This window comes from Streptococcus sp. 1343 (assembly GCF_013277355.1).
Classification (GTDB): domain Bacteria; phylum Bacillota; class Bacilli; order Lactobacillales; family Streptococcaceae; genus Streptococcus; species Streptococcus pseudopneumoniae.
In genome coordinates, this window is the sequence record NZ_VMMT01000025.1 from 1 (window position 1) to 49,280 (window position 49,280).

General features: G+C 39.9%; 37 protein-coding genes, 6 pseudogenes and 1 riboswitch. Of the genes and pseudogenes, 8 read left to right on the top strand and 35 right to left on the bottom strand.

Features of this window, described 5'->3' with window-relative positions; translation table 11 throughout:
• Positions 1-385 (bottom strand): annotated as a pseudogene (locus HT709_RS03905) (restriction endonuclease subunit S); the annotation flags it as partial.
• A 374-nt stretch (positions 386-759) separates the two neighbouring features.
• Positions 760-917 (bottom strand): annotated as a pseudogene (locus HT709_RS11720) (cell envelope).
• Here HT709_RS11720 and HT709_RS03910 point away from each other — a divergent pair.
• A complete protein-coding gene (locus HT709_RS03910; RefSeq protein ID WP_079251602.1) occupies positions 882-1,001 on the top strand; it encodes a glutamine synthetase in 120 nt (39 codons plus the stop codon). The pseudogene HT709_RS11720 and the gene HT709_RS03910 overlap by 36 nt on opposite strands.
• A 95-nt stretch (positions 1,002-1,096) precedes the next feature.
• On the opposite strand, the gene glnA is transcribed toward HT709_RS03910, so the two are convergent.
• The 5 genes from glnA to HT709_RS03940 form a co-directional block, all read right to left on the bottom strand.
• Complete coding sequence (gene glnA, locus HT709_RS03915) at positions 1,097-2,443, bottom strand: type I glutamate--ammonia ligase (protein WP_050261078.1); 1,347 nt, start codon at positions 2,441-2,443, stop codon at positions 1,097-1,099.
• Positions 2,444-2,454: 11 nt separating this feature from the next.
• Positions 2,455-2,823, bottom strand: a complete 369-nt coding sequence (glnR, locus tag HT709_RS03920; RefSeq protein WP_172925532.1) for a transcriptional repressor GlnR — start codon at positions 2,821-2,823, stop codon at positions 2,455-2,457.
• Positions 2,824-2,899: 76 nt separating this feature from the next.
• Positions 2,900-3,427 carry an aromatic acid exporter family protein gene (locus HT709_RS03925; protein WP_000119913.1) on the bottom strand — a complete coding sequence of 176 codons (528 nt, stop codon included), beginning with the start codon at positions 3,425-3,427 and terminating at the stop codon, positions 2,900-2,902.
• A 427-nt stretch (positions 3,428-3,854) separates the two neighbouring features.
• Positions 3,855-5,051: a phosphoglycerate kinase gene (locus HT709_RS03935; RefSeq protein WP_001096743.1), complete on the bottom strand. Its 1,197-nt coding sequence runs from the start codon at positions 5,049-5,051 to the stop codon at positions 3,855-3,857.
• A gap of 89 nt (positions 5,052-5,140) precedes the next feature.
• Entirely contained in the window at positions 5,141-10,156 is a 5,016-nt protein-coding gene (locus HT709_RS03940) for a bacterial Ig-like domain-containing protein (RefSeq protein WP_172925533.1), read from the bottom strand.
• Positions 10,157-10,453: 297 nt separating this feature from the next.
• Between HT709_RS03940 and HT709_RS03945 the strand changes: the two genes are divergently transcribed.
• Positions 10,454-12,085 (top strand): Na/Pi cotransporter family protein, encoded by a 1,632-nt coding sequence (locus tag HT709_RS03945; protein ID WP_172925534.1) that lies wholly within the window; start codon positions 10,454-10,456, stop codon positions 12,083-12,085.
• A 560-nt stretch (positions 12,086-12,645) separates the two neighbouring features.
• On the opposite strand, the gene HT709_RS03950 is transcribed toward HT709_RS03945, so the two are convergent.
• The 16 genes and pseudogenes from HT709_RS03950 to HT709_RS04025 all read right to left on the bottom strand — a co-directional run bounded on the left by HT709_RS03950 (position 12,646) and on the right by HT709_RS04025 (position 27,726).
• Positions 12,646-14,253: a CTP synthase gene (locus HT709_RS03950; protein WP_023940873.1), complete on the bottom strand. Its 1,608-nt coding sequence runs from the start codon at positions 14,251-14,253 to the stop codon at positions 12,646-12,648.
• A gap of 389 nt (positions 14,254-14,642) precedes the next feature.
• Complete coding sequence (gene rpoE, locus HT709_RS03955) at positions 14,643-15,230, bottom strand: DNA-directed RNA polymerase subunit delta (RefSeq protein ID WP_000418402.1); 588 nt, start codon at positions 15,228-15,230, stop codon at positions 14,643-14,645.
• Between the two features lie 127 nt (positions 15,231-15,357).
• A pseudogene (locus HT709_RS03960) lies at positions 15,358-15,807 on the bottom strand (GNAT family N-acetyltransferase).
• Between the two features lie 4 nt (positions 15,808-15,811).
• Positions 15,812-15,934 (bottom strand): annotated as a pseudogene (locus tag HT709_RS03965) (chromosome partitioning protein ParB); the annotation flags it as partial.
• A 9-nt stretch (positions 15,935-15,943) separates the two neighbouring features.
• A pseudogene (locus HT709_RS03970) lies at positions 15,944-16,742 on the bottom strand (IS5 family transposase); the annotation flags it as partial.
• A gap of 140 nt (positions 16,743-16,882) precedes the next feature.
• On the bottom strand, positions 16,883-17,866 hold the full coding sequence (locus tag HT709_RS03975; RefSeq protein WP_188111962.1) for an MFS transporter: 984 nt from the start codon (positions 17,864-17,866) through the stop codon (positions 16,883-16,885).
• A 768-nt stretch (positions 17,867-18,634) separates the two neighbouring features.
• Positions 18,635-18,763: pseudogene (locus tag HT709_RS03980) on the bottom strand (phosphatase PAP2 family protein); the annotation flags it as partial.
• 26 nt (positions 18,764-18,789) lie between these two features.
• Positions 18,790-20,010: an MFS transporter gene (locus HT709_RS03985; RefSeq protein WP_119942605.1), complete on the bottom strand. Its 1,221-nt coding sequence runs from the start codon at positions 20,008-20,010 to the stop codon at positions 18,790-18,792.
• A gap of 200 nt (positions 20,011-20,210) precedes the next feature.
• The gene (locus tag HT709_RS03990; protein WP_078836295.1) at positions 20,211-21,083 is read right to left on the bottom strand and encodes a helix-turn-helix transcriptional regulator; all 873 of its coding nucleotides are present in this window, start codon (positions 21,081-21,083) and stop codon (positions 20,211-20,213) included.
• Between the two features lie 111 nt (positions 21,084-21,194).
• Positions 21,195-21,845: a phosphatase PAP2 family protein gene (locus tag HT709_RS03995; RefSeq protein ID WP_345890584.1), complete on the bottom strand. Its 651-nt coding sequence runs from the start codon at positions 21,843-21,845 to the stop codon at positions 21,195-21,197.
• Positions 21,835-22,398, bottom strand: coding sequence for an ECF transporter S component (locus tag HT709_RS04000; RefSeq protein ID WP_172925535.1), 564 nt, complete (start codon positions 22,396-22,398; stop codon positions 21,835-21,837). The genes HT709_RS03995 and HT709_RS04000 overlap by 11 nt, the downstream gene beginning before the upstream one ends.
• A 163-nt stretch (positions 22,399-22,561) precedes the next feature.
• Positions 22,562-22,780: riboswitch (FMN riboswitch) on the bottom strand.
• Between the two features lie 59 nt (positions 22,781-22,839).
• Positions 22,840-23,343: a tRNA (cytidine(34)-2'-O)-methyltransferase gene (locus HT709_RS04005; protein WP_023940887.1), complete on the bottom strand. Its 504-nt coding sequence runs from the start codon at positions 23,341-23,343 to the stop codon at positions 22,840-22,842.
• Between the two features lie 192 nt (positions 23,344-23,535).
• On the bottom strand, positions 23,536-24,366 hold the full coding sequence (locus tag HT709_RS04010) for an energy-coupling factor transporter transmembrane component T (protein WP_001148088.1): 831 nt from the start codon (positions 24,364-24,366) through the stop codon (positions 23,536-23,538).
• Complete coding sequence (locus HT709_RS04015) at positions 24,351-26,033, bottom strand: ABC transporter ATP-binding protein (protein ID WP_172925536.1); 1,683 nt, start codon at positions 26,031-26,033, stop codon at positions 24,351-24,353. The genes HT709_RS04010 and HT709_RS04015 overlap by 16 nt, the downstream gene beginning before the upstream one ends.
• A gap of 283 nt (positions 26,034-26,316) precedes the next feature.
• Positions 26,317-26,862 (bottom strand): ECF-type riboflavin transporter substrate-binding protein, encoded by a 546-nt coding sequence (locus HT709_RS04020; RefSeq protein WP_172925537.1) that lies wholly within the window; start codon positions 26,860-26,862, stop codon positions 26,317-26,319.
• A 15-nt stretch (positions 26,863-26,877) separates the two neighbouring features.
• The gene (locus HT709_RS04025) at positions 26,878-27,726 is read right to left on the bottom strand and encodes an S-adenosyl-l-methionine hydroxide adenosyltransferase family protein (protein WP_023937107.1); all 849 of its coding nucleotides are present in this window, start codon (positions 27,724-27,726) and stop codon (positions 26,878-26,880) included.
• Between the two features lie 186 nt (positions 27,727-27,912).
• Between HT709_RS04025 and trkA the strand changes: the two genes are divergently transcribed.
• Together trkA and HT709_RS04035 are read left to right on the top strand one after the other, a co-directional pair.
• On the top strand, positions 27,913-29,262 hold the full coding sequence (gene trkA, locus HT709_RS04030) for a Trk system potassium transporter TrkA (protein WP_172925538.1): 1,350 nt from the start codon (positions 27,913-27,915) through the stop codon (positions 29,260-29,262).
• 3 nt (positions 29,263-29,265) lie between these two features.
• A complete protein-coding gene (locus HT709_RS04035) occupies positions 29,266-30,705 on the top strand; it encodes a TrkH family potassium uptake protein (protein WP_172925539.1) in 1,440 nt (479 codons plus the stop codon).
• 302 nt (positions 30,706-31,007) lie between these two features.
• Here HT709_RS04035 and pflB read toward each other — a convergent pair whose 3' ends face one another.
• Positions 31,008-33,332, bottom strand: a complete 2,325-nt coding sequence (gene pflB, locus HT709_RS04040) for a formate C-acetyltransferase (RefSeq protein ID WP_000260631.1) — start codon at positions 33,330-33,332, stop codon at positions 31,008-31,010.
• 238 nt (positions 33,333-33,570) lie between these two features.
• On the opposite strand from pflB, the gene dinB reads away from it, so the two are divergent.
• Positions 33,571-34,632, top strand: coding sequence for a DNA polymerase IV (gene dinB / locus HT709_RS04045; protein WP_172925540.1), 1,062 nt, complete (start codon positions 33,571-33,573; stop codon positions 34,630-34,632).
• A gap of 146 nt (positions 34,633-34,778) precedes the next feature.
• Here dinB and HT709_RS04050 read toward each other — a convergent pair whose 3' ends face one another.
• Positions 34,779-35,624 carry an undecaprenyl-diphosphate phosphatase gene (locus HT709_RS04050; protein ID WP_000280764.1) on the bottom strand — a complete coding sequence of 282 codons (846 nt, stop codon included), beginning with the start codon at positions 35,622-35,624 and terminating at the stop codon, positions 34,779-34,781.
• A gap of 59 nt (positions 35,625-35,683) precedes the next feature.
• Positions 35,684-37,573: a DUF2207 domain-containing protein gene (locus tag HT709_RS04055; protein WP_000750623.1), complete on the bottom strand. Its 1,890-nt coding sequence runs from the start codon at positions 37,571-37,573 to the stop codon at positions 35,684-35,686.
• A 137-nt stretch (positions 37,574-37,710) separates the two neighbouring features.
• On the opposite strand from HT709_RS04055, the gene HT709_RS04060 reads away from it, so the two are divergent.
• Entirely contained in the window at positions 37,711-39,276 is a 1,566-nt protein-coding gene (locus HT709_RS04060; RefSeq protein ID WP_023937414.1) for an ABC transporter substrate-binding protein/permease, read from the top strand.
• On the top strand, positions 39,276-40,016 hold the full coding sequence (locus HT709_RS04065) for an amino acid ABC transporter ATP-binding protein (protein WP_000189488.1): 741 nt from the start codon (positions 39,276-39,278) through the stop codon (positions 40,014-40,016). Before HT709_RS04060 ends, HT709_RS04065 begins: the two co-directional genes overlap by 1 nt.
• Before the next feature lie 108 nt (positions 40,017-40,124).
• Here HT709_RS04065 and HT709_RS04070 read toward each other — a convergent pair whose 3' ends face one another.
• The 9 genes from HT709_RS04070 to rpmB form a co-directional block, all read right to left on the bottom strand.
• Positions 40,125-40,340, bottom strand: coding sequence for a hypothetical protein (locus HT709_RS04070; RefSeq protein ID WP_001130036.1), 216 nt, complete (start codon positions 40,338-40,340; stop codon positions 40,125-40,127).
• Between the two features lie 829 nt (positions 40,341-41,169).
• Positions 41,170-42,420 (bottom strand): threonine ammonia-lyase IlvA, encoded by a 1,251-nt coding sequence (gene ilvA / locus HT709_RS04075; RefSeq protein ID WP_000952968.1) that lies wholly within the window; start codon positions 42,418-42,420, stop codon positions 41,170-41,172.
• A gap of 50 nt (positions 42,421-42,470) precedes the next feature.
• Positions 42,471-42,827: a hypothetical protein gene (locus HT709_RS04080; protein ID WP_001027903.1), complete on the bottom strand. Its 357-nt coding sequence runs from the start codon at positions 42,825-42,827 to the stop codon at positions 42,471-42,473.
• A gap of 84 nt (positions 42,828-42,911) precedes the next feature.
• Positions 42,912-43,934, bottom strand: a complete 1,023-nt coding sequence (gene ilvC / locus HT709_RS04085) for a ketol-acid reductoisomerase (RefSeq protein ID WP_000290683.1) — start codon at positions 43,932-43,934, stop codon at positions 42,912-42,914.
• 65 nt (positions 43,935-43,999) lie between these two features.
• The gene (ilvN, locus tag HT709_RS04090; RefSeq protein WP_001253803.1) at positions 44,000-44,476 is read right to left on the bottom strand and encodes an acetolactate synthase small subunit; all 477 of its coding nucleotides are present in this window, start codon (positions 44,474-44,476) and stop codon (positions 44,000-44,002) included.
• Positions 44,469-46,169, bottom strand: a complete 1,701-nt coding sequence (locus HT709_RS04095) for an acetolactate synthase large subunit (RefSeq protein WP_000411733.1) — start codon at positions 46,167-46,169, stop codon at positions 44,469-44,471. Before HT709_RS04095 ends, ilvN begins: the two co-directional genes overlap by 8 nt.
• Positions 46,170-46,373: 204 nt before the next feature.
• Positions 46,374-48,041: a DAK2 domain-containing protein gene (locus HT709_RS04100; RefSeq protein WP_172925541.1), complete on the bottom strand. Its 1,668-nt coding sequence runs from the start codon at positions 48,039-48,041 to the stop codon at positions 46,374-46,376.
• 2 nt (positions 48,042-48,043) lie between these two features.
• Positions 48,044-48,409, bottom strand: a complete 366-nt coding sequence (locus HT709_RS04105; RefSeq protein WP_000216436.1) for an Asp23/Gls24 family envelope stress response protein — start codon at positions 48,407-48,409, stop codon at positions 48,044-48,046.
• A 154-nt stretch (positions 48,410-48,563) separates the two neighbouring features.
• Positions 48,564-48,752: a 50S ribosomal protein L28 gene (rpmB, locus tag HT709_RS04110; RefSeq protein WP_001140948.1), complete on the bottom strand. Its 189-nt coding sequence runs from the start codon at positions 48,750-48,752 to the stop codon at positions 48,564-48,566.
• 391 nt (positions 48,753-49,143) lie between these two features.
• Between rpmB and HT709_RS04115 the strand changes: the two genes are divergently transcribed.
• Positions 49,144-49,280 (top strand): helix-turn-helix domain-containing protein (locus HT709_RS04115; RefSeq protein WP_172925542.1); only part of this gene is annotated, 137 nt, incomplete at its 3' end.

Below are 49,280 nucleotides of genomic sequence, written 5' to 3' on the forward strand. Positions count from 1 at the left end.
TATTTAATGAGTTTTCATAGTTCGAAATAGCCAACCATCCATCGTGTATTGCACCATCAACATTCAAAATATAAGGTCTACCAAAACTCATAGAATTAGTTAACAAAAATGTACCTTTTTTTACAAATCTAGTTTTGTTAAGCCCTGATTTTTTGATTTTTTCTTTAACATTATTTATATACTTTTCACCCTTTTCAGTATCACCTATTTTTATCCAATTTATTCCATCTACTTCAGAAGTAAGATAATCTTTGATTGGTCGTGGAGAGCCACCTCTGACAATTTCAACCAATGTAGAAAACCTCACCCACTCCCAAGTATCAGGAATATCATAAGGAACATCAATTTCTTGAGTACTTCCATCAGCAAACTTCTCATAATGTTTCTTATGTGCTTCAAGTATATAAAAAGGCGTAAAAATACGCCTATAGATAATGGGGTTGAAATAGGTTTATTGTTGATGAGATTATAGATAATTCACTTTTTTACTTCCAATCGAATACTTAAAACTTCCACCTTTTCTGCCTGTAATTGTTCATCATAAAATTCAATATCTTCAGGATTTTCCCCTTGGCAACCTCAGTAGAAATATTCTTCCGCTCGATCAGGATTCAAAAATCGACAAGCACAAACAAAACAGTCTCCATCATCATTTATTGAGATAATATAGTAGATTGAAATAAGATGTAAACAAATCGATTAGGAAAGTTAAATTAATTTCTAGAAATTTTTTAGCAGATGTAGTGTACTATTCTAGTCTCAATTTACTATGGCTTCAAATATATCTTTCGAAAAAATATTTACAGATGTGTAATTTTGAAGCTTGCAAAAGTTAGTAAATTAGTAAACTTGTAGATTTCGATTTGAAGCAATGTGTTTTCTTGCCCGATATTGTTTTTGAAATTGAATTTTTCCATAGTGACTCCTTGATTTTCTTCTACACGTCTAATGATAAATCTAATTCGCAAAAGAGTCAAGAGGATTTTTCGAAAAATAAATAGCGACCGAAATCGCTATTTTAAGGGTTATAGGTATTTGATGGCTTAGACTGCTGTGTGACTGTTTACCCTCAGGCAATCTTTCTTATATATTAGTATTAGTAAAGGTCTAAATAATTATCAATTTCCCATTGTGAAACGAAGGTTGCATAGCTTGCCCATTCGATTCGCTTGGCTTCAAGGAAACTAGTATAGATATGTTCTCCAAGAGCTGCTCTGACAACCTCATCTTCTGTCAAAGCTTTCAAAGCGTTGTGAAGGGTTGATGGAAGGTCTGTAATACCAGCTTCCTTGCGCTCTTCTGCTGTCATGATGTAGATATTTTCTTCGATAGGAGCTGGTGCTTCGATTTTATTTTCAATACCATGCAAACCAACTTCCAAAAGAACTGTCATAGCGATATATGGGTTTGCCATTGGATCAACTGAACGCAACTCAAGACGAGTTCCCATACCACGTGAAGCAGGCACGCGTACAAGTGGCGAACGGTTACGACCAGCCCAAGCAATGTAAACAGGGGCTTCATAACCTGGAACCAAACGTTTGTATGAGTTAACCGTTGGGTTCATGATAGCAGTATAGTTGTAGGCATGCTTGATCAAACCGCCAAGGAAATGGTAGGCCGTTTCTGACAACTGCATTCCTTTTGGATCATTTGGATCAAAGAAGGCATTATTTCCTTCTGCATCAAACAAGGACATATTACAGTGCATACCTGATCCAGCAATACCAAATTTTGGTTTGGCCATAAAGGTTGCGTAAAGGCCATGTTTGCGAGCAATGGTTTTAACAACAAGTTTAAAGATTTGAATCTTATCACAAGCACGGAGAACTTCATCATACTTAAAGTCAATCTCATGCTGTCCAACCGCAACCTCGTGGTGACTGGCTTCTACTTCAAATCCCATTTGGGTCAAGACATTCACAATCTCACGACGTGTGTTGTCCGCAAGGTCCGTAGGCGCCAAATCAAAGTAGCCACCCTTGTCATTCACTTCAAGTGTTGGATCCCCATTTTCATCCAGTTTAAATAGGAAGAATTCTGGCTCTGGTCCAAGGTTGAAGGATTTGAATCCTACTTCTTCCATATGACGAAGAGCTCGTTTCAAATTGCCACGAGGGTCACCTGCAAATGGTTCACCTTCTGTTGTATAGACATCACAGATCAAACCTGCAACACTTCCATTTTCATCTCCCCAAGGGAAGACTGTCCATGTATCCAAGTCAGGGTACAAGTACATATCTGACTCATTGATACGTACAAAACCTTCAATAGAAGATCCATCAAACATAGCCTTATTTGACAAGACCTTATCTAATTGTTCATCTGTAGCAGGAATTTCGACGTTTTTCATGGTTCCCAAAATATCTGAGAACATGAGACGGATAAAGGTAACATTTTTTTCCTTGACTTCACGACGAATATCTGCAGCTGTGATTGGCATGAGTTTTCTCCTTAATGTATGACTACTTGCGGTTGCCTAACCGATTGCACCGAAGCAAAGCGACCCTGTTGGAGGAGTTCATTGTGAAGTGCACGACGCACTTCAGTCTGACTCACCGCTTTCTTGGATTTCGCTTCACGTTCAGCATATTTTTTCTTAATGGCAGCGATATTATAACCTTCTGAGATATAATCTTTGATTTCAAGCAGACGATCCATGTCATTCAAGGAATACATGCGACGGTTTCCTTCGTTTCGATCAGGCTTAATCAACTCTTGATCTTCATAATAACGAATCTGACGCGCCGATAAATCGGTCAACTTCATAACACTGCCGATAGGAAAAACAGCCATATTTCGGCGAAATTCTTTTTCCTTCATTTACAATTTCCTTCTTTCTGTCTATTATAGTCTAAAAAAAGACAAACGTCAATTGATAATGTCATAAAATATAACATTATTTTTCTTTTTTCTCTAAAAAGAGTCGAATACGATCAATATCGTAATTTACGAGAATTGCGACAAAAACTCCCATGAAAGTTTCTGATACACGCGCAAATACGTACAAAATTGTTTCGCCGCTCGGAATCGATAGGGTAATGATTAACATAGCCGCTACACCACCAATAACCCCTGCTTTGTTATTCATGGCTACATTTGTCATAATGGTTAACATGGTGCAAATTGGAACAACTACCAAGGTCACCCAAAAGGCTTCGTGGAAAAAGGTATTTAATAAGAAGAAGACAAAGGCATAGAGGCCTCCGATACTATTCCCTAGAATACGCGAAGTCCCAAAATGAACACTCTTATCAAAACTCTCCCTCAGGCTAAAAACAGCTGTCAAAGCACCGATTTGAAGACCTTTCCAACCAAAAAAGCCAAAAATCAAGAGAACTAGAAAAACAGCAATTCCTGTTTTAAAGGTTCGCATACCAAGTTTGAACTGGGATTTATCGAATTTATATTTTTTAAAATAACTCATAATCTCAACTTTCTATTTCCATTTTATCATAAATCGGTGATTTTTATGAGTAATAGTTGCGAGGAAGCGTTTTTATTTTAAGCAAAAGAAAAGAGGAACTCTCATCCCTCTCTTCTTTGATTCATTTAGTTAATCTTATTTTTCTGTCAAGGCTGCAAGTCCTGGAAGAACTTTATACTCAATGAAAATCAAAGAGCAAACTAGGAAACTAGCAGCAGGTTGCTCAAAGCACTGCTTTGAGGTTGTAGATAGAACTGACGAAGNNTTCGAAGAGTATTACCTTCAAGAAGCTCCATTGATGCCCCACCACCGCGTCACAAATACCTACACTAACACAAAAAGGTGACATAGCCACCTTTTTGTTAACGTTTCAGTTTTCTTCCTTTTTCTACAAAATCAGGATTTTGTAGAGACTAACGGGCTGAAATTATTTTTCTGTAAGTGCAGCCAAACCTGGCAATACTTTACCTTCGAGAAGTTCCATTGAAGCACCTCCGCCCGTACTGATCCATGAGAATTTATCTGCACGTCCAAGGTTGATCGCTGCAGCAGCTGAATCACCACCACCGATGATTGATTTAACTCCTGGTTGTTTCACGATAGCATCCATCACACCGATTGTACCAGCTTGGAAGTCTGGGTTTTCAAATACACCCATAGGTCCGTTCCATACAACTGTTTTGGCACCAGTTAAAGCTTCGTCAAATTTAGCGATAGATTTTGGACCGATGTCAAGACCAAGGAAGCCTTCAGAAACTGCTTCACCTTCAGTGTCACGCACTTCAGTGTAGCCAGCAAATGCGTTAGCTTCTTTAGAATCAACTGGCAAGATCAATTTACCATTTGCTTTTTCAAGAAGAGCTTTCGCAACATCCAATTTGTCTTCTTCTACAAGTGAGTTACCGATTTCGATACCTTGTGCTTTGTAGAATGTGTAAGTCATACCACCACCAATAAGGACTTTATCAGCTTTTTCAAGCAAGTTTTCGATAACACCGATCTTGTCTGAAACTTTTGAACCACCAAGGATAGCCACAAATGGACGTTCTGGAGTTTCAACTGCTTCTTGGATGTAGGCAATTTCATTTTCAAGAAGGAAACCAGCAACTGCTTTTTCAACGTTTGCTGAGATACCAACGTTAGATGCGTGTGCACGGTGAGCTGTACCGAATGCATCGTTTACGAAGATACCATCTCCAAGTGATGCCCAATATTTACCAAGTTCAGGATCGTTTTTAGATTCTTTCTTGCCGTCAACATCTTCGTAACGAGTGTTTTCAACCAAGAGAACTTGTCCATCTTCAAGAGCGTTGATTGCCGCTTCCAATTCAGCACCACGAGTGACACCTGGGAAAACAACATCTTGACCAAGTTTTGCTGCCAAGTCAGCTGCTACAGGAGCAAGTGATTTACCAGCTTTATCAGCTTCTTCTTTCACACGTCCAAGGTGAGAGAAAAGAATTGCACGTCCACCTTGTTCGATGATGTACTTAATAGTTGGAAGAGCTGCTGTGATACGGTTGTCGTTAGTGATTACGCCATCTTTCAATGGTACGTTGAAGTCAACACGAACGAGGACTTTTTTACCTTTCAAGTCAACGTCTTTAACAGTAAGTTTTGCCATGTTACAAAAACCCCTTTAATTATTTTATTCGAAACTATTATATCACACTTTGGAAATATAAGGAAAGATTTCACAAGATTTTTCGATATTTAATCTTCATCTTCTTTTTTCTGTTTCAATGTCAAGGCTAAACTAGCAAGACCAAGGCTTGCCAATCCTGCTATTAGGGCTTCATTGGCATCAGCAGTTCCTGTATTTGGCAATTGTTTGCTTGCTTCTTCTGATTTAATTGCTGTATTTTGCACTGTTTTTTCTTGTGTAGGCGCTACTGCTGGTTCAGTTTTTACTTTTGTTCCAATTTCAACAATTTCTGGAATCGCCTCTTGGATGACTTCTGTTGAACGAAGACGACGCTGACCGTTTTCATCAACTTCAAAGACATGTCTCAACAGACCATCTCGTCCCTGTATGATGACTCGTTGTTCCCCAACTAGCATATCAGCATTTTCATGCTCTTGACGGTCAAAGGAAACCTTTTCCTCTTGAACTTCCAATTTAGGAGCCTTTTGTTGATCAGAAGCCGGTTGATTAGTAGTTTTTGGAAGGACTGTGTTTTGTTGTTCTGGTTTAGTTGAGATAGTAACAAGGTCATTTGCACCATTAGATTCTACTCGTGGTTTCTCAGCAGATTCATAAACAAAGGCATAATGAGTAAAGTGTGGTGCTGTAAAGATAACATGACTATCCGTTTGTTCAAAAGCCAATTCTACTGCCTCTTTGCCTTCAGGTAAGAAGAATACTCTCTTCACTTTCTTATCTTTTTCAATTGGAATTTTCACAATAGAAGCGTAAGAGAGATCAACGTCTTGACCTTTTTCATCGAGACCTTCTATTTCAAAGACATGAGCATCTTCTCCAGCAAAGTATTTTTTCTCTTCAGCACTTGCTTGAACACGCTCTACTTTCAAGCCCTTGATGACAGTCTTCTCTTTATTTGAGAAGTGTACTTCAACACCTGTTTTACTATCAGAAAAGACTGCTGGCTTGTCTTCTTTCAATAAAGCAACCAGATCTTTCAAACTCTGTTTCGCTGTTGCAAGCTCTTCTGAACTCAAATCTACTTTTTCAACCAAGGCCTTGTTCTTTTCAAGAAGCGGAGCTAGGGCAGAACCTGAAGGATGGTTTGGTTTGGCAGCCAAGAGTTCTTGAGCCTCACCTGTTAAGCGATCGAGTTCTGTCTTTTCTTCCTTAAATTTCTCTTGACCATTCAGAGCTTTATGAGCTTCTGTCAATTTATTAAGTCGGTCATTAACCTGATCTTGGGTGCTAGTTTCATGGTCTTTCAACACTTGTTCGGCCGCTTCAATTGCTTTCAAGAAGGCTTCTTTTACTTCTGGTGAAGCAAAGTTATAGACCACCTTATTCTTAGCTGCTTCAACTTCTGCTAACTTTTGTTTGAGGTACTCATCGTTCAATGCGGCTTTTGGAGATACCAAAACATCAAAGTTGACTTTATGACCTTGGTAACGAAGCGTCAAGGTTTGACGACCAGTCTTTTGAGCATCGTAACCAGAAATTTCAACTCCCTCATCAGTAAAGGAATGTTCTTCCATGGTGTCATTGCTATAAGCCACTGCAAAGCGTCCTTCAGACAAGTCTAAGTTATCACCAACTAGGTAATCTTTTTTCGGTTCCTGACTTACTTCAATTCTCAAAATAGTTTTCGGACTTGCTTCATCTTGACTAGTAACAGTCATTGACAAATTAGCATGTACCGGTTGCCCCAAATATTGTAAAGTAAGATTTTGTTCTCCCTTATGATGCGTATCAAAACCTGATACTGATACACCTGCGTGAGTTAGGCGAATGAGTTCGTCCTCAGTTCCTCCTTCATACTGAACTCGAAGAACACCACCTCTAAGGTCCAAATCCTCCCCTTCGGCGTAGCTTGTTTTCTTAGGTCCTGTTTCTAGGCTGACTGACTTGATTCTTCTGTCATCTTTTGGAACGGAAACTGCTAGGACATTACTAATTTCCTTGCCTGGCAACTGGGTACGATAATAAAGAAGACCAGATTGATTTGTCAAATCCAATGGTGCACTTGCTAGGTCTCCTCCAAATTCGCTCTTCAAGGTTGCGAGCGGAATTTGAGAATTTGGATTATCATAAACGGTAATAGTTGCTCCAGCCGGTACATCTGCAAAACCAACCTGTACCTTGTTATTGCCTAGAGAACGGGCTGCAGCCTTGGCCATCGGAATATTGACACTCTCAGTATCAAGCTTTTCATACATTTTCCAGTTATAGATCCGAATAGCCTTCCATGGAGTTCCATTGTCAGAAGTGACAACATTCAAGCGCCAATCTTGAGCTGTGATAGGTTTATCAAGGGTAATATCTGTAACATGAGCTTTATTGCCACGGACTTCCTTAGCCAACTTCCATTGACCATCCGCATCTTTATAATAGAGGTCAAAGTCTTTGGTGTTCATCAAACCATCGTTGACAGATTCTCCACCAGCTCCAGCATGATCCATGACCCATCTCACAACACGGCGTGGTTGTGTCAAACGAATATCAACGCTACCACTTAATTGAGAAGAAGACCATTTGTCAGATAGACTGGTGATGGTCCCATTCAACATACCTTCGATACCTTCTCCACCTTCTGTATCTGGGAAGGTACTTCCGATAACAGTAGCCCCTGGAACGATGTTTTCTGCTAGAGGTCTTGGAAGACTTGTGTCTTGGACAGTCATCCCCCACTCAAAGTTTGTAGTTGCTGCTTCAGAACGAAGGCCATTCTTACCAACTGCAACAACCTTCAACTCCTGACTAGTACCAGTCGCACTAGCTGAGCGGCTAACTTTTGGTAGGTAGATCGTAGTTGCAGATGAACCTGTCAATAGGCGCCAAGCATCGCCATCCTTTTCATAGACTTCATAGAAATCAGCATCTTTATGACCAGTAAATTGTACAACTGCTTCCGCTTCTTGGGCATTTTTAAGGACTTGTTTGGCTACAGCTACTGTGGTTGGTGCCTGAGGAGCATCTTGATTATTGCTGATGGTCAATTGCCCCAGGTTAAATTGATAACCTTTTAAGTCTTTGTCATTTTCAAAATAGAGTTTAATACCGTAAATTGTTTTACCTGCCAAGGCACTCAAATCAAAATCATCGGTAGTCCAGTTATCTGAAACTGTCAATTCTTTACGGGCAGCTTCATCACCGTAGGTATAATCTTTCTTGGTTGCAAATTCTACATAAACCTTGGTCCCTTTGCCTCCTTTGTGGGCAACATGCAATTTGGTTGTATCTGTCACCTTCAAGCGAGTAGAGTACAAATTCACATCTTGCTTGGTCGCACCTGAAAGATCCCCTGCAAATTTAAGAGAAGTTCCACCATTATAAGCATCTTCAAAATCATAGCTTGCTTTCAACTTATCACCAGTTGATTTTTGCCACCAGCGCCATGTTGGAAGAACACCTGAAACTGAACGGTAATTCCACTCAGAATCCTTAGAAACCTTACCATCTACGAACCATTTTCTACCATGACCTGTATTAAAAGAAGTGGTAAAAGTATGACCTACTGCTGGCGTGCGGTCCGCAACTAGGTTGGCAATCCCGTACCAGTCCTTGTCATCTGGTTTTTGACCAGTTGGATCGCCTTGGTAACCAGTGAAGAAGATATTTTCATTCTTATGATAGTCTTCGCCTGTCTTGCCAAGACTTGTAATAGTATCTGGCGCAAAGAGTCCAAGTGACAAGCGAAGTTTGCCATTTTCATCTAAAAGGGCATCCCATTTCACTTTAGTCTTATAAGAACCACCCTGTTGCAATTCCAATCCTGCAAAGACATCGTACTGGCTACGCTCTAGCCATTTGGCCATAGCTACAGAGTAATCATTCTTCTCTTTGGTCCAGTTAAAGTTAGCAAAGAAGTGATCAGCGGGTACCTTGTCCCCCTCTTTTTGCATAAACTGATAGTTGTATTCTCCTAAACCATCTTGGTGGTAACGTCCATAGTTATAAGTCATGGCATCGTACCAAGAATACTTGATTGGATGGTTTACCTTAGCAGCATACTCCTTGGTATAGAGCATAAACTGGCGCATCTTTTCTCCAAGAGGTTCAACCAAATCCCCAGTTGTTTCTTGGTTAATGAAATAGCCATCATAGCCATAATACTTGGCCATATCTACCAATTTACGGGCAATTGGGAAGCTACCATCTGCGTCTTGCTTCAAAGCTTCAGCGAATTTTTCTTGATCAGCAATACTATTAGACCAGTTGAAGAAGAGTGTACCATATACAGGCACCCCGTTACGGTGACCTGCATCAATAACGTCAGGAGTTGGTACGAGACCTTCCCAGAAGACCATTGAATCTAGATATTGCCAATAGTCAAAAACATAGGCCTTGAACTCTTCTCCACCAACAGAAGCATGGTCTTTTGCTTTAGAATTGGTGTTTGATAAGGCTTGAACTTTTGCTTCCTTGCTAGCTTTTTCATTGACTAAATGACCTGTCCGACGTGAAGCGAGGGCGACAGACCCGCGGTTAATAGCATCATCTTCACGAGCACCTGGTTCCCATTTTAACAATTCTTCCCAAGAATTAAATTTGATTTCCTTTGGTTTTAATGTTTTTTCCGTATTTTTAGGGACATCTGGCTGGACTTCTTTTTCAGTCTTATTAGCTTCTGCTGCTGGCTTAGACTCATCCCCTTGGCTAGTTGCTTCAGGCTTTGCTTCCGTTTCCTTGTCAGACTTTGGTTTTGCTTCTGCAGATGGTGTTTCTGCAGCCACCTCACTTGGTTTTTCCTCTGATTTAGCTACGCTTACTGCCTCTGCAGTTTCAGTAGTTGCAGCTTCATTGCTTGCTGGCGAAGCAGTTTCAGATGCTGTCGCTACTCCTTCTGCCTTTTCTGGCTTATTTTCTCTAGCATGTTCTCCTTCATGCTGCTTGTCAGCTTCATTAGTTGGATGCTCACTCTCTCCTGAAACAAGCTCTGTATTGGTTCCGCTATTTTCAGGAACTGCAGTTTCTTCTGCCAAGGCTGGACTAGCAAATAAAACAGCCCCAATCATCAGTGAGCAAGCCCCTACTGATAACTTACGAATACTGTAACGACAACGTCTTTCAAAAAATGAATTCTTCATTTTCTCCTCCTAAAAAATTGATTTTGTTGCACAAAAGAAAGCGCTTAACTTTCTTTATAAAATTTTTATCCCAATCACAGGGACCAAGATAATCACATTTTTATCCTAAAGCATTTTTTGACAAAACACAATAGCTGTTTTCACAAATCTAAAATAAGGTTAAAAACTCTTAAAAATAATACACTTATCAATTATAATTTTCTTTTACAAACTTGACATTAACACTTGTTAGATTTACTTTTATCCTTTAAAATAGAATAGGAGATATTCCGCGATTATTTTTCGGAGGAAAAAGAAATGTCCATTAATTGGCAGGAAATTTTATTTCACTTTTTAGGTGGTCTGGGACTATTCTTATATAGTATCAAGACCATGGGAGACGGTTTGCAACAAGCTGCTGGAGATCGCCTTCGTTTTTACATTGACAAATATACTAGTAATCCTTTCTTTGGAGTTCTGGTTGGTATTGGGATGACTGCTCTAATTCAGTCTAGTTCTGGTGTAACAGTTATCACAGTCGGCCTGGTCAGTGCCGGTCTCTTAACCTTACGTCAGGCTATCGGGATTGTCATGGGTGCTAATATTGGGACAACTGTCACATCCTTTCTCATCGGTTTTAAATTAGGTAACTATGCCCTACCTATGCTCTTTATCGGTGCCGTCTGTCTCTTTTTTACGAAAAATCGGACAGTCAATAATATCGGACGCATCCTCTTTGGTGTAGGTGGTATCTTTTTTGCCCTCAATCTTATGAGCGGTGCAATGGCTCCACTCAAGGATTTACAGGTCTTTAAGGACTATATGATTGAGCTAAGTAAGAATCCTGTTTTGGGTGTCTTTGTCAGTACTGGCTTGACCTTGCTAATTCAAGCTTCTTCGGCTACCATTGGGATTTTACAAAACCTCTACGCCGGCAATCTAATTGACCTACAGGGAGCTTTGCCAGTTCTATTTGGTGACAATATCGGGACAACCATTACAGCCATCATTGCCTCTTTAGGGGCTAATATTGCAGCTAAACGGGTAGCAGGAGCTCATGTTGCCTTCAACGTTATCGGAACAGTTGTCTGCGTTATTTTTCTAGTTCCTTTTACTGTCCTGATTCATTGGTTTGAAGCTACGCTAAATCTAGCACCGGAAATGACCATCGCCTTTGCTCACGGAACCTTTAATATTACCAACACCATTGTCCAATTTCCATTTATCGGAGCTCTGGCTTACTTTGTAACCAAGATTATTCCTGGAGAGGACGAGGTTGTCAAATACGAACCCTTATATCTTGATGAACATTTCATCAAACAAGCCCCATCTATCGCTCTAGGAAATGCTAAAAAAGAGCTCTTGCACTTAGGAAACTACGCTGCTAAAGCCTTTGACCTTTCCTATAAGTACATCATTGACTTGGATGAAAAAGTTGCTGAAAAAGGGCATAAAACCGAAGAAGCAATTAACACCATCGATGAGCAATTAACACGTTATCTCATTGCCCTTTCAAGCGAAGCTCTCAGCCAAAAAGAAAGTGAAGTGCTCACCAATATCCTTGATTCCTCCCGTGATTTGGAACGGATTGGAGACCACACGGAGGCTCTACTCAATCTGACTGACTATCTTCAACGTAAAAATGTTGAATTTTCTGATGCCGCCTTGAAAGAATTAGAGGAAGTTTATCGTCAAACTAGTGACTTTATCAAAGATGCTCTGGATAGTGTGGAAAACAATGATATTGAAAAAGCACGCAGTCTTGTAGAACGTCATGAAGCAATCAATAAGATAGAACGTGTTCTCAGAAAAACCCACATCAAACGCCTCAACAAGGGCGAATGTTCAACACAAGCTGGGGTCAACTTTATAGACATCATCTCACACTACACTCGTGTATCAGACCACGCTATGAACCTTGCTGAAAAGGTTTTTGCAGAACAAATCTAAGAACCAAGAAGCTATCCATCATAATTGGATGGCTTTTTGCTTTTTCCTAAGCAAGACTAGGCTGAATGAAACTGAAAGAGTATTCTGCAGATATATAGTATATTGAAACTAGAATAGTACACCTCTATTTCTAAAACATTGTTAGAAATCGATTTGACTGCCCTGAACGATTTATCCTGTTATTATTTCATTTTATTATAGTGGATTAAATTAAAAAAGTATAGTATATTGAATCTATAACAGTACATCTTGACTGCTAAAATATTTCTATAAATTAATTTGACTTTCCTGATAGAGTTGTTCACATCTTATTTCAATTCACTATACAATCCAGTTCCTAAAACTTTGCTAGAAATTGATTTGGCTTTCCGAATTAATTTGTTCAAATTTTATTTCATTTCAATATACTGATAAATCCATTCACTAGCACAGGGCAAGAGGGAGTCGCTATTGATTTCAAGGGTAGCAGGTACACACAGAGGACTCCTACCTCAGATATACTGCAATATCCATCGTATGCAAAAAAACCTCTGAGATTGTTCTCAAAGGTTATAATCTAGCTAATTGCTGTTCTCAACCGCTGCAGTGACAAAGGCAGTGTAGAGTTCTTCTGGGCGGTTTGGACGGCTTGACAGTTCAGGGTGATACTGACACGCTACAAAGAATTTATTTTCTGGAATTTCCACGATTTCGACCAAACGATTGTCTGGAGAAACTCCTGAGAAGACAAAGCCTGCTGCCTCAAACTGCTCACGGAAGGCATTGTTAAACTCATAACGGTGACGGTGACGGCGTTGCACCACTTCTTGATTGTGATAAGCAGCTGCTGCCTTAGAGCCACGTTTCAACTTAGACGGATAAAGCCCCAAGCGAAGGGTTCCCCCCATATCCTCAACATCAATCTGATCACGCATGATATCAATGATAGGGTATTTTGTTTCTGGTGCAAGCTCTGCAGAATTGGCACCTTCGAGTCCTAAAACGTGACGAGCAAATTCGATACATGTCAACTGCATTCCCAAGCAGACACCTAACATTGGAACATCATTTTCACGCGCATAGCGAATGGCTTGGATTTTCCCTTCCGTACCACGTTGTCCAAAACCACCTGGTACGATGATTCCGTCCGCATCAGACAAAAGCTCTGCCACATTCTCTGCTGTCACATCATTGGCATTGACCCAATTGATTTTAACTTCTGCATCGTTGGCATAACCAGAGTGTTTCAAGGCTTCAACCACTGAGATGTAGGCATCTTGCAACTCCACATACTTACCAACAAGGGAAATCTTAACTTGTTTCTTGAGGTTCATGACCTTGTCCACCATGGCTGACCATTCTGTCATATCCGCTGCTGGTGCGTCTAATTTCAAATGATCACAAACAATTTGGTCCATCCCTTGTGCCTGCAAGTTCAGTGGAATTTGGTAAAGGTGTTCAACATCCAACGATTCGATAACGGCTTCTGGTGCCACATCACAGAACTGGGCCAGTTTATTTTTAATTCCTTGACCAGCTGGCTCTTCTGTACGAATAACCAACATATTTGGTTGGATTCCCAAGCCACGCAATTCTTTGACAGAGTGTTGGGTTGGTTTGGTTTTCATTTCACCAGCAGCCTTGAGGTAAGGAAGCAAGGTTGTATGGATATACATGACATTATCCGCACCCACATCTGCCTTCATCTGACGAAGAGCCTCTAGGAATGGCAAGGACTCGATATCTCCTACTGTTCCACCAACCTCTGTGATAATGACATCAGAGTCGGTCGTTAGAGCGGCACGCTTGATTTTTTCTTTCAAAGCATCTGTGATATGAGGAATGACTTGAACAGTTGCCCCAAGGTATTCTCCACGGCGTTCTTTACGAAGAACTTCACTGTAAATTTTCCCAGTTGTCACGTTGGAATATTTGTTGAGATTGATATCGATGAAACGTTCATAGTGACCCAAGTCCAAATCTGTCTCAGCTCCGTCATCTGTCACAAAAACTTCCCCGTGCTGGTAAGGACTCATAGTTCCTGGATCAATATTGATATAAGGGTCAAATTTTTGAATGGTTACTTTAAGACCACGATTTTTCAAGAGACGGCCCAGACTCGCTGCCACAATCCCTTTCCCAATAGACGATACCACACCACCAGTTACAAAAATATATTTCGTAGACATAGATTCCTCTTTCTAAAGTGCTCAAGGTCTTGCTAACTACGTGGGGACATAGAAAACAAGACCCTACTAATAAGAATAATCTGGGACGACTGCACCAGATTCACAACTAATACTCTTCGAAAATCTCTTCAAACCGCGTCAACGTCGCCTTGCCGTAGATATGTGTTCCTGACTTTGTCAGTCTTATCTACAACCTCAAAACAGTGTTTTGAGCAGCCTACGGCTAGTTTCCTAGCTTGCTCTTTGATTTTCATTGAGTATAAAATACAAGAAGATAACTTCTTGAAAAAACAAAAATAGCTCCCTAAGAACTAGGGAGCCCCGACCTCTAAAAGAGGTGCCCAAACAATATGATACCTAAAAATAGGATAATTGTCAATAGCTACCTCTTATTCCTCGCTGGTTTCAGCGTCGTCATCTGAAAACTCGTCGTCGTCTTCGTTGAGATCCACATCTTCTCCCAAGTCATCTGGAGCGATTTCGTTGATTTCTGCATCATAAGCTTCCACTTCATTTTTTTCATCATCTGGATTTTCATCATCGTATGAAAGAGCTGGATCTGCTTCGTATGCATCTTCGTCTTCTGGATCATCTGCATTGTAGTCAATGGCATCTGAATCACCATCCATAAAGGCATTGACACGTTTTTTCTTAGCTTTTGGTGCTACTTCATCGTCGTCATTTTCTTCAAGAGCGATGATTTCTTCGTCGATTTCGTCCACACCATACCATGAACGAAGACCCCATTTGTTGTCCCCAAGTGAGATGAAGCTACCGTCAAAGTTCAACTCTGTGTAGAACAAAGGCAAAGCTTCGCGGATATCGCTGTTTGATGTTCCAAGGTAGTTTTGAATTTCATTTACAAGATCGCTAAAATGCATCTCATGATCGCGACCACGAAGTTCCAAGATAGCACGCGCTACCTCAATCATAGATAGTTCACTTTTTTCTTGCCCAGCAAATACTTCTAATTCCAAAGCGTTTCTCCTCATTTATACTACTATCGCCAGAGCAAACAGACTCTGACCTCATTTTATCATTTACTCTTTATTTTACGATAATTTTGCGGAATAGTCAAAGGTTAAGGGGGAGAAAGTGGCAGGATTAGACTAATTCCAATATAAAACTCCTTCCTTTTTCTGTTGCTCCATTTTCCACAAATCCAAGCGACTTGAAACACCTCCTAGAAGCATGATTGTAGGTGTAGATTTCCTTAACTCTCAATTCTTTCCATCCTTTTACTCAAGCAAATTCAATCAAAGCACTTAGAATCTTTTTTCCAAGTCCTCGATGTTGGTAAGCGGAATTCCCAATCACAATGGGGAGATTATCCTGAGATAGTGTAATATCCCCAATTGGAAACCATTCTCCCTTCTCCTTGACTTCAATCCAAAAAAGCTCACCATGCCGATCCAAATAGAAATACATGGCTTCCAAGGTCGCTTGACTGTAAGGAAGCTTCACCCCATCTACGAGGTAAACCAAGTTCACATCCTGATACCAAGCAAAAGCTTCCTCACAATGATTGACCTTATAATAAGGAACAAGACACAATGCACTACCTTTTCAACAAAAGAGTTGCTGCTTGATTAAAACCATCACACCAGTTATACCATTTTGCTTCATACTCATCTTGAGCTAGGATACGATCTTCTAAATCAAAAACAGAGTAAATAGACTTCCTGCAAAACTAGAATCCTAGTTCATGATTGATAATGCCAGCAATCAAATTCATTCGTAATCCGAAGCGTTTACGATGATTTCGATAGGTTGTTGAAATCATTGTAAACGTTTTTACTTTGGCAAAGATGCTCTCAACCTTGATTCTCTCCTTAGATAGCGCATGGTTATAGGCTTTATCTTCAGCTATTAGCGGCTTGAGTTTGCTGGATTTCCTCGGAGTTTGTGCTTGAGGATATAGCTTCATGAGCCCTTGATAACCACTGTCAGCCAAGATTTTACCAGCTTGTCCGATATTTCTGCGACTCATTTTGAACAACTTCATATCATGACAATAGTTCACAGCGATATCCAAAGAAACAATTCTCCCTTGACTTGTGACAATCGCTTGAGCCTTCATAGCGTGAAATTTCTTTTTACCAGAATAATTCTCTAATTGTTTTTTAGGGCGATTGATTTTTACTTCCGTCGCATCAATCATTACCGTGTCCTCAGAACTGAGAGGAGTTCTTGAAATCGTAAAACCACTTTGAACAAGAGTTACTTCAACCCATTGGCTCCGACGGAGTAAGTTGCTTTCGTGGATACCAAAATCAGCCGCAATTTGTTCATAAGTTCGATATTTTCGCACATATTGAAGTCGCCATAAGAAAGTCTTCTAGGCTTAGTTTAGGTTTTCGTCCCCCTTTTGCGTGTTTACCTTGATAAGCTGTTTTCAATACAGCTAACATCTCTTCAAAAGTCGTGCGCTGAACACCAACAAGGAGCTTAAATCGTGTATCAGTTAGTTGTTTACTTGCTTCATAATTTTATTGTATCATATTTTTGTTTCACAGGAAGTCTAATCTAATGGAATAGGAGGCAGTAAGATGGAAACTATCATAGCTTGTACTCATAAACTACTCAAAACGATATATGAAGTCTTATATCTCCATAAAAATACATAATTTCACAGTGTTTTTTTTAATGCTGACGATATTACAGGAATAAATGAAATTGCAAAATAAATGATAACTGAAATAAAGTATACTGGCAAAATTCCAATTAAGTCTGCTAGATAACTAAATGAAACTAGCGCTACAGCATACATTAGTTGCATTAAAACACTTCTGGCAGCAAAAGCTCTTGCCAATATACTAGGATCAACTTTTTCTTGAATAATTGATTCTTGAATTATATTTCTAATTTGTGCAGGGGGGCCGACTAGAAAAGAAATAATAATTGTTATGATAGGGCTTCTATTAACAGTGTAAAATAGTGTGAGTAGTGTAACAAGAAGTGATGATATAAACAAAAATTTTCCTGGAAAATGTTGAAGTTTATGAGAGTATTTTGTTATTACCCCTCCTCCAACTATAATCCCTAAGAAGTATGCTGAACCCTGGTATCCCCACCAAGTTTCACTTGTTAAAAGGATAGTGGTTGTAAATGCTAGGAGGTATGAAGATGTCCAAATCACATTTGCAAAATTTTCAATAATATCCATAATAGTTATATCCCTGATGACAGGATTATCCCTTATAGGTATGAGACCTTCAAAAATTTGATATACATATGAATTTTTAGAAGAGTTTGGTTTATGTTGATTCTTTTCAACGTGAATATAAAAACTTAGAACTGAGGAGAGCAAGAAACACAAGGCTATAAAATATAATGAATATTGCAAACCTAGTAACGTAGACAATGGAATTGCAAGTGCCCAGCCTGCTGTTTGAACGGATTGACGAATGCTTAGGGTGAGACCGTTTGCTTTTACTATCGCATCATTATCAACTATACTAGGAACAATAGCTAGACGTGCAGGAGTATAAAAACTATTGGTGATGCTTATTAAAAAGACTGTGGAATAGGTTATTATAATACTATCATTAAATGAACTGATAATGGTATAAGATAGAGTAACTAGCCCACTAATCAGATTAGTAAACGACAATACATTTTTATGTGAAATTTTGTCTAAAAAATAGGTCCAATCAAACCTCCTATAACTGCTGAAATAGTTCCTATTATCAAAACAAATGTTGATTCACTGATAGAATTACTTTGTGAATAAACCTTTGAGATGATTGTTACACTGAAAAAAATATTTGCAATCAAGTTAAAAATTTGATTGCAAAGTAAGTATTTAAAATTATTATTGCTTATCTTAACTCATTCCTTTTGCAAATAAATATTGATTAGTATAGCAAAAAAATATATTTTACGCAATTACTATGCTCTCGTGTTGATATACCATACATATGAAAGCTTCTATCTTTCCTTTTGTATATCTATCTAATTTTAGCCATATTGCTTGAGAATTCCATAACCTTTCTTGCAAAATCATAGTTTTAGGTGGTGACTAAAATAGATAGAAATATAATATTGCTTACGGTAGAAATTATGGTATCTCTTGGGAACAGTCATCTCTCTAAACATGTAAAGTCTAATTTTATTAATTAAGGAGGTACATTTATCGTATGGTTTTATAATCACTCTATGAGGGACAGGGGAATCACTTGCTGATTCCTCCTAATTTCTAGCTGGACGGTATTGATCGGACTCTTTATAAGCTCTAATGTTGCATGGAAAGAGCTCCTCCAACTTAAATCAGCGTAATGGGATAATACAGAATGGTCCATTTTTCTAATAAGTATAGTTGAGTCGGATGAAGATATGCTATATTGACTTTCATTTCTTTCTCCTCAAGGGAATTCGATACTCACTTCTGCTTGCCTTTAAATCGCCATTGGAAGCGGAGCTTGTCATAAAAGGGAAACTCGATAAACAAGACTCGCAACCCCAGACAGAGACTGGCAAGAACGTCTGATGGGTAATGAACTCCCACCCAAAAAGAGACAGTAGTTCATACTACTATTACTCTATTTTCATTGCTTTCACAATTGCTAAGGCAGTCAATACAAAAATAAAAAGTGGAAGCACTGTGATTTTTAGGTTTGTAGCACTCGCTAAGGCAACGATGAGCATGCTAAGAATTCCTGGTACAACAACATTGAATACTCCAAGCACTGACTGGATGGTTCCCATGACTTCTTCTGGAACCATCGAGAATACAAGGTTGAAAATCCGAGGCCCCATCATTCCTACTGCAACTGCGCATAAGAAGACAACTACCAATAAAAGGAGGAAATGATTGATCAACCAAGAAAAGAGAATACAGAGATGCATAATTTCTTCAAAGTAGACAATCATTTTTATGGGAATATTTTTTAGGATACCTCCACTCAAAAAACTTCCCACAATCGTTCCTGAAAAAATAACCACTGACAATGCTGCAATGGATTTCCCAGTGTCAAAGAAGATAAATGGATGATGAATCAACATCAAAGTCGTTAAAGGGGTAATAATGCTTAAAATCACTTGGTTCATAGCTGCAATGAATATTAATTTGATGATGGCTGGAAAACTTGACAATATCTTCATAGAATAGAGGAAATGCTCTCCAAAAGATTTTGCGGTTAATCTTTTACTAACCTCCATCTGTCCCTCAATATCTCTCAAAGAAGTACGAATAAACACCACACCCAACAGTGCAAAAAGAAAGGTCAAAGCATTCAAACCCACAAACATCTGAAGACTGATGACCCCAATCAAAACTCCACCTGTAAGGTTGCTAAGAATATTAACTACACCAGCAGTTGCCTGTCTAAACCCCATAGCATCTGTCATATCATCTCCTATAATCCTCACATACAAAGGAGAAATCATAGCACCTGCAAAATAACTCATAGTATCTGATAAAAGATTGATGCCACAAATAAGAAAAACCATCCCCATAGAAAAGTTCTTATCCGTTACAAACAGTGTCAATAGAGTATAAAGCAGAAACTTACTTGCCAATATAGCAATATATTTTGCAACACGATTTTTTTGAAAATCGGCAATAACGCCTGTGAACAACTGAGAAATCTGCGGCAAAGTCTCCGAAACTGTTATACAAAGAACAGCTAATGAAGCAAATTTATATCCCGATACATAAGAAATAAAGGAAATATAAAACAGCGTATCACCAAATGACGAAACCCATTGATTAATCAGCAACATCCGGTAACTTTTATTGGTCAGAAAAGTATTCATTGGATTGCCTCCTTCTTCAACTCAAAAGGAAATTGAAATCCTAACAACGCCCAATATATCCCCAAAGTTCCAATACCAAAATCAAAAACTATTGATGATATTCTAACACATCAATTTTGGTTTGTCAATAATTTTTATGGTGTTTTTTTATTTTTTTTTGAAATATGAATTTAAGTTATCTAAAAATACAAATCTTTTTCTTAATCTTCACTTTCCAATAATTTCATTTCCTTCTCAATTTCTAGCATCATTCTCTGGTTCTCTTCGTGCTTGTAAAGCTGATAAGATACTTGATAAAAACCTAGTATCCTATCCCTTTCAGCAAAGCTCTCGCTTATATTTCCCAATAAACAATACAAATCTGCTAATCGATAACTACTATTATATCTTTTACAAATAGCTATCGTTTCTGTAATTTCTTCTATAGCTTCAGATGTTCGTTCATTCAACCACAAATATCTACAATAGTTATATCGGAATTTAATCATCAATTCTAACTGTTCCAAATGATGAACAGATAGTGACTGGAGGTTCTCTTTTAAAAGTTGATAGAGTTCCTGATATGTGTCTTCCTGCCCCATATCAAAATAAAAATTAGCCAAGGTATTTCCCAGTTGTAGATAGTAAAAATCAGATTTTTTCAGAGATAACAGTATTTTTTCCAGTTTCGCAACTGCCCCTGTTTGATGATTTAAATAACAGAATTGAACTAATGTATCAATCCAGTCCAAATAAATCTGGTCTTTAGCAGATAGACGAGCACGTTTAGATTTTTCCAGTTCATAGATGTAATGGAGAGATTCATATTCCCTCTCATCCAAAAATTTCTTAGATAATTCTTTAAACTTATCAATATTTTCTAAACTAGAAACCTCAGTATCTTCAAAGAAATAATCCATGCTCACCTTCAATCGCTTAGATAGTTGAAAGAGTAATTCTGACCCAGGTGAGTATTTACCTTGCTCCATACGGCTAATCTGCCCTTGCTCACAAATCCCCTCAGCTAATTCTTTTTGAGATAATTTTAATTCCTTTCTTTTATTTTTTAAGCGTGTCGCTAATAACATACCCACACTTTCTTCCTCCTTGCTTTATTTATTAAAATATATCAAACACCAAAACATGTTTCAAGTATATATTTCATATGGTTCTATTTGTATTTGTACAATTTTTTATCTTTTCCATCACTTCTGCTTGCCTTTAAATCGCCATTGGAAGCGGAGCTTGTCATAGAAGGGAAACTCGATAAACAAGACTCCCAAACCCACACAGAAACTGGCAAGAACATCTGATGGGTAGTGAACTCCCAGATAGACTCTTGATACCAGCACACTGACTAGGTAGAGGCCAAGGACGATTTGTACGATTTTTCTCCAGACTGGATTTTTAATTCGTTGACTGAGAATGACAATCAGAGTACCTACCATCAAAGTTACAGCCAGAGAATGGCCACTTGGGAAGGAAAATCCCTTCTCCTCAACCAAGTGTAAAATAGCTGGTCGTGGGCGCTGGTAGATATTTTTAAAGGTCACGATTAAAAGACCTGCCAAAGCCAGATTTCCCAGCATGAAGAAACTTTCTATCTTCCATCGCTTACGATAAAAGACAAAAGCTGTAATGACAACCCAAGTGATAATCACTGGGATATCAATCAGACGTGTGAGGGATTGAAAAAGAATAGTCAAGTCATCTGGTAAGTCTCCTCGAATGGCAGTCTGAAGCGATTGGTCAAAACCGACCAGCGTTTCAGGGTAAAATTTGACCATATAGCCAAGAATAACGAAAAGTAAAAGGGCAAAACTGCCCTTCATTAAAAATGTTTGTTTATCTTTCATAGTGTTTTAAGGTTGGTTTCAAAAGAACGTACAACAACCAGAATGAAACGGAAAAGATTACACCCTCAATCAAGTTAAAAGGTAATACCATGGTCATTAGGTAGTTGGAAAGTCCCAAAATTTTTCCAATATCAAAGTTAGCAAACTTAGCGTACAAAGGAACAGCGTAAACATAGTTGAGAACCAACATAGCCACGGTCAAGCCAATAGTTCCAGCTAGAGAGCCTAGTAGGAAACGAAGGGTTGTCCGTTCCTTTTTCCAAATCAAAGCAAATACGATGACAAAAACTCCCAAAGCTACGATATTCATTGGCAAACCAATATAAGTATTCACTCCCTGACTGTTAAGAAGCAATTTCAAGAATGAGCGAAGCAAGAGAACTCCTAGAGCAGCAGGCAAATCCATGACCACCAGACCCACAAGGACTGGCAAGATACTAAATTCGATCTTGAGGAATGACGCCGCTGGCAAAAGCGGAAAGTCAAAGTACATCAGCACAAATGAGATGGCTGATAAAATCGCAATGGTCGAAAGTCGACGTGTGTTTGTCATAACAGGTTCCTCCAATTTTCTATAAAATCAGAAGAAGTTAGAAAGGATTCCTCTATCTATTCTCACTTTTTATATCCCAAAAGTTCCCTCTCACTCTATTAAGGAAATTCGAGCAAGCGGTTACAGTTTAGCTATAAATCTATCAGAACAGACAAAGCTATTCTTTCGTCTTCTCCCATCCAGACTATACTGTCGGTTGTGGAATCTCACCACATCAGCTTGCGCTCGCGGACTTATTTGGCTAAGATATTTTAGATTTATCTAGGCGTCGCAGTCGAAGATAATACTTAAAGTATATCGAGACAAGACAACGACGAGAAAGCTAAAATAGCTAGTCAAATTTACCGCCGGTCGGGAATCACACCCTGCCCTGAAGACTCTTTTATCATAACAAAAAACGCTTGCAAGCGCAAGCATTTTGTTCATTTTCATTTTCATTTTTTATTTCAATTTATCCACTTCATAGGTATGGACGAGTTCAAGACCTGCAAAGTTCTGCTGGCGAAGAGCCTCATAGACAATCATGCAGACGGTATTAGACACATTGAGACTGCGGACATGTTCATCATTCATGGGAATACGGAGAGCTTTCTCAGGATGTTCGCGCATAAAGCCCTCAGGTAAGCCCTTGTCTTCACGTCCAAAGAGAAAATAATGGTCTTCATCAGTCGATAAATCCACCTCAGAATAGACTTTTTCCGCGAATTTCGAAATCAGATAGAGTTTTCCCTTCATCTGAGACATGAAATCTTCCAAACTGTCATAAAAATAAATCTCAAGTTTATCCCAATAATCCAATCCAGCTCGCTTCATCTTGCGGTCGTCAATAGGAAAGCCCATTGGCTTGATGATGTGGAGGGGAGAATTGGTCGCAGCACAAGTACGCGCGATATTGCCTGTATTTTGTGGAATTTGTGGTTCAAATAATACAATGTGATTTGTCATGACTTGCTTCCTTTCACCATTGCAAAAAAATAGCCACACTGCCCGGAGTCAAGCTCAGCAAACAGCGTGGTTAAGGCATCGTTAACTTACCTCACAACAGGTTTGAAGTAAATCAGCGAAACTACTTTCTTAGTATAACACTTTCAGAATCATTGTCAATAGAAACGACTTGATTTTTTCAATTTTTTCAAGCTATTTCCAAGGATTGTAAAATCGTCCTTGATTCTGCAAGATAAGTAGTAAACTAGCTACTAAAAACAAGGCTGCCAAGAACAAGGTAAGATAGTCTCCTTTTTTCAAGGCCTGATAACTATACCAAGTGCGTTTTTTCTCTTTCCCAAAGCGCCGAAGCTCCATGGCGGTCGCGATGGTATCAATGCGTTCTAGCGAGCTAAAAATCAAGGGAGTAATAATGCGCAAATTGCCTTTGATTCGTTGCATAAGAGAAGCTTTCTTGGATAATTCCATCCCACGCGCCTCCTGAGACATTTTGATAGTAAAGAATTCTTCCTGCAAATCTGGAATATAGCGCAAGGTCAGACTGACTGAATAGGCAATCTTGTAAGGCACACCAATTTGATTTAAACTAGAAGCAAACTGACTAGGATGGGTTGTCATCAAAAAGATAATAGCCAGAGGAATGGTACAAAGGTACTTAATGGCCAGATTTAGCAGATAAAAGAGCTCCTGGCTGGTCAGAGTGTAGGCACCGATTCCCTGCCAAATCACACTTCTCTCTCCGTAAAGTCCAACCCCATACTCAGGAGAAAAGAGATAGACCATCAAAACGTTTAAAACGGCAAATACCGTCGCAAAAACGGCCACAAAGGAAACATCTTTAAAACGGATTTCTGACAAATAGAGGAGAAAGACCGAAAAGATGGCAATCAGAACAAGCAGTCTGGTATCATAGCTAATCATGGCCGCCAATGACACGAGGATGAAAAAGAGAAGTTTACCAGCTCCTGACAAGCGATGAATCACAGTATCTCTATGCTGGTAACCAATTAATTTAGCTTGCATCCTTCTCTCCTTTCTTTGTAAAATGCCGTTAAAGCAAGTGAATCCACGTCTAGTTTTTTAGCCAAGTTGAAGATTGAAGTTTCTTTTAGATTGGCTTTTACTAACAGCTCAGGATTGCTCAACAGACTAGCTGGATCAGTATCAGCAATCAGTTCTCCATCAACCATGACAAGGGCCCTGTCTGAATAATCCAGCATCAATTGCATATCATGCGTAATCATGACAATGGTATGACCTTTTTGATGCAACTCTTCGAGAAATTCCATAATCTCAGTATAGTTCTTCTGGTCTTGACCTGCTGTCGGTTCATCTAAGAGGATAATTTCAGCCCCTAAGACCAAAATCGATGCAATAGTCACACGTTTTTTCTGACCAAATGACAGGGCAGAAATGGGCCAATTACGGAATTCATAAAGACCACAGATTTTCAAGGTTTCATAGACTCTTGTTTCAATTTCCTGCTCGTCCACACCTCGCAAACGAAGCCCTAGAGCCACCTCATCAAAAATCATATTGGTTGAAATCATTTGATTGGGATTTTGCAGCACATAGCCTACTCGTTCCGCCCGCTCTGCAACAGAATCTCCTTTGATATCCTGTCCTTCCCAAAGGTAAGAACCTTCCGTCTGAATAAAGCTACTTAAAGCCTTGGCTAGAGTTGATTTCCCAGCTCCATTTTTTCCGACAATAGCAATCTTTTCACCCTTTTTAATATCCAGATGAATGGATTTTAAAATCGGTCTATCATCATAAGAAAAAGACACGGCCTCTAATCTAAAGAGTGACTGCAATTCTGGGGTTTCTTTTACCAGTTCCGTCTGCAACTGAACCTGACCTTTTGAGATAGACATGTTATCCAGATTCGCTAATTGTTCTTCCTTCTTTAAATCCACACCCAATTGACGGAGAGTGGTTAGATAAAGGGGTTCGCGAATTCCATTTTGGGTCAACAGATCAGTCGCCAATAACTGATCAGGACTCCCATTAAAGAGGATACGGCCATCATTTATCAAGACAATCCGATCCACAGGACGATGCAGAACGTCCTCCAAACGGTGCTCAATAATAAGGGTCGTCGTCCCCTCTTCCTTATGAATCTGATCAATCAATTCGATAATATCCTGACCTGACTTGGGATCCAGATTGGCGAGTGGCTCATCAAACAAAAGAATCGGACTCTCATCAATCAAGACACCAGCCAGACTGACTCGCTGCTTTTGTCCACCTGACAAATCCTGAGGCCGCTGAGCCAATAAAGGGAGAAGGTCCAGCTTTTCAGCCCATTTATGAACACGGCTTTTCATCTCTTCTAGACTTGTTACATCATTTTCTAGAGCAAAAGCCAAGTCCTCTGCCACAGATAAGCCGATAAACTGCCCATCTGTATCCTGCAAAACTGTGCTAACCAGATGAGACTTATCATAGATGCTCATATCAAAGGCTGTTTGACCCTTTATCAAAAATTCTCCATATGTCTGACCCTTGTAAATATTGGGAATAATCCCATTCAAACACTGACCCAAGGTAGATTTACCTGATCCAGATGGTCCAACAATTAAGACTTTCTCTCCCTTGTAAATGGTCAAGTCTATCCCTTGCAAGGTCGGTTCTTGTTGTGTTTCATACTGGAAAGAGAAATCCTTCCACTCAATTATAGCTTCTTTCATCTTACTCTCTTCATTCGCTTCTTCTACTCAATGAAAATCAAAGAGCAAACCAGGAAGCTAGCCGTAGGTTGCTCAAAACACTGTTTTGAGGTTGCAGATAGAGCTGACGCGGTTTGAATTTAATTTTCGCAGAGTATTAGACTTCTATTTTATCATAAATCTACCCCTTCTTGCAGACTCTTCTATTAAAAACTTAGCGCCAAAAAGATTCCTATCCTAGCTTACTTGCCTAACTAATCTATAAACATCGAAAAAGACTGGTTGCCCAGCCTTCTCCATCATTTTAGTCCTTTTTCAAACTTCCTGCACGAGTTTGAGTTCCTGCATAGGCAAGCAAGAGAAGAGTTCCTGCAATAGCTACAGATACACCATTAGCAATTCCCGCAACAATTCCTTGGGCAAATACTTTTTCTGCAGCTTCTTGATAAATCACAACATCTCCAAGTGGTGCCAAGACAACCCAAACAAGGGCATTTGCAAGTAGTTGAATGAGGTTAAAAATAAGAATATCTTTCCAGTCAAAGACACCATTGATCACGCGAACGTACTTTCTAAATAGCCCCACAGCTAGACCAAAGAGCCCACTAGCGATAATCCAAGTCCACCACAGACCGTAACCAGCAAGAGAGTCCTTGATTGCATGACCAATCAACCCGACAAGCAAACCGATAATCGGTCCAAAAATAATAGAAAGTAGCGCTTGTACCGCATACTGAAGCTGGATGCTTGTATTTGGAACAGGGGTCGGAATGTTGATCATCCCGATGACGACAAAGAGGGCAGCGCCAATTCCTACAGCAACAACTTGTTTAATTGATTGATTTTTCATCTATATTCTCCTATTTTATGATTCTATTTTCTTTATTTCAATGGTCCAAGATGAACCGACACCTACATTATAGGCCTTGGCAAAGGAACCTTGGTTGATAGCCAGACCTAAACGATAGAGAGAGTTGATGTAAAGGATGGGTTGCCCAATTCTCACATCTGCAAATGATTTGCCATAAACAACCTGATTTTGATAGACCAGCATATCAGCGTGATAGATGGTCACTTCAAAACGGTCACCAAATTCTGGTTCCAGTTTGTAAAATTCTTCTCGCGTAATAGAGGTCCAAAGCGAACCAAAACGCACATCCAGAATATCAATGGCTCCCTTCACCAGATGATCTTCAATAATGGTCTCTACGACTGGAAGTTCCACAATCTGATCCACACTGAGCTCTGGTCCCACTTCCTCAAAAGAAATGTGACCACTGGCCAGTTTAGCACCAGTATAGGCATAGACATCACGACCGTGGAAAGTATAAGAATGCTCTGTGTTTTGACGCCTATTAGCTACCTCAGAAATTTCACGAACGGCTACAATACCAACGTGTTTCTTGATAAAAGAAAGAGTCCCATTATCTGGCGTGACAATGTATTGATTGTTTGCAGTCTTGGCAACCACACTCTTACGTTTCGAGCCGACACCTGGATCGACAACCGATACAAAAGTCGTTCCCTCAGGCCAGTAATCCACCGTCTGAAAGAGACGGTAACTACCCTCAAAAATATTATAAGGTGTGATATCGTGCGTCAAGTGATGAATTTTTAAGGTTGGAGACTCTTCTAAAGCCACTCCAATCATAGCCGATACCGCACCATCAACCAGACCAAAGTCTGATTGTAATACCAGTAAATTATTATTCATTTTATCTCCTTGTATATCCTTTATCATACCATATTTCAGAGAAAGGTGCTAATAGCTATTTCAATTGGTTAGGGTATAGTTTTACCTTATAGCAAATGTCCTACTAAAAGCTCTTCTTATTAGCTAGTAGGTGCATTTTTTTGAAAAAGGATATGATAGTTACATCATGAAAAAGTAGGTTTTATTATGAAAATTATCCTTGTCGGAGGGGGAAAAGTTGGTTTTGCCCTCTGTCGCTCCTTGGTTGCAGAAAAGCATGATGTTTTGCTGATTGAGCAAGACGAAGCTGTCCTCAATCATATTGTCAATCGCTTTGATATCATGGGTATCCTTGGTAACGGGGCCGATTTTACCATCCTTGAGCAAGCCAGTGTCCAGGATTGTGATATCTTTATCGCCCTGACTGAATACGATGAAGTGAACATGATTGCAGCCGTTCTAGACAAAAAAATGGGAGCTAAAGAGACCATCGTTCGGGTGCGGAACCCTGAATATTCTAACTCCTATTTCAAAGAAAAGAATATTCTCGGTTTTTCTCTTATCGTTAACCCTGAGCTCTTGGCTGCCCGCGCTATCGCCAACATCATTGACTTCCCCAACGCTCTATCTGTCGAACGTTTCTTTGGTGGACGGGTCAGCTTGATGGAATTCACTGTTAAATCCTCCAGTGGTCTTTGCCAAATGCCCATTTCTGATTTTCGGAAAAAATTTGGCAATGTCATTGTCTGTGCGATAGAGAGGGATCATCAAATTATCATCCCAAGTGGTGATATGACCATACAGGATAAAGATAGAATCTTTGTCACTGGTAACCGTGTTGATATGATGCTCTTCCATAATTATTTCAAGTCTCGTGCCGTGAAGAGTCTTCTTATTGTTGGAGCTGGTAGAATTGCCTATTATCTACTAGGTATCCTCAAAGATAGTCGTATTGATACTAAGATTATTGAAATCAATCCTGAAATCGCTAGCTTCTTTAGCGAGAAATTCCCAAACCTCTACATCGTTCAAGGAGATGGTACCGCACAAGATATCCTGCTGGAAGAAAGTGCTCAACACTATGATGCCGTTGCGACTCTAACAGGAGTCGATGAGGAAAATCTGATTACATCTATGTTCCTTGACAGGGTAGGTGTACAGAAAAATATTACTAAGGTCAATCGTACCAGTCTCCTCGAGATTATCAATGCGCCTGATTTTTCAAGTATCATCACACCTAAAAGCATCGCTGTAGATACGATTATGCACTTTATTCGTGGTCGAGTTAATGCCCAGTATTCAGACCTTCAAGCCATGCACCATCTAGCCAATGGCCAAATCGAAACCCTGCAATTCCATATCAAGGAAGCCAATAAAATGACTGCCAAACCTCTTTCTCAACTGAAATTGAAAAAAGGGGTTCTTATTGCAGCTATCATTCGAAAGGGTAAAACGATTTTCCCAACTGGGGAGGATATGTTGGAAGTTGGAGACAAGCTCCTAGTAACAACCTTGTTGCCGAATATCACTAAGATTTATGACTTGATTGCGAGGTAAGAAATGAATAAAAGTATGATTCGCTACCTCCTTTCAAAATTACTTTTGATTGAAGCTGTTCTCCTTTTGGTTCCTGTTGCGATTGCTGTCTATTACCGTGAATCGAGCCAAGTCTTTACAGCCCTCTTTTCGACCATAGGGATTCTCGTATTGTTAGGCGGTTCAGGGAGTTTACAGAAGCCAAAAAATCAACGGATTTATGCCAAGGAGGGAGTCTTGATTGTGGCCCTCTGTTGGATCCTTTGGTCCTTCTTTGGCGGTCTCCCCTTTGTCTTTGCTGGGCAAATCCCCAGCGTTATTGATGCCTTTTTTGAAATCAGTTCTGGGTTTACAACTACTGGAGCAAGTATTTTGAACGACGTTTCGGTTCTCAGCCGTTCCCTCCTCTTCTGGCGAAGTTTTACCCACTTGATTGGAGAGATGGGAGTGCTTGTTTTTGCACTTGCTATTATGGATAATGCCAAAAATAGCCACCTAGAAGTGATGAAGGCCGAGGTTCCTGGCCCTGTTTTCGGTAAGGTTGTATCCAAACTCAAAAATACTGCCCAGATTCTCTATCTCCTTTATCTAGCTCTCTTCTCCCTCTTTGTCATCATCTATTATCTGGCTGGCATGCCCCTATTTGATAGTTTTGTCATTGCTATGGGAACAGCAGGTACAGGAGGTTTTACCGTCTATAACGACGGAATTGCCCACTATGGCAGTTCACTAATTACCTATCTGGTTAGTATCGGAGTTCTGGTTTTTGGGGTAAATTTCAACCTTTACTACTACCTCATACTCCGTCGCGTCAAAGCCTTCTTTGGAGATGAAGAACTTCGGGCTTATTTGGTCATCGTACTGGTTTCTACAGCCTTGATCAGCCTTAATACCCTCTATCTCTACCCAGGGTTTTCAAAGAGCTTTGAAATGACCTTCTTCCAGGTTTCCAACATCATTACAACAACTGGTTTTGGATATGGAGATATTACCAACTGGCCCCTCTTCTCCCAGTTTATCTTCCTTTTCCTCATGGCAATCGGTGGCTCTGCTGGATCAACTGCAGGTGGACTCAAGATTATTCGAGGCCTCATCCTTTCAAAAATTGCCAAAAACCAAATTTTGTCAATCCTATCGCCCCACCGTGTTTTGACCCTCCATGTTAATAAAACAGTGATTGATAAGGATACCCAGCATAAGGTTCTCAAGTACTTTGTCATCTATGCTATGATTTTGCTAGCACTTATCTTTATTGTCAGCCTAGATAGCAATGATTTTCTGATCGTGACCAGCGCTGTCTTTAGCTGTTTCAATAATATTGGGCCTATTCTAGGAACCACTTCTAGTTTCGCAATCTTTAGTCCTATCTCAAAAATCCTCCTCTCCTTTGCAATGATTGCAGGCCGCTTGGAGATTTATCCTATCTTACTTCTCTTTATGAAGAGAACTTGGTCTAAGAGATAAAATACAACCACACCTTGTGTCTTACAAAGTGTGGTGTTTTTATTTTCAAGTACCTCCCCCAACTCTACAAGTATCTTTGAATCCTGGTCAGACATTTTAGTGCCTGACTTATACTCAATGAAAATCAAAAAGCAAACTAGGAAGCTAGCCGCAGGTTGCTCAAAGCACCGCTTTGAGGTTGCAGATCAAGCTGACGTGGTTTGAAGAGATTTTCGAAGAGTACTAAAGAATTTAAGAGCCTAAAATCAAAAACCCTCAGTCGTTTGACCGAGGGTTCCTTATTTCATTATTCAAAAACTTGATTAGCTCAATGCATCCAAGGCATCATCCATTGAAAGAACTTCGTGGAAGACACGTTGTGTCAATTCAGTTTTTTGTTCTGGAGTGAGGTATTTAGTGTTTACACAGTATCCAGAGATACGTACGATAACGTCTTCGCCTGACATGATCTTTTCGTAAACATCGTTCAAGTCCATAACGTTCAAGTTAACGTGTTGTCCACCGTTTTCGAAGTAACCATCAAGGATTGTTACCAAGTTATCAACTTGTTCGTCACGAGTCTTACCAAGAGCGCGAGGTGATACTTGTGTAGTCAATGAGATACCATCAGCTGCATAACTAAAGTCAAGGCTAGAAAGTGAGTTCAAGTTTTGCAACCATCCACCTTTAGCTTTGTTAGATGGGTTAGCACCTGGTGAGAAGAATTCAAGTTTAGACAAGTTCACAGAACCATCTTCGTTGAGGTATACACCTTTGTGGACTGGTGAGTTACCAGTTTGTTTAGAGTAAGCAACGTTAGATGTGATTGTCAAAAGTGATACAGTAGCTTCTGCGTCTTTATAAAGTTTGTGGCTACGTAGACGAGTAGTGTAAGCTTCGATCAACCATTCTGCCAATTCGTTTGAACGTGGGTCATCTTCACCCCAACGTGGGTATTCACCGATTGTTTCGTAATCGTAGATGTAGCCATTTTCATCACGGATTGGTTTAACTGTAGCGTATTTGATAGCTGACAATGTATCAACAGTGTTAGCAAATCCACAGATACCGAATCCCATGTTTGCACGTTGTTTAGTTGGCAAGAAGGCCATTTGAACAGCTTCGTAGTTGTACTTATCAGTCATGTAGTGGATGATGTTCAAAGCATCTACGTAAGTGTCAGTCAACCAGTCAAGAGATTTTTCAAAGTTAGCTTTAACTGATTCAAATTCAAGAACTTCGTCACGGATTGGTTCAATGTCAAATACTTTGTAGTCTTTGTGAACATCGTCGTAACCACCGTTCAAACCAGTAAGAAGGGCTTTCAATACGTTTACACGCGCACCGAAGTACTGGATGTTGTGGCGTTGTTCTTCATTTTCTGGGTCAAGTGGAGACACACAGCATGAGATACAACTCATTTCACCATATCCGTCTTTAGCCATTGTTGTTACACCTTCGTATTGGATAGAAGAGTGTTTGTGGCTCATGTGCATACAGTAGCGGCGGAAGTTGTATGGCAATTTATCAGTCCAAAGAACTGTCAAGTTTGGTTCTGGAGAGTTACCGATGTTGTCAAGAGTGTTCAAGAAACGGTAGTCCATCTTAGTAACACGGTGACGACCGTCGTTACCCATACCAGCCATAGAAGTTGTGATGAAAGTTGGGTCACCTGAGTACAATTGGTCGTAAGCTTTTGTCCGAGCAAATTTAACTGTACGAAGTTTCATAACGAAATCATCAACGAATTCTTGGATTTCTGATTCAGTAAATGTACCACGAGCAAGGTCACGTTCTGCAAAGATGTCCAAAACGATTGGTACACGTCCTAGAGATGTAGCAGCACCGTTGATAACACGGCAGACAGACATGAAGGCGATGTTAACCCATTGGATCGCTTCTTTAACGTTCATCGCTGGTTTGCGAACATCAACTCCGTAAAGGTCACCCAAGCGAACAACTTGTTGCAATGCTTGGTATTGAAGGTTGATTTCTTCACGAAGACGGATTGTTTCTTCATCAATTTCTTCGATTGCATTCCAGTCGTTTACTTTTTCTTGCATCAAGTAGTCTGCACCGTAAAGAGCAAGACGTGCGTAAACACCGATGATACGTCCGCGTGAGTATGCATCTGGAAGACCAGTTACAGTGTGTGCGTGACGTGCGCGACGAATGTTTGAAGTGTAGGCACGGAAGATACCGTCGTTAACTGTTGTTACGTATTTAGTAAAGATTTCGTGAACAGCTGGATCTGGTTCGTATCCATTTTCTTTCAAAGTTGTTTCAGCCATACGGATACCACCTTTTGGCATGAAGTTCAATTTGAAGAGTTCATCGTTTTGGATACCGAAGATAACTTCATTTTCTTTATCGATAAATCCTGCTGGGATATCAGCGATAGATGTTGGACGAGTGTCCATTGGGAAACGAGTTTCTTCGTAGTGAGCCTTCGTTTCTTCTACAATTTTTTTGATGTGAAGTGAACGTTCTGTTGGTCCTGCAAGGAAGCTTTCGTCTCCATCGTAAGGTGTGTAGTTAGCTTGTACGAAGCGTGATACACTTGCTTTTTCTTTCCAATCTACGCCTTTGAAGCCTTCCCAAGCTTTGTCAAAAATATCTTGTGCTTCAACAACTGTTTTAACAACCATGTTAATGTCCTCTTTTTTCTTTCTAGTAACAACCATCTGTTACATTCATGAGACAAGTATACCATACAGTAACCGATTTCAACAAGTGGAAAATCCCTATTTTTACACTTTCTTTTCTAAAACAGTCTATATTTTATTTCAAACTGTATTATATTTTTGAAAAAATAAAGTCCTTTTTTCTTTTTTTCAGAAAAAAGGGTATAATAAAAGAAAATAAGCGGTAAAAAGGGGGCTAGGCATGTTGATTTTTCCTTTGTTAAATGATTTGTCAAGAAAAATCATCCATATTGACATGGATGCCTTTTTTGCTGCGGTGGAAATCAGAGATAATCCTAAACTCAGAGGAAAACCTGTCATTATCGGCAGTGACCCTCGGCAAACAGGTGGGCGGGGAGTCGTTTCTACCTGTAGCTATGAGGCACGAGCTTTTGGTATCCATTCAGCCATGAGCTCTAAGGAAGCCTATGAGCGTTGTCCCCAGGCCGTCTTCATCTCGGGGAATTATGAGAAATACAAAGCTGTGGGACTCCAGATTCGAGCTATCTTTAAGCGCTATACAGATTTAATAGAACCCATGAGCATTGACGAAGCCTATTTGGATGTGACAGAAAATAAACTCGAGATCAAGTCAGCGGTCAAAATTGCTCGCCTCATTCAAGAGGATATCTGGCAAGAACTCCATCTAACTGCTTCTGCTGGCGTTTCTTACAACAAATTCTTGGCTAAAATGGCCAGTGATTATCAAAAACCACATGGTTTGACAGTGATTCTACCTGACCAAGCTGAGGATTTCCTCAAACAAATGGATATTTCCAAGTTTCATGGAGTAGGAAAAAAGACTGTAGAACGTCTTCATCAAATGGGCGTTTTTACTGGCGCTGACCTACTTGAAGTCCCTGAAGTGACCCTAATAGATCGTTTTGGTAGACTGGGTTATGACCTTTATCGAAAGGCTCGTGGCATCCACAATTCCCCAGTCAAATCCAATCGCATCCGTAAGTCAATCGGGAAGGAGAAAACCTATGGGAAGATTCTCCGTGCCGAGGAAGATATCAAAAAAGAGCTGACTCTTCTATCAGAAAGAGTCGCTCTCAATCTCAGTCAACAAGAAAAATCTGGAAAAATTGTCATTTTGAAAATCCGCTACGAGGACTTTTCAACTCTCACTAAACGAAAAAGTCTAGCTCAAAAAACACAGGATGCTAGCCAGATAAGCCAAATAGCCCTACAACTCTATGAAGAATTAAGCGAGAAAGAAAGAGGTGTCCGCCTGCTGGGGATTACCGTGACTGGATTTTGAAACTCAATGAAAATCAAAGAGCAAACTAGGAAGCTAGCCGCAGGCTGCTCAAAACACTGTTTTGAGGTTGCAGATAGAGCTGACGCGGTCTGAAGAGATTTTCAAAGAGTATAAAACCTTGAAGAGCTGCCCCTTCAAGGTTTTTCTTATACAAATAAACGGACAAAACTGTAAAGTAGCAAGACACTACCAAGCACGATGCGGTATTTACCAAAAAGGGTAAAATCGTGTTTTTTCACATAACTTGTCAAAAAGCGAATAGCCACCATGCTGACTGCAAAAGCGACTCCCATCGCAACCAAGAGCAAGAACAATTGTCCAAAGCTCAAGAGCTGTCCTGCTTTCAAAAATTTGAAAATCTTTAAGGCACTAGCTCCAAACATAACAGGAATCCCTAGATAGAAGGTAAATTCTGTCACAACTGAACGACTGGTTCCATTTAACAAACCACCGACGATTGTAGCTCCAGAACGGCTTGTCCCTGGTAAAAGGGCAAGAACTTGGAAGAGTCCGATATAGAAAGCTGTTGTATAAGGAAGCTTGTCCAACTCTGTCACACTTGGCTCGATAGCACGCGCTTTATTACGTTTTTCCAAATAGATAAAGGCAATCCCATAGATAATCAACATGAGAGCAACAGAAACCATGTTATGGAAGTGGGTATCAAACCAATCATCAAACTTAAAGACGGCAAGTAAAGGCAAGGTCGCAATCAAGACCTTCAGCCATAGTCTCCAAGTCTTACGAACTTCCTGCTTGTCCTTAGTCGGTTTGAAAGGATTGAGCTTGTTAAAGTAGATTACCATGACCGCCAAAATCGCACCAAGCTGAATCACGACATTAAACATGGAAATAAAGGCTTCGTTTTGATTTTGGTATTGGATAAATTCCTCTGCTAAAATCAAGTGACCTGTACTGGAAATCGGCAACCATTCCGTAATTCCTTCAACAATCCCGAAGAAGATAGATTTTAAAATTTCAATAAGATACATAGATTACTCCTTTTTCTATCTTCCATTATAGCATATTTTTCAATCTATGGCAGTTCTCTTTAAAAGGCACCGATACTTCCACCACCTCCGCCTCCAGAGAAACCACCGCCAGAACTTCCACTTCCAGAAGATACAGAGTAGGTACTTGCTGTATTTGCGACACTGGCATAATGGCTCATTTGCGCGCTTGAATGATAAAACATACTGTGCCAGCCATAAGCTACATAGAGGTTGATATCTGGATTTTCCACTTGAATCTGATGAACCTTCATCAAATGGCTGACCTTGTCCGCATAGCCAAATAAGGTCGCATAGACCAAGAGGCGATTCCAGACCACAATACTTTCCAATTCAGCCTGATCCAATCGCGCAATCTCACGCAACATATTTTCAAAACTGGTCCAGAGATAGTAGACCTCTGCTCCTGCTTCATTTAGGACACCATCACGATTATCTAATCGAAGCTTCCAATAATAGAAAACAGCCAAAACCAAACCTAGAAAACCAAGTATTGGCAAGGGGAGGTAAAGATAGCCATAAACGTCCAAACTGTACAAGAACAAACCAAATCCAATAAATAGGGGCAAGATAGTGGAGAGTCCCATACCCACTTGCAAGGCCTTTTCCCCACCAGTTAAAGGACGATAGTAATCTGGGAGCCCCCAGAAGAAAACCCTGTCTCTGACCCCTTCTTGCATCTCTTTTAATACTGCTTCGAAAGAAGATTTAAGCTGACGCCCCTTTGCTTGAATCCGTTTTTCATCAGAGACTTTTGCTCTACGATAAAGACTATCAGATACCTTGTAATCCGCAAACAAATTGGAAAGAGTTTCTTCTTTTTTGCCTGAAAAAGCCAGATTTAGACAGTCTTTCTCAAAGCTTGACAAACCATCTTCTTTTACTAGCCTCAAACCAACTGCATCTCCTTCTGAAATGATAGAGACATTTCCACGGTCTATCACATCTAGCAAGGTAGCTTGAATAAGTTGGTCAAAGGTGAATTTGCCAGCCCCCTTGACCAAGGGACTCACTTCCTCCAAGGAGGTCGAGTAGACAGCCTCTGATAAAACCATAGGCTCTAATTCCATTGGTGGTTCATAGAGACGATGATTTTTGGCATATTTGACTGAAGGAGTGGTCTTTCTTCTATAGATAAAATAGAAGCAGACACTCAATAACAAGGAGATAGAAAGTATCGAAGGTAAGACCCAAGTAAGGAGTTGTTTACTTTGCTCTTTTTCTTTAACAATCGAGTCTTCTACCTTATTAAATTCTTCTAAATGATTTCCTTTCAATCCCTGATCCCTAGCGCTAGCAAAATCAGTTCGAGGCCAATAGGCATGCAATTCAACTCCACGCTTAGCCGGAAGATTGTCCAAACGAATAGTATAATCAAGGCTACTCTTTTCAATCGTTCCCTCTCTAAAAAGTTTCCCTGTATGGAAAAAGAGTTTTTCAGCTCCCTTGTCTCCCCTTACATGAAATTCAAACTTGCCAATAGCCCCTGAACTATCTGTTAAAGGTTGCCAATTTAATTCAGCAATGTCATCATATAGGAAAAGCAAATTTTTTAAGTTCCATGTAAGCTCAACTTCAACTGTGTCGCCTTCCTGGCCTGGATTATAGACTCTCACAGTATAACCATTCGCTTCTTCTGTCACTTCGCTCGTAACGTCTGCTAGTTCAGCACCATTTTTCGCAGCCTGAACCTTTGGATGAGGATCAATGTCAAATCCACTAGGCATCTTGCCAGCACGTCCAAGTCCCACGATTTGGCCCTTAAAGTCCTCCTCAAACTGATAAACTATCTTTTGTCTAAATTCTGCCGTATTGTCTGCATGAATATACAAATCCCCTTGATAAGAGTTTATCTTGAAATCAATGGCGAAAACAGAAAGTGGCAGAAGGCAAAACAAGCCAAACATCAGTAAGAAAAAAGTTTTTTTCATCAACTAAGCCCCCTTTTTATCTTTCTTATCATTATAGCATTTTTTCGTAAGTAAAGGCTTACTTATGTTGAAAAATTACGCATTTTTCGATAAAATAGGAGACAGTTATTTTTTAATAGATTAGAATAGGAGAAATCATGAGAAAAATATACTTATCTATTTTCACAAGTCTCTTGCTGATGCTAGGACTTGTCAATGTTGCTCAAGCCGATGAATATTTACGCATCGGGATGGAAGCAGCATATGCCCCCTTTAACTGGACCCAGGATGATGATAGCAATGGAGCTGTCAAAATCGATGGAACCAACCAGTATGCCAACGGATACGATGTTCAAATCGCCAAGAAAATCGCTAAGGACTTAGGTAAAGAACCTTTGGTTGTTAAAACCAAGTGGGAAGGTCTAGTCCCTGCCCTTACTTCTGGTAAGATTGACATGATTATCGCAGGTATGAGTCCTACTGCCGAGCGTAAACAAGAAATTGCCTTTTCAAGCAGTTACTACACTAGCGAACCAGTTTTGCTTATCAAAAAAGATTCTGCCTACGCAAATGCTAAATCTTTGGATGACTTTAATGGTGCGAAAATCACTTCTCAACAAGGTGTCTACCTCTACGACTTGATTGCACAAATCTTAGGTGCTAAAAAAGAAACAGCTATGGGAGACTTCGCTCAAATGCGCCAAGCTCTTGAGGCTGGTGTCATCGATGCCTATGTTTCTGAACGCCCAGAAGCTCTGACTGCTGAAGCTGCTAACTCTAAGTTCAAGATGGTCCAAGTAGAACCAGGTTTCAAAACTGGGGAAGAAGATACAGCTATCGCCATTGGACTTCGTAAAGATGACAATCGTATTAGCCAAATCAATGCCAGCATCGAAACCATTTCAAAAGATGACCAAGTTGCCTTGATGGATCGTATGATCAAGGAACAACCTGCCGAATCTACAACAACTGAAGAGACTAGCAGTAGTTTCTTCAGCCAAGTCGCTAAAATTCTTTCTGAAAACTGGCAACAACTCTTGCGTGGTGCGGGTGTCACCCTTTTAATCTCTATCGTCGGAACTATCACAGGTCTCATTATTGGACTTGCCATTGGTGTTTTCCGTACTGCTCCTCTCTCTGAAAATAAAGCCATTTATAGCCTACAAAAACTAGTCGGCTGGATCCTCAATGTCTACATTGAAATTTTCCGTGGTACGCCAATGATCGTTCAATCGATGGTTATCTACTATGGAACTGCCCAAGCTTTCGGTATCAACCTTGATCGCACACTGGCTGCTATCTTCATCGTTTCGATTAACACTGGTGCCTACATGACTGAAATCGTCCGTGGTGGTATCCTAGCAGTTGACAAGGGACAATTTGAAGCTGCTACTGCTCTTGGTATGACCCATAACCAAACCATGCGTAAGATTGTCCTGCCTCAGGTTGTCCGTAACATCCTACCTGCAACTGGTAATGAATTTGTCATCAATATCAAAGATACATCTGTATTGAACGTTATCTCTGTTGTCGAACTTTATTTCTCAGGAAATACCGTGGCAACTCAAACCTATCAATACTTCCAGACATTTACAATCATCGCCGTGATTTACTTTGTCCTCACCTTCACTGTAACACGTATCCTACGCTTCATCGAACGCAGAATGGACATGGATACCTATACTACAGGTGCTAACCAAATACAAACGGAGGATTTTAAATAATGACACAAGCAATCCTTGAAATTAAACACCTCAAAAAATCCTATGGCCAAAACGAAGTGCTAAAAGACATTTCACTCACTGTCCACAAGGGAGAGGTAATCTCTATCATCGGAAGCTCTGGAAGCGGGAAATCGACCTTCCTACGCTCCATCAACCTACTTGAAACACCAACTGATGGACAAATCCTTTATCATGGACAAAATGTCCTCGAAAAAGGCTATGACCTCACGCAATACCGTGAAAAGTTGGGGATGGTGTTCCAATCCTTTAACCTCTTTGAAAATCTCAACGTGCTTGAAAACACAATTGTCGCTCAGACAACTGTCCTTAAACGCGAACGCACAGAAGCTGAAAAGACTGCCAAAGAAAACCTAGAAAAAGTCGGCATGGGAGAACGCTACTGGCAAGCGAAGCCAAGACAACTCTCAGGGGGTCAAAAACAACGTGTGGCCATCGCTCGTGCCCTCTCCATGAATCCGGACGCTATTCTCTTTGATGAACCAACATCAGCTCTCGATCCAGAAATGGTTGGAGAAGTCCTCAAAATCATGCAAGATCTGGCTCAGGAAGGCTTGACCATGATTGTCGTAACCCACGAAATGGAATTCGCCCGTGATGTCTCTCACCGTGTTATCTTTATGGATAAGGGTGTGATTGCTGAAGAAGGCAAACCAGAAGATCTCTTCACCAATCCTAAAGAAGACCGTACAAAAGAATTCCTTCAACGCTATCTCAAATAAAAAGAAAAGGCTGCCTCAACCGTGCAGTCTTTTTGCTGTCCTCAAAATGAAAAGGCAGATTCTCTATCTCTACTACTTGAGGGTCAAGAATCCGCCGTTATCCAAAGATTAATCTTCAAATTTTTCATGATTTTTTTCATAGAAATCAATTAGGCCTAGGGCTGTTTCAAATGAAATATTTTTTACTTTTGCACGACCCTGCGCCAGAGCAATGATAGACATTTCACGCGCATTCGTTTCCTTAGAGATACGGTAGCCTGTGATTTTCTTATCACGAACCCAGCCAACAACTGATTCTACTTTTTCAAAGTTTGACTTAGCCATGTTTTTCTCCTATTTTCTTCTTTACAATACTTAATTGTATACGTTTTTACTACTTTTGTCAATAAAAAAACATATATTCAATAAAATAAATGACCCAGAATCTTCTTACTTCCTTTTTAAAGCCGATAATATATAGTTTTCCGCTTACTATAACCCATCAGTATGCTCCTAAAAAACAATTGCATTATTAAACTTTAAATTTGTAAAAATATTCACGTATGCTGAATACCAGTTTCTTAATAGGATAGACAGGATTTACTATTTCATTCTATCTATTCCTTTTAAATCAACAAGCCCACTAAAGATAGTCTTTCACTCCTCACTATCTCTAAATCATTCCGTTTTCTTTCTCCTTCTTTGGTTCCTTTCCTGTCCTTATCTATATCTTATCCATTTCACAACCGGTACTACTTACTTTGTACAATCTTGCATCTTCTGATTACATACCCACTTTCCAGCTAGTCATTTAAAATCAGTATCACTAGCTATTGCATGTCTAGCACTATTGTCTATCTCACGAGTTTTTCGACCAACTCACCTAGCAGTCATCTCACAAACATTGATTATTTTTTTTGATTCCTATTATATTTAGAGAAATCTCAAATTAGGGATATATACAATTGGGGATTTCAAAAAATTTCCTTATATATAGTAAGTAATTCTGCCGCCTTAATATAAACAGAATCGAAAATAATAGGTGTTATAGTGAGTTGTAGTAGAAATAGCACGATAAGCTTCCTAAAACCATAGGAATCGCCCCCTTTCTTCACTATCATTATAACACCTATACATTAGTTGTGCAAATAATATGATATTTTTTTATTAGTCCTCAGACAAGCATATTATAGAGCGTTTCATTCCCATTTAAGTTAATATAAGCTGGATCAAAACCTTCCATTCGACGAATTAAGCCTGCATAATCATGCTTATCTGCCAAAGCGATCCCAATCAATACTGGACCTGTTCCCTTACTAGCTCGCTTGATATACTCAAAACGGGTGATATCATCATTTGGCCCCAAGATATCATTTACAAACTCACGCAAAGCTCCTGGACGCTGTGGGAAATTGACCACAAAGTAATGTTTGATCCCATCATAAATCAAGGCACGCTCTTCCATTTCTGGCATACGGTTGATATCATTATTCCCTCCAGAAATGATACAACAAATGGTTTTCCCCTTGATATATTCAGCTAAAACCTCTAAAGAGGCGATACTAGCTGCTCCAGCAGGTTCTGCAACAATCCCTTGCTTAGAGTAGAGGTCAATCAAAGTTTCAGAAATCAATCCCTCATCGACACCTACCAAAGTTTGAACATGTTGACGCGTTGCTTCATAGGTCAACTGTCCTACCTTTTGCACAGCAATCCCATCCGCAAATTTGTCAATTTCTTTGAGTTTAACAGGTCCACCAGCTTCAAAAGCAGCTTTCATGGAACGCGCTCCATTAGCCTCTACCCCAATGACTTCAATTTCTGGACTTGTTTCCTTGATATAGGTAGAAATCCCGGCAATGAGACCGCCACCACCAACAGGGACCAAGACAGCATCAAAGTCAATCGATTCTTTTCGAGCTTCTTCTAAAATCTCATAAGCAACTGTTCCTTGACCCGCTTGGACATGAGTATCATCAAAGGGAGCAATAAAGGTACGATTTTCAGAGACTGTAAATTCTTGAGCTGCTTTGGCTGAGGCATCAAAGGTATCTCCAACTAGTTTAATGGTTACAAAATCCCCACCAAAAAAGCGAACCTGACCAATCTTTTGTTGCGGAGTGGTAATGGGCATAAAAATAGTAGCAGGAATTTTCATCTCATTACAAGTATAGGCAACTCCCTGCGCATGATTTCCCGCAGAAGCACAGACTACCCCACGCTCACGTTCTTCCTTGCTGAGCTGAGAAATAGCATAATAGGCACCACGAATTTTAAAGGAACGAACACGCTGGGCATTTTCTTTTTTCAAATAAATCTTAGCACCATACTTCTCCGATAAATAATGGTCGTAATCCAGTGGGGTATTCACAACCACACCATTCAAGACCTTATGAGCCTTGATAATATCTTTTGAACTTAACATATAAAACCTCTTTTTCTATAAAAAACAGTCACTAATGACTGTTTTTTTAGTTATTCATCTCCAAAAACTTCAGCAACACTTTCATGATATTTATGAGCCATACGAATTGAAAACTCTTTAGGAAGTTCATAACGATTTGTGGAAATCCAATCATATAACCATTCTGCCAAACTTTCTTCACTATCATTACGATGGAAGATAAAATAGTTTAAAACTTCTTTATATTCTACATCATTCAAATCCAGCGTGTCTACAAATTGACTACGAGAAACAAAATTAGAATCTAATTTTCTTAGTTGATCTGTCAATTCTCCCAATTGTAAATCCAACTGAAAAAATAATTTTTGCAGTTGCCTATCAGTTTCATCACATCCTGTCTTGATAGAAAACAAATTGGTAATATTCATATGATTTCAACCCCTAAATAAGTATATCTAATATCCCACGAATAGCTGAAGCTACTATTTTAAGCAAAATTCTTTGCTTTCTAATTAGTTATAGATTTTGAATGCATCATCGTCGTTTTTACCAACGAAAGGCATTGCTTTACGCAATTCTGCACCAACTTTTTCAATTTCAAGGTTAGCTGCTTGTTCACGGTAAGCAGTCAATTTTGGACGTCCAGCTTTATAGTCATTTACAAAGTCATTTGCAAATTTACCATTTTGGATGTCTGCCAAGACAGCTTTCATATTTTCTTTAACTTGCTCAGTAATCACACGTGGACCTGATACATAGTCACCGTATTCAGCAGTGTTTGAAATAGATTGACGCATTTTCTTGAATCCACCTTCATAGATCAAGTCAACGATCAATTTCATTTCGTGAAGAACTTCAAAGTAAGCCAATTCTGGAGCGTAACCTGCTTCTGTCAAGACTTCGAAACCTGCTTCGATAAGGGCAGTCAAACCACCACAAAGTACAGCTTGTTCACCAAACAAATCTTCTTCAGTTTCTTCTTTGTATGTTGTTTCAAGAAGACCTACACGAGCTGCTCCAACACCTTTACACCAGTCCATAGCAATGTTTTTCGCATTTCCTGTTGCATCTTGGTATACTGCGTAAAGAGCTGGTACACCAAATCCTTCTTCGTAAGTACGGCGTACCAAGTGCCCTGGTCCTTTAGGAGCACACATAAAGACATCTACATCCGCAGGAACTTTGATAAATTCGAAGTGAATGTTGAAACCATGAGCAAATCCAACTGCATTCCCAGCTTCCAAGTTTGGAGCGATTTCCGCTTCGTACAATTCTTGTTGGATTTCGTCTGGTGCCAAAATCATGATAACATCAGCCAATTTAGTTGCTTCTGCTACTGTGTAAGTGTCAAATCCATCTTCTTTTGCTTTGTCAAAAGATTTACCTGGACGTACACCGATGATGACATCGCGACCTGAGTCACGCAAGTTTTGAGCATGCGCATGTCCTTGTGAACCATAACCGATAACGGCGATTTTTTTACCGTCAAGTGCTGCTACTTTAACATCTTTTTCGTATTCCATTTGAACTGCCATAGTTTTTCTCTCTTTTCTATCATTTATTGCCTTTTAGGCTGGTTTAACAAATTTAAGTTGGATTTTTAGTCACGGGTAAATCCAGTTGCACCCGTTCGAGCAATATTGCGAATACCGTACGGTCGAATGACTCGTAATAGAGCTTCACTCTTTTCAGCATTTCCTGTCATCTGAATGGTAATCGAGCTTGGCGCTACGTCTACCACTGTTGCACGGAAAGGTTGAATAATCGCTAGAATCTCAGCTCGCTTCTCAGCTGGCGCTGACATCTTAACCAAAATCACCTCGCGCTCCAAATGAGGCTTGTCTGTAATATCACGAATGCGAATCACATCAATCTGACGATTGAGTTGCTTGATAATTTGCTCCACTTCATCATGAGAAGCAACATCAATAATAATGGTGATACGCGATACATTCGGATCTTCTGTTGCTCCAACAGAGATGCTTTCAATATTAACCTGACGACGAGATAAGACACCTGTAAAGCGATTGAGGACTCCTGAACGATTTTGTAGTTTTGCTGTTAACATTCTACGCATGGAACTTCACCCCCAACATCTCATGATTACTCTTACCAGCCGGTACCATTGGTAACACCTGTTCCTTACGAGAAATATCTACCTCAATTAGCATAGGAACATGCTCAGTGATGACTTCAAGGTCTTGAGCCAAGGTCTCAGGATTGTCAAACTTATAGTTTTTAATACCATAAGCCTGCGCCATCAATTGGAAATCAGGAAGGGTATCAAAGACCGACTCTGATGTTCTTCCTTCATAGAAGGATTCCTGCCACTGGCGAACCATGCCAAGTGAATGATTGTTCAGCATAACCACCTTGATTGGCACTTTGTAAATATTCAAAATAGCCAACTCCTGGTTGGTCATTTGGAAACCACCATCCCCAACAAACAAGACTACTTCCTTATCTGGGTTAGCAATTTTAGCCCCGATTGCTGCTGGAATTCCGAATCCCATGGTTCCTAAACCACCTGAAGTCACTAACTGACGTTCATTTTGGTAGGGATAATACTGGGCTGTCCACATTTGGTGTTGACCAACATCTGTTACCACAATGGCATCTCCATTCGTCAATTCACCAATGCGTTCAATAACTGCTTGCGGTTGAACCACACGCTCTTTCTTATCATAAGAACGAACACGGTTCTTGTCTTTAGTAACTTTCTCAATCCATTTCTCAGTATTGTTATGAACTGTCGGTTCTGCTAGCAACATTTGCAAGGCTTTCTTAGCATCTCCAACTACAGGAATATCTGCACTGATAATCTTGCCAATCTCGGCTGGGTCAATATCAATATGGGCAACCTTAGAATTCTTAGCAAAAGTCTTTGGATTTCCTGTCAAACGGTCATCAAAACGAGAGCCAATACTAATCATAAAGTCCGTCTCTGTCATTGCAATATTCGCTGCGAAAGAACCGTGCATCCCCCCCATTCCAAGGAAGAGTGGGTGAGTCGTTGCAATTGTTCCTTGACCTAAGAGAGTTGTTACGACTGGAATTTGATAGCGTTCTGCAAATTCATTTAATTCTGCCGCAGCCTCAGCATAACTAATTCCACCACCAGCTAACAAGACTGGCTTTTTAGCCTTGGACAATTGCTTCAAGATTTTCTTGATTTGCATATCATTTGGTTCAAGAGTCGGCTGATAGCTTGGTAGGTTCACTTCTGGTGAATAGATGAAGTCTGTTTCTAAAGCAGATACGTCTTTAGGTAGGTCAATTACGACTGGCCCTGGTCGACCTGTAGTTGCGATATGGACAGCTTCCGTAATGATACGCGGAATATCAGCTGTCTCACGAACTTGGTAATTGTACTTAGTGATTGGCATGGTAATTCCTACGATGTCTGCCTCCTGAAAGGCATCCTTCCCAATCCCTGCTCGCCCTACCTGACCTGTAAAGACCAAAAGGGGAACACTATCGCTCATGGCATCCGCAATCCCTGTAATGGCATTTGTTGCTCCTGGTCCACTAGTGACGACGGCAACACCCAACTTTCCAGTTGATTTGGCATAACCTTCAGCTTCATGTAAACAACCTTGCTCATGGCGCCCTAGAATGTGGTGAATACCTTTAAAATTATATATCGCATCATAAAAAGGCAAGACTGCACCACCAGGATAACCAAAGATGGTATCAATTCCTAAATCACGAAGTGTTTCCAAAACTAGGTCCGAACCCGTCTTAGGAGATTCTAAACTGATTTTCTCCATTGTTCCCCTTTCTTTCCTCTTAAAAATAACTTGTTACTATCATACCATTTTTTTAAAAATTTTCAAGAGAAAAGAAGAAATTTTCTGAATTTTCTATTTTAACGTTTATTTATGAATGTTATTTTTGTTTTTATTAAAAAGATACCGTTTTCATTTGCTAAAAAAGAAAAAGAACTGATTTCTCAGTCCTTCATTAATCGGCTCTTATTCCACACTAAATAGATAGGGGTAAACAGGTTGTTGACCTTGGTGGATTTCAACTTCAAGATCCTCAAATTCTTCTGCGATTTCTTGAGCGATTTCATTGGCAAGTTCTTCGCTTCCGTCTTCACCGACATAGAAGGTTACGATTTCACTGTCTTCATCCAACATATGTTTCAAAGTTTCTGCCAAGGTTTGGTGCATGTCAGGGTTTGACACGAGGATTTTCCCATCCACCATACCTAGATTATCGTTTTCATGGATTTCTAAACCATCGATCGTTGTATCACGCACGGCTGTTGTGACGCTTCCGCTAACGACATCACTAAGAGCAGCTGTCATACGCTCTTGGTTTTCTTCAATGGACTTGCTTGAATCAAAGGCAAGAAGACTTGTCAAACCTTGAGGAAGAGTGCGAGCCTCTACCACTACTGCTGGTTGCTCCAAAACTTCTGCCGCAGATTGAGCTGCCATGAAGATATTCTTGTTATTTGGCAGGAAGATGATGTTACGGGCATTGACCTGTTCAACAGCCTTGATAAAGTCTTCTGTTGAAGGGTTCATGGTTTGACCGCCTTCGATAACATAATCCACACCTTGAGAACGGAAGATATCTGCTAGACCTTTACCAGCCACCACAGCAATCAAAGCATACTCTTTTTCTTCAGCTGGCTTGCTAACTTGGGCAGTTTCTTTCTCAATCTGTGCTTCGTGTTGGTTACGCATATTGTCAACTTTTACCTTGACCAAGCTACCATATTTTAGACCTTCTTGCATGACAAGTCCTGGATCTTCTGTATGGACATGGACTTTGACGATTTCATCATCATTGACAACGAGGAGAGAATCTCCAAGTTCATTCAAGTAGTTACGGAATTCATCGTAGTCAAAATCTTTGGCATAGGTTGGACCTTGCTTAAGAGCTACCATGATTTCAGTACAGTAACCAAAGGTGATATCCTCAGTCGCCACATGACCAGCCACAGACTTGTGGTGCTCTGCATTGATCATTTCACTCATATTGGCAGGAGTCGCTACAAAGTCCTCAGATGCAATATATTCACCAGTAAGGGCAGAAAGGAAACCTTCGTAGATAAAGACCAATCCTTGACCACCTGAGTCCACAACGCCAACTTCCTTCAATACTGGAAGCATGTCTGGCGTTTTAGTTAGAGCTGTTTTAGCACCTTCCAAGGCTGCGCGCATGACTTCAACAGCATCATCTGTTTGCTCAGCTTTTTTCTTAGCACCGATAGCAGCCCCACGAGAAACTGTCAAAATCGTTCCTTCAACTGGCTTCATCACTGCCTTATAGGCAACTTCAACACCTGATTGGAAGGCAAGGGCCAAGTCTTGACCTGTTAACTCGTCTTTATCCTTGATGGCTTGTGAAAATCCACGGAAAAGCTGAGACATAATAACTCCTGAGTTCCCACGCGCACCCATCAAAAGCCCTTTAGCAAGAATGCTCGCTACCTCTCCAACTGTAGAAGCTGGCTTGTCTGCAACTTCTTTAGCTCCATTTTCGATGGTCATCCCCATGTTTGTTCCAGTATCTCCATCTGGAACAGGGAAGACGTTTAATGAATTGACATATTCAGCTTGCTTATTCAAGCGAGTTGATGCAGCCTGCACCATTTCTTGAAATAAGCTAGTAGTAATTTTTGACACGGTTATTCTCCTACAACTTTGATATTTTGAATGTAGACATTTACAGTCTGAGCAGTAATTCCAAGCTGGTTTTCCAAGCTAAAGGCAACACGCTCTTGAATGTTTTTTGACACTTCACTAATCTTTGTTCCGTAGCTTAACACGGTATACACATCAACTGCAATGCTTCCATCTTCGGCTGCCTTTACGACGACACCTTTGGAATAATTTTCCTTACCTAGAAGGGCTTGGAAATTATCTTTGAGGGCATTTTTACTAGCCATACCGACCACACCAAAAATTTCAGTTGCTGCTCCACCTACGACGGTTGCAATCACTTCATCTGTTAGTTCGATTTGACCATCTTTTGTATTAATTTTTACAGTCATCCTTTTTACCTCAACTAGTTGATACTCTATTTTATCATATTTCAGCCCAAGTGTAAAAGCAGAATACTGTATCAGCGGATATTTACTCTGCTTTTAAAATGATCTTTTCACTATGTCAAAAGAAAAAGACCCTGAGGTCTCCTTGCTTTTATTATTAAACGCGTTCAACTTTACCTGATTTCAAAGCGCGAGCTGAAGCCCAAACTTTTTTAGGTTTACCATCGATAAGAACAGTAACTTTTTGAAGGTTTGGTTTTACGGCACGTTTTGTTTGGTTCATCGCGTGTGAACGGTTGTTTCCTGATACAGTCTTACGACCTGTAAAGTAACATACTTTAGCCATTGTGTTTTCCTCCTATTAAATCTAATATAGCGGATGTGCTAGCACTACATACCGTACTATGTTATCACACTTTCTTCATTTTTGCAAGGGAATTGGAAGATTTTTTTATTTATTGTGATTCGAATGTGATAATTGAAAGTTCTATAATGAAGTTAGCCACCCAGCCCTCCTAAAAATTAGATGGTTCAACTAGCTGATAGCTAGCACTCGATTTCATTTGATAAGAGGCTTGATGCTGTTAGGCTAACAAGCCAAGGCTAAGATTAGCCTTGGTTTAGCTGACAAAACTGCTTCAAGGGTTCCTCTTGTCGAATGAAAGCTCTTCTAGGCATAAGAAAACACCTCTGTGTTATACTTGTTGTTCAATCACAAACACAAGAAAGGCACAGAGATGCAAAACCATTATACTACAAAAGCCAAACATTTGACAATCGATAGCCGTCGCTTAATCGAACGATGGAAAAAGGAAGGGAAATCAAATAGAGAAATCGCCTCTTTACTTGGAAAAACTCCTCAAACCATTCACAA

Excerpts from the sequence above, each read along its gene's own strand:
- glnA (WP_050261078.1), bottom strand. The coding sequence starts at position 2,443 with ATGCCAATCACAGCTGCAGATATTCGTCGTGAAGTCAAGGAAAAAAAT.
- glnR (WP_172925532.1), bottom strand. The coding sequence starts at position 2,823 with ATGAAGGAAAAAGAATTTCGCCGAAATATGGCTGTTTTTCCTATCGGC.
- HT709_RS03925 (WP_000119913.1), bottom strand. The coding sequence starts at position 3,427 with ATGAGTTATTTTAAAAAATATAAATTCGATAAATCCCAGTTCAAACTT.
- HT709_RS03935 (WP_001096743.1), bottom strand. The coding sequence starts at position 5,051 with ATGGCAAAACTTACTGTTAAAGACGTTGACTTGAAAGGTAAAAAAGTC.
- HT709_RS03940 (WP_172925533.1), bottom strand. The coding sequence starts at position 10,156 with ATGAAGAATTCATTTTTTGAAAGACGTTGTCGTTACAGTATTCGTAAG.
- HT709_RS03945 (WP_172925534.1), top strand. The coding sequence starts at position 10,454 with ATGTCCATTAATTGGCAGGAAATTTTATTTCACTTTTTAGGTGGTCTG.
- HT709_RS03950 (WP_023940873.1), bottom strand. The coding sequence starts at position 14,253 with ATGTCTACGAAATATATTTTTGTAACTGGTGGTGTGGTATCGTCTATT.
- HT709_RS03985 (WP_119942605.1), bottom strand. The coding sequence starts at position 20,010 with ATGAATACTTTTCTGACCAATAAAAGTTACCGGATGTTGCTGATTAAT.
- HT709_RS03995 (WP_345890584.1), bottom strand. The coding sequence starts at position 21,845 with ATGAAAGATAAACAAACATTTTTAATGAAGGGCAGTTTTGCCCTTTTA.
- HT709_RS04000 (WP_172925535.1), bottom strand. The coding sequence starts at position 22,398 with ATGACAAACACACGTCGACTTTCGACCATTGCGATTTTATCAGCCATC.
- HT709_RS04005 (WP_023940887.1), bottom strand. The coding sequence starts at position 23,343 with ATGACAAATCACATTGTATTATTTGAACCACAAATTCCACAAAATACA.
- HT709_RS04010 (WP_001148088.1), bottom strand. The coding sequence starts at position 24,366 with ATGCAAGCTAAATTAATTGGTTACCAGCATAGAGATACTGTGATTCAT.
- HT709_RS04015 (WP_172925536.1), bottom strand. The coding sequence starts at position 26,033 with ATGAAAGAAGCTATAATTGAGTGGAAGGATTTCTCTTTCCAGTATGAA.
- HT709_RS04020 (WP_172925537.1), bottom strand. The coding sequence starts at position 26,862 with ATGAAAAATCAATCAATTAAACAAGTTGTTGCTGTAGGAATTGGCGCT.
- HT709_RS04025 (WP_023937107.1), bottom strand. The coding sequence starts at position 27,726 with ATGAATAATAATTTACTGGTATTACAATCAGACTTTGGTCTGGTTGAT.
- trkA (WP_172925538.1), top strand. The coding sequence starts at position 27,913 with ATGAAAATTATCCTTGTCGGAGGGGGAAAAGTTGGTTTTGCCCTCTGT.
- HT709_RS04035 (WP_172925539.1), top strand. The coding sequence starts at position 29,266 with ATGAATAAAAGTATGATTCGCTACCTCCTTTCAAAATTACTTTTGATT.
- pflB (WP_000260631.1), bottom strand. The coding sequence starts at position 33,332 with ATGGTTGTTAAAACAGTTGTTGAAGCACAAGATATTTTTGACAAAGCT.
- dinB (WP_172925540.1), top strand. The coding sequence starts at position 33,571 with ATGTTGATTTTTCCTTTGTTAAATGATTTGTCAAGAAAAATCATCCAT.
- HT709_RS04050 (WP_000280764.1), bottom strand. The coding sequence starts at position 35,624 with ATGTATCTTATTGAAATTTTAAAATCTATCTTCTTCGGGATTGTTGAA.
- HT709_RS04055 (WP_000750623.1), bottom strand. The coding sequence starts at position 37,573 with ATGAAAAAAACTTTTTTCTTACTGATGTTTGGCTTGTTTTGCCTTCTG.
- HT709_RS04060 (WP_023937414.1), top strand. The coding sequence starts at position 37,711 with ATGAGAAAAATATACTTATCTATTTTCACAAGTCTCTTGCTGATGCTA.
- HT709_RS04065 (WP_000189488.1), top strand. The coding sequence starts at position 39,276 with ATGACACAAGCAATCCTTGAAATTAAACACCTCAAAAAATCCTATGGC.
- HT709_RS04070 (WP_001130036.1), bottom strand. The coding sequence starts at position 40,340 with ATGGCTAAGTCAAACTTTGAAAAAGTAGAATCAGTTGTTGGCTGGGTT.
- ilvA (WP_000952968.1), bottom strand. The coding sequence starts at position 42,420 with ATGTTAAGTTCAAAAGATATTATCAAGGCTCATAAGGTCTTGAATGGT.
- HT709_RS04080 (WP_001027903.1), bottom strand. The coding sequence starts at position 42,827 with ATGAATATTACCAATTTGTTTTCTATCAAGACAGGATGTGATGAAACT.
- ilvC (WP_000290683.1), bottom strand. The coding sequence starts at position 43,934 with ATGGCAGTTCAAATGGAATACGAAAAAGATGTTAAAGTAGCAGCACTT.
- ilvN (WP_001253803.1), bottom strand. The coding sequence starts at position 44,476 with ATGCGTAGAATGTTAACAGCAAAACTACAAAATCGTTCAGGAGTCCTC.
- HT709_RS04095 (WP_000411733.1), bottom strand. The coding sequence starts at position 46,169 with ATGGAGAAAATCAGTTTAGAATCTCCTAAGACGGGTTCGGACCTAGTT.
- HT709_RS04105 (WP_000216436.1), bottom strand. The coding sequence starts at position 48,409 with ATGACTGTAAAAATTAATACAAAAGATGGTCAAATCGAACTAACAGAT.
- rpmB (WP_001140948.1), bottom strand. The coding sequence starts at position 48,752 with ATGGCTAAAGTATGTTACTTTACAGGTCGTAAGACTGTATCAGGAAAC.